Genomic DNA, 42,926 nt, shown 5'->3' on the forward strand with positions numbered 1-42,926 from the left:
CTTGAAATTCTTTCTAAAAACTTAACGATAGCTCCATAGTTGGAACGGCATGTAATCGGTTCCGTCCAACCGAGGCTTCATTGTTGGCTTTTCAAGCCCAACGAAGCCTTTACTGTTAGCGGAAGTTATTTTGTAGTATTTCATATTTTAATATAGCGTCCTTGTCTTCTGGCTCTTTTTCAATATAGAGCTTTAGAAATTTTATTGCTTCTTTTTTTTGATTTGATACTCTATATGCCTCACTGATATTGTAATAACCATAAGTAGAGTTTGGAAAACTATGAATATTTAAGTTAAATAAATCTATTGCCTGATTGTACTTTTTTTCAAATAATAGTTTATAGCCATATCTTTCAATAAGACTTTCTCTTAATGAATATTTCTTTGAACTGCTTTCCATTTCGTTTATGGCAACCTCATAACCTTTATTGCAAACTGCTTTAATTATAACTTTAGTGTAAAAAAAGTTGTCAATTGTTGGCGTTGGACCTACCAATTGTTTTTTGATTAGATTGCTCACTTCCCAATAATTTTCAACCTCTCCATTTGTAAGTATTACGACAGTATAGCCCAAGTCAGGAAAAATCATTAGTTCACTGGCAATACCATCGTGTCCACCGGCATGTCCAATAACGCGGTGCCCGTTTATTGTGTTTTCTTGAAATCCATAGCCATACATTCCTTCTCTACCTTTATGCTTCACTTTGCCTGATGTATAAAGAGTTGCACTCTCTTTGCTAAGTAAAATATTGTTTTGTAAAGCATTGGCAAATTTTAGCAAATCGTCAGCTGTTGAATAGCCGCCACCGGCAGGTGTTCCTTTTGTTGGATTTAAAAAAATGTTGTTTTTCCATTGCCCAGGTTTTTCTAATGACATTGTATATCCAGTAGCCAGATTGGAAATAGCTTCATCTAACTCATAAGCATCTGTATTCATCATTTTTGCAGGTTTATAAATATTTTCTTTTACGAAATCGAAATAGTTTCTACCCGTTATTTTTTCAATGAGTAAACCTAAGACCATATATCCTGAATTACTGTACAGGAAATCAGAACCCGGAGTAAAAGATAGTTTTTGATTAACGAATAATGGAAGATAGTCAGTGACTGTTTTGAATTTTTCTTTCGCTAATTTGTCGTGTTCCTCCCAAAAACTGGCCATTCCTGAAGTGTGGGTTAATAGTTGATGGATTGTTACTGAGTCAGCAACAGCCTTATTTGCGTAGTCTGTAAGATATTTTCCTACTTTATCTTGAAGTGAAATTTTTCCGGCTTCCACCAATTGCATAACAGCCATTGCCGTAAACATTTTGTTCATAGACGCTAAATTGAACTTTGTGTTAGTTTTATTAGGAATGCTGTCTGGAAGATTAGCAAAGCCGAATGCCTCCTTATATATTGGTTTGCCATTTTTTGCAATAAGAATAACACCACTTAAATAGTTTTCTTTTTCGAGTACTCTTAATTGTTGTTTTATTTCATTAAGGTTTGGTTTTTGTGCAAATGTTAAAGTAGCCATTAATAGTAATACAAGTGTTAGAATCTGTTTCATCGGTTTTATTTTTTGCAATTAATAATTATTTTATTGAGCGTTTTATCTAGCAAGGCTATTTCTTCCAATGACAAACCCTTTAAAGCGGTCTGTCTGTTTAGCTGAACGATAGGTTCTATTAGTTCAATAGTTTTCATCCCTTTTTTTGTTATTTCAAGATTAAATTTTCTTCTGTCTTCTTGGTGAATAGTTCTAATTAGATACTCTTTTTGCACCATTAATTCGATCATTCTGGTGATGGATGCATTGTCTTTAAATATAAGATTTGCCAATTCATTTTGAGAAATTTTCGCATCCTTGTTAAGTATGATTAGCACTAAACATTGGTCTATGGTGATGTCTTTTACAATTTTAGAAATATTTCTCTGTGCTATTTTTCTATACTCTTTAATTGCTTGTTCAATTGTATAAAGTACTGTTCCTGTTGGATTATTAAGTTTCATAATTATTTTATTTGATGCAAATATAATTGATATATCAATATAAATTAAAAAAATTTAAATATTTTTCGAATATTTAAATTGTTCTTGGTAAATCTAGTTCCTGACAACTTTAGACAAATAATAACTTTTCGGAAGAAAGATCATAGCAAAAGCCACCACTCATAATTGGAAAACAATCCAAAAACTAATTGATTTGACAGAACTATACCGGTTCTAAATTCTTGTTTTATGTTAATCTTATCATTCTTATATCGTAAAACATTTGCAATTTCAACGTTAAATGATTTTATTTGGAAACGATAACAAAACCAAATCCAATCTATACTGAATGAAATCCTACACAATTCAAGAAATAAATGAGATTCTAAAAGGAGTAATAGTCGGGAATACTTCCCAAAAAATTACTGCACCTGAACAACTTGAAGCCGCTAATGAATCTGAAATTTCATTTATTGGAAACAAAAAATATGAAAAATTTTGGTCTGCATCCAAAGCTTGTGTAGCAGTCGTTAACGAAGACATATCTATAGAACCAGGAGAAGACAGGGCTTTTATAAAAGTAAAAAATGCTGATTTGGCAATGTCTCAAGTATTGGAACTTTTTGCACCTCCAACTCCATTATTTACTATTGATATTCACCCAACCGCTGTAATTGACCCAACTGCAACTATTTGTAATGGCGCCAGAATTGGTGCAGGTTGTTATATAGGACCTAAAGTTATAATTGGAGATAACACGACCATTTATCCAAATGTTACTATTCTTGATGAATGTACAATAGGAAAAAACACCGTGATTTGGTCAGGAACTGTTATTCGAGAGCGCTGTCATATTGGGAATGATTGTATTTTGCATCCCAATGCTACAATAGGTGCCGATGGTTTTGGTTTTCGTCCGGATCCACAAAGAGGTCTGGTTAAAATTCCTCAAATTGGAAATGTGATTATTGGTAACAGTGTTGAAATTGGTGCCAATACTTGTGTTGACCGAGGAAAATTCAGTTCTACCGTTTTAGGAGATGGTTGTAAAATTGATAATTTAGTTCAGATAGGTCATAACAGTAAATTGGGGAAATTCTGTATTATGGCTGGAAACAGTGGACTGGCAGGATCCGTGACTTTAGGAAACGGAGTAATTATTGGCGGAAGTGCTTCTATAAAAGACCATACAACTATTGGCGATGGTGCTATAGTAGGTGCTGGTTCCGGTGTTACAGGAGATATTCCAGCGGGAAAAACTATGTTAGGATATCCGGCTGTAGAAGCTCGAGATGCTTTGAAACAATGGGCAATTTTAAAAAGACTTGTCAATGAGTCTAAAAAATAAATACTTACTTTTTTATTAAATTCATAAAAAAACAGAAGTAAACTTCTGTTTTTTTGTTTTAATAGTAAACATACATTCGATTTTCTTCACAAACCAATTAAAATAATAAAATTTATTTAGTTGGATTTTGTATTTTAGCGCAAACTTTTTTAACACTATTTCATCATGGATTTGAACTTCAACAAAAACGAAGACCACAATAAACTTTTACTTTCAGCATTACGACAAAAATTAAGCGTAGTCAAACTAGGAGGTGGTGAAAAACGCATCCAAAAATTACATGGCGAAGGCAAAATGACGGCACGCGAACGTATCGATTATTTATTGGATCCAAAAGCTAAAAGTATAGAAATTGGAGCATTTGTTGGTGAAGGAATGTATGCAGAACATGGTGGCTGCCCATCTGGTGGAGTCGTAGTTAAAATAGGTTACATCAAAGGAAAGCAATGTATTGTTGTGGCCAATGATGCTACCGTAAAAGCGGGTGCTTGGTTTCCTATAACCGCAAAGAAAAATCTTCGTGCACAAGAAATTGCAATGGAAAATCGTCTGCCAATCATATATTTAGTGGATAGCGCTGGAGTTTATTTGCCTTTGCAAGATGAAATTTTCCCTGATAAAGAACATTTTGGTCGGATTTTTAGAAATAATGCCCAAATGAGCAGCATGGGAATCACCCAAATTGCTGCCGTAATGGGAAGTTGCGTTGCCGGTGGTGCCTATTTACCAATTATGAGTGATGAAGCCATGATTGTAGATAAAACGGGAAGTATTTTCTTAGCCGGAAGTTATTTGGTCAAAGCTGCCATTGGCGAAAGCATAGATAATGAAACGTTAGGAGGAGCAACTACACATTGTGAAATTTCGGGAGTTACAGATTACAAGGCCAAAGACGATAAAGACGCATTAGACAAAATAAAAAATATAGTTGACAAAATAGGTGATTTTGATAAAGCCGGTTACAGCCGAATTAAAGCAGAAAAACCAGCATTGGACGAAAATGAAATCTATGGTGTTTTACCAAAAGCCCGAAATGAACAGTACGATATGATGGAAATCATCAATCGTCTTGTTGATAATTCCGAGTTTGAAGCCTATAAAGACGGTTACGGTCAAACCATTATTACCGGTTATGCCAGAATTGATGGTTGGGCAGTGGGAATTGTTGCCAACCAACGAAAAGTAGTAAAAACTAAGAACGGCGAAATGCAATTTGGAGGTGTAATCTACTCCGATAGTGCGGACAAAGCCACCCGTTTCATCGCTAATTGCAACCAAAAGAAAATTCCTTTAGTATTTGTACAAGATGTTACCGGTTTTATGGTGGGATCCAAATCTGAACATGGCGGAATTATAAAAGATGGCGCCAAAATGGTAAATGCTGTATCTAATTCTGTTGTACCTAAATTCACGGTTATCGTAGGGAATTCCTATGGAGCCGGAAATTATGCCATGTGTGGAAAAGCGTATGACCCAAGATTAATTTTTGCTTGGCCAAGTGCGGAACTAGCCGTTATGGGAGGAACACAAGCAGCAAAAGTATTGGCACAAATTGAAGCTTCTTCGCTTAAAGCAAAAGGCGAACTGGTAGATGAAACTAAAGAAAAAGAATTATTCGATAAAATTAAAGCAAGATATGACGAACAAGTTTCGCCTTATTATGCGGCTTCACGATTATGGACTGATGCAATCATCGATCCTTTAGACACCAGAACCTGGATTTCTATGGGTATTGAAGCGGCAAACCACTCTCCTATTGAGAAGAAATTTAATTTGGGTGTAATTCAAGTTTAACTACTCATTTACAACAACTTAACACTTCATTTTGTATATTTATAATACTTTTAGGAACTATTAATATAGTTCCTAAAAGCATTTATAGTGCCCTAAAAAGTCTTAACCTAATTCGTTTTAATTATTTAAAATTAAAAGAAAATGAAAAAGATTTTGGTTTTACTAACAACACTATTATTGTTAGTGGGGCAGTTTATATATGCACAAAATAAAACCGAAAATGCTATTTTGTCAATGGATAAGAAACCCTTTTATCTAGAATCAGGTATAAACTTATCACTGCCCGTACATATAGAAATGTATCGAAGTCACAGACTTGCTGTAGGCGTAAATGTAAGAACCGGGAAAATAATTTCCAGAAAATTAGAACTCGGAATTCGATTCGATTATGATTACAGATTCATTAAAAAAAACAGTCGAATACTTACTCCCGAAAGCACATTGGAAGAAAGAGCTTTACACAGTAACTTTAGCTTGTTCAGCATTAAACCAAATGTTCAATTTAATTTAAATTCAAATTGGTATTGGGGAGCCGAAACCGGTGTAGGATACGCACTTTCAGATGAAGACGGTAAAATTGGATTGGGTTTTGTATCTGAATATGCCAGTGATCAACAATTTGGATTATGTTCGGGTCTGTATTTTGGGAAGTCATTTATCATTGGTGCTAAAAAAACCAAAGTAAACTTATCTATGGATTTGACTCAGTTTTTGGCTCATGGACATGCTGAAAACAGCCTTGGTTTAAGAATAAATTATCGATTCCTAAATTAAATAAGGCTACTTTAATTGTTAAAAATACGAAATCATTTTTTAAAATTTAACTTCTTTACTTACGCTGCAATTATAAATTAAGATGGCATTATTAGTAGTTTATTCACAAACGCTAGATAACTATTCATTTGAATACGGAAAATATTCAAAATTTAGTTTTCTTTAACAATTTTAAATTATTTAATTAAAAATCAGTAACTTAGTACTACATATTTTAAACTATAGTATTATGAACAGCGTAAAAAATTTAAACAAATGGGCGAATGCGCACACTTATTTAACCGTAGATTTGGTACGGATAGCACTTGGTGTATTTTTGTTTATGAAAGGAATCTCTTTTATAACGAACATCCAATATTTACATGATCTAATATCTCCAATTGACAGAATTGGTGGTGGGATGTTCCTCATTCATTACATTGCTCCAGCGCATATGGTAGGCGGTATAATGATTGCATTTGGTTTATTGACAAGATGGGCATTAATGGCGCAACTACCTATACTGATAGGTGCTATTATAGTAAATTTCATGGGAGAAATGCATTCCCAAAATTTACTTTTGGCATTACTGGTATTAGGAGTATGTGTGTTTTTCTTATTCTACGGAAGTGGGAAAAATTCAGCTGATTATTATTTTAAAATGCAGCAATAATTAAATAAAAAAGCTTCCTAAATTAGCGGAAGCTTTTTTTAGTATTTTAAATACTGTCTAGAATTTCTTTGCGTTTTATCTTCCCGCTTTCAGTTTCATTAAATTTAGAAACATAAAATACTTCTTTAGGTTTTTCATATTTGTCTAAACCATCAAAAATACTCTCGTCTAATATTTGATGTTCACCTTCAATAACAATAACTAATTTTTCTCCTAAAACAGCATCTTGTTTTCCAGTTACAAAAAATCTTGCGTTAATTTTATCAGATAACTTGTCTTCAATTTTCTCCGGAATTAATTTGATCCCACCACTGTTTATTACGTTATCCATACGTCCTAAAAAGACAAATTGATTTTCGCCTACGAGTTCCACTAAATCGTTTGTGACAATGGATTCGTTTGAAATTTTTGATGCAGTAATCACCAGACAATTTCTATCGTCTTGGGCAATTTTAATATTTGGCAAAATTGAAAAAGCCTCCTCGCCTATCTTCTTGGCTGCAATATGAGTAATTGTCTCTGTCATACCATAGGTTTCATATACTTTCGTTTTCAATTTAGAAAGTCCTTTTTCAAGAGCATTACTCATTTTAGCTCCGCCAACAATCATCTTTTTCACATTCTTTAATGCCGATAAAGAGTTTTGAGCTTGTAAAGGTACCATGGCAACAAAATCATATTTGGTATCATTTTGTAACATCGGATGAGAACTTGGCGCAACAAAATCAATATCGAGACCAAGAATAAAGCTCCTTACAAACATCATTTTTCCAGCTATATATTTAGTAGGTAAACAATGTAATGCTTTATCTCCGGGTTTTAAATCGAAAAAATCCCCCGTAGCGATTGCTGAATTGACCATAGCTTGTTTATCGATACGAATCAATTTCGGAGTTCCTGTAGTCCCGGAAGTATTCAATTCAATATACGATTTGTTATCAAACCAATCGAGTATAAAATCTCCCACTGATTTTTCGAACTCCTCTCCTTCTTTTATTAAACTGTACGCTACTCTGCATAAATCATTTCGATTCAAATGAAACCCATTTAGTTTAAAGAGGTTGTGGACATTATGGTACGTTATTGTATCGATCATGATTCCGTTTATTTTAAATTATTGAACCGTTTTAATGTTTAAATAGTTCCAGTTAATTTTTCTTTCCAATTAGTCCAGTTGTATTTTTTACTAAAGATAAATAAAAGTATTGGGTAAATAAGGACTACCGGTACTATTACATCTAATCCCGCTGAAGGATCCGAAATATCCTTAAAAATAGAATTGGTTTGAAATGCGGACCAATCTGATGTAACGAGTAAAGCACCAACTAAATTGTTGGCTGCATGAAACCCTAAAGCGAGTTCCATTCCTTCATCCATCAACGTAATAATCCCCAGTAAAAAACCTGTTCCTATGTAATAAACTAATACGATATGCCCTATTTTAGACACCTCGGGATTAAAAATATGCATTCCTCCAAAGATAACCGAAGTCATCAATAAAGGAAACCATTTATTTTTGGCAAGATTGGCAAATCCCTGCATCAGGTATCCCCTGAAAATATATTCTTCGGAACTGGTTTGAATAGGAATTAGAAGTACACTTATTACAGCTAAAATTGCAAATGGAATTGGTTTAAAATTGACTACAAAATCGCTGGGATTAGAAAAATAAAATAGCAATGTGGACACAATTGTAAAAACGGACCAAATGAAAAAAGAAAATCCGACTCTTTTCCAATCTATTTTGTCTCTTGATGTTGTTACCGAAAGCATCGTTTGTCCGTGTAAATAACGTACTACTAACACAATGCCAAGCATAATAAAAACGAATGAAATCAGGATTAAAAACAAAGTCAAATTAGAGTCAAAAAACCGCATTACTGCCTCATTACTTGTTGGATATGCCTTCCCATTAAAAGATGTTTCATACAAAACCCCTAGCAAAAGTGGTACCTGCCCAACAAATGAAGCGAAAATTATAAGCAACGAACCTACGATATATTTCCAAAACTTATTTTCTGATTTTATTCCTTGTTCTATAAACATCTATTTTTCGTTTAGTTTTTATACTTAATTAGTTTAGCAAATGTTACTTTTGTTACATCAATGAAAATCCTTGATATATCAATTTACAGTAACCTAATATATTAATAAATATGATACAAATATACCATAATTCACGCTGCGGAAAATCCAGAAATTGTCTGGCATTTGTAGAAAAATCAGAAAAAGAGTTTGAAGTCATCAATTATTTGATAAACCCTCCTTCATTTGAAGAGTTGTCTGCTATCATTCAAAAGCTAAATATAAAACCTATTGAATTAGTTCGCCAAAAAGAAATAATTTGGATAGAAAATTTTAAAGACCAAGAAATGAATGATGAACAAATTATTCAAGCTATGATTTCTAATCCCATTCTAATTGAAAGACCCATTGTAATCAATGGAAATACAGCAATTATAGGCCGTGAATTAGAAAAAGTAGCAACTTTTATTTTATAAAATCTCGAATTTTTTAATTAACATTTTTTTGTGATTTCTAGCGTTAAACCAAATTCTACTTTTACAATCTAAAGGTTGTAACCAAAGTTTTTTAAAATGAAAAAAATGAAATCCGTTTTAATTCTTGTTCTCTTTTTAACAACCCTGTTCAGTTTTGCTCAACAAGGTTCGAACCCAAAAATTAAAATTACCGGAAAAGTGCTTGAAAAAATAAGCAAGCAACCACTTGAATACGCGACAATCACTTTTTTAATTCCCAATAACCCAAAACCAGTTGCTGGAGGTATTACAAATCCAAAAGGAGAATTTGATATTGAGATTAAGCCCGGTATTTACGATATCAAAATTGAATTCATCTCTTTCAAACTGAATGAAATCAAACAGAAAAACCTTAAAGTAAGTACTAATTTAGGTGTAATCAGTTTAGAAGAAGACGCCAATCAATTGAATGAGGTTGTTATTCGTTCCGAAAAAACGACCGTTGAAATCAAATTAGACAAAAAAGTATACAACGTAGGAAATGATCTTATGGTAAAGGGCGGAACTGTAAGTGATGTTTTAGATAACATTCCTTCTGTTGCTGTAGATGTTGAAGGAAATGTAAGTCTTCGTGGAAACGAAAACGTAAGAGTACTTATTGATGGAAAACCATCAAATGCCATTAATATTGCTGAAGCGTTGCGATTAATTCCTGCCGATGCGATTGACAAAGTAGAAGTTATTACCAATCCATCTGCAAGATATGATGCCGAAGGTGGTGGTGGTTTATTAAACATTATCTTGAAAAAGGGAAAAAATCAAGGTTTAAACGGAACTTTTATAGCTTCAACAGGCTATCCTGAAACGTATGGTTTAAGCGGTACATTAAATTACAAATCCAAAAACTTCAATCTTTTCACCACTCAGGGATACAATGATCGTAGTAATCCCGGAAATGCTTTTACTAACACCAATTATTTAAATTCTGACAACTCCATTATCAATTCTGTAAATGAAACTAGAGAAAACGAAAGAAACAATAAAGGGTATAATGGAAACTTTGGAATGGAATGGTATCTAAGTGAGACTCTTTCATGGACGAATACTTTCAACTATCGAAAAAGTAATGGCGACAATGTAGATAACGTTTTCCAAAATTATTTTAAAGGAGACAATACTTTTGATTACACTCGTAATCGTATCAATGAAGAAAATAGCGACAGTGAAAACGTAGAGTTTGCAACAAACTTCACTAAAAAATTCAAAAAAGACGGTCATAAATTAACCATTGACGGTTCCTTTTCTACAAACGACGATGTAAATGATGCTATAATTACCGATAGAGCTACAAATACAAATGTGGTGAAATTTGACAATACCATCAACAATCAAACTCAAAACAGAAATTTACTTCAAATGGATTATGTATTGCCTTTTGGAAAAGGAAGCCAGTTTGAAGCAGGATACCGTGGTGATTTCTCAGAATTACTTACGGATTATCGGGTTGAAAATGACGGAGTAATCAATACTAATTTTACAAACACTTTAGAATACAAGGAAAAGGTAAATGCAATTTATACGCAATATGGTTTAAAAATCAATAAATTTTCGGCACTTTTCGGATTGCGTTTTGAGGATTCCAATATTGAAATCAATCAACTAGCAACCAATGATTTCAACACTAAAAAATACAATAACTTTTTTCCAAGTGCATTCTTCACTTATGAAATATCAGACAAAAGCAGCGCTTCTGTAAGCTATAGCCGAAGAATTCAAAGACCTAGAGGAAGAATGTTGAACCCGTTCAGCAACTTATCCAGTAACATCAATATTTTTGTTGGAAATCCTGATTTAGATCCCGCATTTTCAGATGCTATTGATTTTGGTTATATCAAAAGATGGGAAAAATTAACGTTCAACACGTCGTTATATTTAAATAAAACAACTGATGTGTTTCAATTTGCAAGAAGAGAATCAGGCGATTTCGTAAACGGAATACCAGTAACAATTAGTTCCCCTATCAACTTAGCTACGGAATATAGAATGGGTTTTGAATTTACATTAAACTATTCTCCATACAAATGGTGGAAACTAAACGGGAATTTCAATTTCTTCAGAAACGAAACTCAAGGAGATTTTACGTATACAGATTTCAACAATAATGAAATTGTACAAAATTTTGATAACACAGCCACTTCATGGTCCACAAGACTAACCTCTAAAATTTCGTTACCATACAAAATTGACTGGCAAACTAATGTCTCTTATAATGGTCCGCAAAACAGTGCTCAAGGTAGAAGTTTAGGTGTTTTTGGAGCAAACTTAGCGTTTAGCAAAGATGTCTTGAAAGACAAAGGAACACTTTCATTCAACGTTAGTGATGTATTCAATTCCAGAAAAAGAATGATGGAAACATTCCTTCCGGGATTTGCAAGTTCTTACAGTGAAATGCAATGGAGAGAAAGACAGTTTAGCCTATCGTTTACGTATCGTTTTAACAAACAGAAAAACGAAAAAGAACAACCTAAACGAAATCAAAATGAAAATGAAGGTGATTTTCAAGGATAAAAAAATAAGGACTCGTGAAAACGGGTCCTTTCTCTTTTTATACAAAAAGTAAAATATTAAGCATAAAAAAAGGACTCATTTTCATGAATCCTTTTTTTATTTAACAAACAGATTAAACTGATTGTTCTTTCTTTGCTTTTCTTTCTTTATACATTTCCCATAGAGCACCGCCAATCCAATATTGAACGAAACCTACAAGAAAAAACATTAACCAAAATCCTATAGTAAGAATGGTTAAGAAAAGTAAAAAGCCTAAGTACTGTGAAAATTCAAACATGTTTTCCGGAATTTTTGAATGTAGCCACAAATGTAAGTTTAATTCCTTTTCGTACCAATAAAAAAACATAAAAACTACCAATCAATTTTTATAAAAAAGGAATTATCCGTATTTTTGGGCTCAACTTTTAAAGTTAAAAATTATTGGTTAAGAATTAAACGTCTTTCGATAGCGCCTACTCTTATCACATAACCTTTAACGTATAACACATAACTTTCAAAAAAAAATGAAATTCAGAATAGAAAAAGACACCATGGGTGAAGTGCAGGTTCCAGCTGATAAATATTGGGGCGCACAGACAGAACGTTCAAGAAATAACTTCAAAATAGGTCCATCGGCTTCCATGCCAAAAGAAATTATTGAAGGTTTTGCGTATCTTAAAAAAGCAGCTGCTTATGCCAATTGCGATTTAGGTGTTTTACCTGTCGAAAAACGTGACGCCATTGGTGCTGTTTGTGACGAAATTCTAGCTGGAAAATTAGATAACGAATTTCCATTGGTGATTTGGCAAACTGGTTCAGGTACGCAAAGTAACATGAACGTAAATGAAGTAGTTGCTAATCGTGCACAAGTATTAAAAGGATTCAACATTGGCGAAGGCGAGCAATTTATCAAAGCCAATGATGATGTAAATAAATCACAATCTTCAAATGACACCTTCCCTACCGGAATGCACATTGCGGCTTACAAAGCTGTTGTAGAAATCACGATTCCAGGTGTTGAAAAGCTAAGAGATACACTTCATGCTAAAGCAGTTGAATTTAATACTGTAGTTAAAATTGGTCGTACGCATTTAATGGATGCTACGCCACTTACATTAGGACAGGAAATTTCAGGATATGTAGCGCAATTGAACTACGGTTTGAAAGCAGTTAAAAACACGTTGGCACACTTATCAGAAGTGGCTTTAGGAGGAACAGCAGTAGGTACAGGATTGAATACTCCTGATGGATATGATGTAAAAGTTGCCGAATATATTGCTGAATTTACAGGACATCCATTTGTAACTGCCGAAAATAAATTTGAGGCTTTAGCAGCACATGATGCCATCGTAGAAACGCACGGTGCACTAAAGCAACTGGCGGTTTCATTGAATAAAATTGCCAATGATGTACGAATGTTGGCTTCAGGACCACGTTCAGGAATTGGAGAAATCCTTATTCCGGAAAATGAACCGGGTTCTTCTATCATGCCAGGAAAAGTAAACCCAACACAATGTGAAGCATTAACGATGGTTTGCGCACAAGTTATGGGGAATGATGTTGCTATTTCTGTTGGTGGAATGCAAGGTCATTATGAGTTGAATGTTTTCAAACCGCTGATGGCCGCAAACTTCTTGCAATCAGCGAGATTACTTGGTGATGCTTGTATGTCTTTTGACGAACACTGCGCTCAAGGTATTGCACCTAACTACAAACGTATTAAAGAATTGGTTGACAATTCATTGATGTTAGTTACCGCTTTGAACACTAAAATTGGGTATTACAAATCTGCTGAGATTGCTCAAACTGCACATAAAAACGGGACAACATTGAAAGAAGAAGCTGTTCGTTTGGGGTATGTAACTCCAGAAGATTTTGATGCTTGGGTAAAACCGGAAGATATGGTGGGAAGCTTGAAATAATTATAAATTTTAGGTTGAAACGCACTGCGGTGCTTCTCTACTAAATTAAAACCCCTGCAATGTTTATCATTACAGGGGTTTTCTATTATTAATCTTTTTTATTAAAAGTAGAGAGGCACTGCAGCCTCTCTACTATATAATTACAAAATTTGTGACAATTATAAACACCTTTCGATTAGGCATTTATAATTATTTCCCGTCGACGTAATCTTGTAAATAACTAAATCTTGGAGTCAGTTTTCCTTTTTCGGTGATTTTCGCTCTTTGCAAAATCCCTTCTTTATCTTCATTGAAAAATGCAGGAATTACATGCTCCATAAACATTTCACCAAAGCCTTCGCTGGCATCTTTTGGCAATTCACAGGGTAAATTATCAACCGCCATAACTACAATTGCCGCAGGATGAAAAACATCAACTTCTTTATCTTCACTTGGTAAATACCCGTATAAAGGTTCCGCAATTGTTGATGATCTTAGCGTGCATGCTATTGGACCATTGACATCACAGGAAACATCTGCAACGACTTTGATTTTGCAATCTTTGGACAGAAGCATTTCACGCGTAAGAATTACTGGAGCGTCATTGGCATGAAAATGTCCCGTAATATAAATGTCCGAAACTTTAGTGAATCGTTCAAAATCAGAAACGTACTCTTGTGGATTATCATAAAAATCAGTAAAATCCAATACTTGTCCGTCTTTGCGCTTGTTGTATTCTAATACATCAATTTGGGTGTAAACGGGTTGTGTGTAGTTCTTTGTCAAATAATTTTCAACTGAAACTTCTTTTATTTTTATGGCATCCAGAATCTCTTTTGCCCCATTACCAACTTTTCCTGTACCTGTAATCACGAATTTCAAAGGTGGCAACACCAATCGTTTTAAATGCGCAATTAAAGCCTCTTTTCCCGAAAGTGTTTCTGCTTTTGGCAATTTAAATAATTCGAATTTTATTCCAAAAGCTCTTATGCTATTATAGGCACCAACAATTCCAGCATATCGTCCAAAACCAATTAACCTGCGATTATGAGAATCAACAATGGTTTCATGATCGTATAAATCAATATTTTTTTCTAAAATGGCCTGCAATAACTTTCTATTGTAAGGCTGTTTTTTTATGGTATGGGAGAAAAAGAAATACGCTTTATTAGGAATTAAATCTTCAACCGGAACTTCTTTTACCCCAAATAAAACATCACAATCACTGATATCATTGGTTACTTCAATTCCTAAGTTTTTATATTGCTCATCCGTAAAAACCCGAATATCGGAACTTTCTACTTTTATAGAAACACCTTGATATAGCTGTTTTAATCTGGCCAATTCATTTGGTGAGAAAATAACTCTTCTGTCAGGTGGGTTTTTTCTTTCTTTTAAGATTCCGAGTTTCATATTTTTAATGCTTTTGATTTGGTTTTATTATAACTTTATTTGGTTTATTTGTTACAAATATAACAATTTAAACCAAATTGAATTTATTTTTTTAATAAAATACACAAGCCAGAAACTACTAGTAGCTGATGCACAAAATAATACAAAAAATGGCTCTTCCTAAGTACTGCTAAAATAGTGTTAAGGTTTCAAAAAAACAACGCCTCAAAAGACATTGATTCTATATATTTGCCTTTCTAGTACCACAGAAATGAATTTTATAAAAAAAACAAATATACTACATATATTCCTCCTCTTTTTGGTTTTGAGTTCTTGCAATAAGGAGAAAAAGAAAATAGAATTAAGTGATGCCCAACTCCCAAAGAGTACATTGCCTAAGATGAAGCCGTTAAGCAAACCAGAGACAAAATTAACTGCCGAATACATTAATTCAAAAAAAGCATCCGTTGACGCTTTTTACAAAAAAAACTGGCCCAACAATAGTGCAAACGGAAGTTTTCTGGTGGCTAAAAATGGCCAAATTATTTATGAAAAATACGAAGGCTACTCTAATTTCAGAGATAAAACATTAATTACTAAATCTACTCCCCTACACATTGCCTCTGTGAGTAAAGTAATTACGGCAACCGCTATTTTAAAATTAATAAATGCCAAAAGAATCGACTTGGATCAAAAGGTGAATACCATCTTGAAAGAGTTTCCTTATCCGGATGTTACGATAAAAACATTGTTGAACCACAGAAGCGGCATGCGTAATTATGCCTATTTTACGGATCGTGACAAAACTATTTGGGATAGGCACAACATACTTACCAATCAAGATATCCTGACTATCATGGCAACAAAGGATATTGGTTTAGAATTTAAAACCGACACCCGTTTTAGTTATTGCAATACTAATTATGCCATGTTGGCATTAATAATTGAAAAAACCACAAAACTCCCTTACAAAGATGCCATGAAACAAATCATTTTTGAACCATTAGGCATGAAAAATACGTATGTTTTTGACTATGAAAAGGATAAAGATACTGCTGTTACTTCCTATAAAGGAAATAAAGTAGAAATAGGGAAAGATTACTTAGATGCGGTTTATGGAGATAAAAATATCTACTCTACACCGCGTGATTTATTAAAATTTGACAGAGCGAGAAATAGTTCCGATTTTTTAACGCCTGAGCTGCAAAGTCAAGTATACAAAGGATATAGTAATGAGCGCAAAGGAACTAAAAACTATGGTCTTGGTATTAGAATGGTCAATTGGGAGACAGGGCAAAATTTTTATTTCCACAACGGTTGGTGGCATGGTAACACATCTGCTTATATTACTTTGAGAAAAGAAAGCGTTACCATTATTGCATTATCCAATAAATTTACCCGAAAAACATATGACGTTAGAAAATTAGCCGTTTTATTTGGGGACTATCCGTTCAAATTAAAAGACGAATAAAAAAAAGGAATGATTTTTGAAATAGAGTTGTTAGTTTAGCACTACTAATTCAAGTTTAAAAGTGTACATTTGCAAACTCAAAATTCAAGTTTGGATTTTGAAATAAAAAAGGGGTCGACTGGTTTTGACAGCAAGTCGAATTGAGAAGTAAGCACGTCGAGAACTGGGACAATTCTCGTTAATAAAAGGTTTCAAAACACATACACGGCGAAGGAAACTACGCTCTTGCTGCATAATCTGAATCATAGTAAGATTAGCCTCGTTCCTATCAGATAGGAAAGCAGGATTTACCTCGAAAGCTTTGGTTTATAGCGGTCGATAAAGGTGAATCGTAAATTTAAACCTAGATTTCCATAAGCTTCGGGTGGATTTTGAAATTAAGAAGATAAGTATTGTGTGGCTGTTTCTGGCCTAGCACACTATCGAAAACCCAATCAGGAAATAAACGCGTAGAAAGCTTTTTAGTTGCTTGTTTGGACCCGGGTTCGATTCCCGGCGACTCCACTCGACGGGATGATTGCAAAATCATCCCGTTTTTTTTCATAAATAAGATACCCTTCATCCCTCATTAACAGCATGTTATGAGAAAATATACTAGGCATTGTGGGTGTTCGATACACCCCCTTTTCATAGTACAAGTTCGTGTCGAACACCATACTTATAAATTCTCTTTTTTGCAGAGTTGTTGATCTAGAATAAACATAAGGTATGTCAGTAAGAAAATCCATATTTTTCTGCAAGATTTTATATACGTCCCCTACATTGCTAGTCAGGCGTTGAATCGCTCCTTTCAGACTTAAAGAAGAGTAATTATAGGTAGCGTACCATCTGTCGTATGTTTCTCTTGAAATCTCGTTACTAATCCACTTTTCTTCAAGTGTGTATAACTTTGCTTCTGTATCTACTAATTCCTCTTTTTTAAGTATCAACTTTTCCTTATTACTTTTAATTTCTTTTTCTACTGTCAAAGTACAGCCATCCTTAATGTCCTTTAGCATTTTATCCGAAATGCTCATCAATTTCAAAGCACCTAATAATTGAGTGTGCGCTTTAAGTGCACTTATATTATTATGTTTGGGACATCTACATTTATAATAATAGAAATATTTCCCCGATTTACCGCGAGAAGGAGCACCCGTTAAAATATTACCACAATGGCATTTTAATATTCCTCTTAAAGGAATCCGGTCATCTAATACCGTTTTCACTTTTTCAGGCTTTTTCATTTTACTCTGTACCATCTGCCACGTTGCAATATCAATTATTGGTTCATGTATCCCCGGAAAAAGCCCTCCTGGGTGTTCTTTAAAAGCCTCAACATGTAATAGCCCTGCATAAGTAGGATTTACAAGTATTCTTTCAATTGCGCTATTACCACTCCTGTTAAAACCTAATTCTCTTGCTTTCTCTTTAATTATATAGAGTGGCGTATCTCTTAAATAGACATCAAAGATGAATTTTACGATTTTTGCTTCTTCCTCTTCCACCACTAGACCACGTTCTTTTCTTTCACCTTCCTTACGATAACCAAATGGTGGTGAATTATGAACAAATCTCCCTTCTTTAGCTCGTGCGGTATATAGCCCACCTCTAATTTTAACACTTCGATTTATATTGTCCTCTTCTGCCAGAAGTAATTGCAAACCAGCTCTAAAGAAACTTCCTGGAGTATCGTAGTCAAAAGTAATTCCCTCAGTCACACTTACAACTTGTATTCCATATTTCCTTTGCAGTGTTTTTACCATGCTCATTGCTTCACCCGCATTTCTACTGAATCTATCTAATTGATCTACTAAAAGATAATCTACATTTTTAAAATGAATAGAAATAAATTCTTGTAGCTTTATAAAATCAGGACGATCAAATGTTTTAGCACTCTTACCCCTATCAATAAAAGTATCCACCAACTCAATGTTGTTTGCTTTTATCCATTGGTCAGTATAAAGTTCTTGCCTTTCGATAGAGCCATTACTTTGTCCCAATTGACTGTATCTCAGATATCGTATCGCTCTTTTCATAATATTCTTTTAAGGTAATTGACACTATTATTTCAATAAATAAATTTACAATTTTTTGCTCCTTTTCCTGTTCTATAAGCACAAAGTTTTTAGAAATTAATTCATCGACATCCTGACATTTCTCTTTTCCATTTTTCATAATTTCACGATTTTAAAATAAAAAAAGCCCGTTATCGGGCTTTTACTAATTATAATTAGACATACTCAACTTCCTTTATCAAGAAAATAAATCTTACTCCCTTGGTTTCGCTTACGAGTTGGCTTGTATTCTATATAACCATACTCGCTTAATTCTCGCATGCATTTGTAATATGTTTTAGGGGAAGAAATCTTGGCTATATCCATAATCTCATACCTGTAAGCTTGTATTGGATTAATAAAACCCCTATTCACTCTAAACTGCAATAGCGCAACATAAATACCAATATGCGAAATGCTAATTCGGTAGTCATTCTCTATTGCTTTAAAGAAATCGGATAAGGGTTTTAACATTTCCATTAGGTCTTACATTGAATTAGACTGCTTTTTTCTCTTTTTTGCTTCCTGTGGGACTGCAGGCCCATCGTCATCAACACTCGGGCTTTGTCTTTTACTGTCCTGTTTCATTGACTTACCTTCTCCCTCAGACTGCTTCTCCTTTTTAGACTGACGATTGTCAATACGTTTCATATTGCCATCGTACACATTGATTGTTTTGAATTGTGGATTGGCTTCAATAGACTGCTTCACCTCATTTCCATCTTTTAAGAAAGTAGCAGATTGCAGGTTTCCTTTTTTCATGGAATCCATCAAATCTTCTTTAAATTTAGCATTTTCCAATTCCTTGATTGGATGTTTAGAAAGTGCCACTTCCAGATCGTAACCGTAATTCTGATGGTACTGGTTTATCTTAAAATTGCCACTGTTATCGGCTTCCTTAAAATCCATTTGCACCCACGAATTATAAGCCTGACCTTCTTTATTGGTCAAATCCTTATTTACTGCTCTTCCATCCATAAGGTTATAAGCCTCTTTCATGGTAATATTACTACCCTTATTGATATAAAAAGTATGCTCCAGCGATTCCTTCGAATTGTCTTTTTGCAATTCCACTTTATAGGAATTAAAAAAATACATATCACTTTCCCCCGACTTCTTAAAATTCAACGAAACCTTGGCAATATCTTCCCCATAGTAGGCCTCATGATTCAATGTGAATCCGGGAGTTTGCAGTTGTATTTTTTCCTTTAATTCATTTTCTAATCCTTCACCAAAACCGGTGTACTTTACCTGATCTCGCAGGTATTCAAAATTTTTATCGTTCATGACTATTTAATTTAAATGATTAATAATTAATTATAGTTTGGGTAATACAGTAACCTGTACCAGCTTTTTGTTCTTCACTTGAATTGCTAAATGTCTGCCACCATTCTTTTCCATTAGCTGTATGGCTAAGTATTTCTTCTCTGGAATCGTAAATTTTGGTACTGCAAACACAAATGTATTTTCTGATCCTTCGTCAATTGTAGCTGTGTTATTAAGAATATAGATTGGTGTAATTTCAATTTCCTGCGAGGCGGTTCGCTTTACTTTTTTATTATCCCGAATAAAAAAGCGGAGCTGGTCAACATCATAATTTATTTTCGAGTGGTTTGCGACCAATATCCTGTAATACATCACATCATTTTGAATAAAAATTCCATTTAGTTGAAATTTGATATCATACTTGTTTTCCTTTTCACCTCGTATCTTTCCCTTATCATAAAAAGCTAATTTGGAATATTGCTCTACCTCCTGCTCGTTCCTGTTTTCGGATGAAAAATAAATTTCCTGCGCTTCTTGTTTTGTCTCAAAGGAGAGATTCAATTGTGGTGATTGCTCATCATAATTGAGAACAAAAGAATACAGTTTGCCATCGGCAGTAACCACTGTAAGGTTGGTTTGAATAAACCCTTGTTGTGCTGCCTTAATCTGCAATATATTTTCAAGTCCTTTCGCTTTCTGGACGAGTACATCCTGACTGCCTCTATCTACACTTTTAATGGCATACGGGAATACAATATTTGTTGTTTTTGAATACCCAATTGCTAAAGAATCCGGTTCAATTTTCGTTAGGTGATTTTTACTTGTTTGCGCAAATGCGCCTATGGTAAAGAGTAAATACACCATAGCCAATACATTGAAGTTTTTCATAGTTAATAATTTTTAGTTTTTAATTGGAATCCTTTTGTTTTTGCTTTTCATCATGAAGTAACACCTGATAGCCCGCCTTTACTACCACTTTAACAAGCTTCACTTTTTTACTGAGCAGCGTTTTAGCCGCCTCAATTCCTACCCCGGCTGCTTGTGCTCCCCAAGAATCATCAAGAGTTGCGATGCCGAGCGTCTGCATGGAGCGGTCTGCAGATGCTTTGGCAACATCCCGGTTAATTGCTCCCGGAATATAAATTCCACTGAGCCCGTCCATATCATAAACCGACAGGTCAACCGGGAATAGGGAGTTATCATACCGCAGACTATTTATCTTGATAAGCAGTCTTTCCCCTTTTAGGGAAGCCATTCCAAACAAGAAATTATTCTTTGGAATCTTGACCCCATTAATAAAAATAGCATGGACAAGCCTCAGTTTTACTGTCGACCCATTTACAATAGTCTGTGTTTCATGGATCACTGCAGTTACTGCATTTTGATTATAGTCTGCACTTGCAGGATCTTCTAAGTAATAAAAGGCATTGCCTTTGGACTGCCTATCAACAGGATTTGTTGGCGTAATTTGCAACGAAGAAATATTATCTTCCTTTGTCTTAGTAACGATTGCAAATACCTGTCCACGCTGCGCTTCGGAAACCTTTTTCAATTTTTCCTGCACCCGGTCAGGATGCTGAATATCCAATATGCTTTCAAGCATCCCGCTGAGTTGCTTCAATTCAGGATCCTGCACATCGCTCCGACCATTCATAGACTGCATCATTTCTTCCAACTTGTTAACATCATCTGAATGCACCTCGGCGGTACTTCCCCTTGCATAGTTATTAAAATCGGGGCTTTGTGCTGGAGACGCAATTGGCTTATTGATAACTCTTTGAAGCGCTTCAAGCTTTTCATGAACCTTTTCTTCGTTGGGATCACGATACATAGAAGTATTTAAGCCATTACTGCTTTTTCTAGAACTGCTCTGATTATAAGAAGTGTCATTGGCAGTTTCTGTTGAATCTCCTTGAAAAGACTGGCTGAGATAGTTTGGATCCTTTTTTATTAGTTCCTCTAGTTTAGTAGAGTCAAGTGCTGCTTGTTCATAGTAATTCATTTTATCCAACGCAATACTTTCCTTCAAGTTTGCATCCGGAAGTTTTATATTAAATCCTTTTTTTTCAACTACCGAAGCATTAGCCGCATCCATTTTTCCTCCCCCCAATACCCAAAACATAATAGTGATAAAGGGCAGCACCAAAAGCGGCATTACCAAAAGTATCTTGCGCTGTCTTATCATTTTTAGTGATTTCATTTTTTCTTCCATAATCTTAATTTTTAAATTGTGAGTGATAATAATTTTCTACTATTGTAAGACTGTCCAATAATCCAGGACGGTATTGTATGATACTGTCCTGCAATTTTTTTCCAGTCGGGCTGCGACCCAAACTGTCCATATACCTGCGAAAGTGAACAGTTTTTTCAAATTCAGCTTTACTGATTGACACTTTTATCTCGTCCTTTTCATCTCCGGTTCGCATAGTATTAATTGGTTTTGCAATCGGTGTAATATTTATAGTACTACTGTCTGTGGTTTCGGAAAAACTGTCTATCATCACATAAATACTGCAACCGCTCGCAAAGACCGTAAAACAGATCAGAATCAAAATCCAACTTTTACGTGACAAATATGCTGTCTTGCGTTCCAGCCAGTGGGCACACTTATATTGCAGCCGAAGATTGGCTTCATCAAATTGCTGCAATAGATTTCCCCGAAAGCGATCCGCTTTATCGGGGATTTTTTTATTGTTTCTTTTAAATGAGAAAAGCATAATCAGTAGATTTATTATTTTCTATTTTTGGTACTCAAATCCCGATTCTCGATAGTATTCCATCGCTCCACTAAAAAGCCGTGCGGGTTATTGTCACTTCTCGAAACATTCCGAAGATTTCCTTCTGTTATGAGGCTACGGTATGCAATGCTGGTAGTTCTGATGATATTCTGAGTGGCATAACATCGAAAATGGTACGGATATTTATTGATGTCAACAGTAACACTGTCCACTTGTATGGTCTGACTGATATTTCCTGAAATTATACCGGAATAATACCCGTTCTCTTTCAAATCATCATAAATCCGTTTTGCACTGTCGTCTGCGAGGTAAAGTGCCTTGGTAACATTGGTTCTTATCACTTTATCATCTGGATCAAGGGTAAAGAATAACTTATGAAAGGTCATCACATGATCCCTTGCCTCAACTGGTATATTATCTTTCCTGTCCGAAGCATACGCTTCTAATGCTTTACCATTAGCCAATATATAGACCTTATTTTGCATTTGTGATACCAGACTGAAACTCTTATAAAGGGCAAAACAGCTCATCATAATACTTCCGCCAACCACCAACATAGTAAAGCCGCGAACATGCCGAAAGGCGGTATCAATATTTTTCATTTTGCTAAACATAATGCGTTTTTTTAGCGGTTAAGAATTGCCTTTTAATTTATTGCTCATGTAACTCTCCTTGTCTTTGAAGTAAGGAGACGCACTGCTGGATCCAGACATGCTTTGAGACATACGCCCTGCAGCATTGCCCATAGCATCCACGACCATTCCTGCACCAGCAGATGCAGTGTTAACAGCCGAATTCGTAGAATTACTGAAGATACTGGTCACTTTTTGACCTAAAGCCCCACCTCCGCCTGCGTGCACAATATAATTAGCGACTGAAGGAACAGTAAAATACCCAACGATTCCTATAATCATAAACACCAGATACGCCATATCTGTTTTACTAAAAAAAGTGTCCCCATAATCATTGACCTGCCCGATATCAAGTTGTAGCATCTTTTCCTGTATCTTTCCTATGATACTGCCAAAAATATTGGCTACCGGAAGCCATAAGTAGATATTAATGTAGCGTGCCAGCCACACCGTCAATGTATGTTGGAAACCATTGAAAACTGAAATACCAAAAACCAGCGGCCCCAAAATAGAAAGTACTACTAGTTGAAAAGTCCGAAGCGTATCAATACAGAGTGCGGCCGCTTCAAAAAGAACCATCAATACTTCACTCATCCATTCCTTGACTGAATTACGAAAATTGAATGACGCCTTTGACATCGCAAACTTGACATCATTCCCTATTCCTTCCATAATCCCTTCGTCAGATGGGTCTGCACCTTCATGCGTGTATTTATACCATTTGTCACGGTCACCGCTTCCAGCTGTTCCGACATACATTTTCCATGGATCGGTCTCTTTAATCGCTTCTTCCTTTTGTTTCAGCAGTAGTACAATAGCCTTGTTTGAACCATCTACCATCGAGGCGGTTGCTGTAACAGTAGGTTTCATCACACCATTGATCATATCCAGTACCGAAGGGAAAATCATAATACAGAATCCAATCACAAATGGACGGAAAAGCGGATAGAAATCGATTGGTTCAGCGCTGGCAATATGCCTCCAAACTCTGGAAGCGATATACCAGATGGCTCCAAATCCGGCGATTCCCTGACCAACTCCCATCAGGTTGCTGCACAATGGCATCATCTCATCGTATAATTGATCCAGTACGCTATGCAAACTGTTCATGTCATCTGCCAGACCCTGTGCATGGCCGGCGATAGGCAACACCATCCCCGCGACTGCAAATAATGCAGCCTTGCTCCTCTTTATCATGTTATTATGTGTTTAGTTATTTACTTTGTAGATGCTGCGCATTGCCTCTACATCATTGCGTTCTTTTGTTCGCTGAATTGCCAATATGGAAGTATTGTTATTAAAGCTTCGCAGAAACGTGAGCTTATCTTGCATATCAGCATAGACCTTGTCAATGGCGGTAAGTCTTTCATCATCAGACATTAGCAATGTATTAGCAGAAACGACTGAGGTCAACTCATCCAGATTTCTGAGGCTCTCTTTGAACAGCTTGGAATACACCTTTTCGAGGTAAGCGATTTCATCTGTATTGAAATTTCCACTGTTCCTGAATCGGTTCAAGGCGGTCTTGTACTCTTTTACCAAAAGCAGCTGATATTGAATAATAGCACCAACTCTCTTGTATTTTCGAACCGTTGGACTCACCTGCATCAGCGCATCAAGAAATGTTTCATGAAGACTGAAGTTTCCCTGAGATAAATCTTTAACGGTATTATAGCCTCCATTAAGAATTTGATACCCTTTTTTCATATCGGTAAGTATCTGTTTGAACTGAGCCAGCTTTTCGATATTCAAAATCAACTGTTGCATTTCCTGGGATTGAGCAGAAACGCTGTATGGGAATACTAATCCCATCATCATAATGATTAAAATCAGGTGTCTTTTCATGGTACATTATTTTTTACGCCCTGCAACACACGGCTGGTTTTTACATCCTTAAAATTAGTACTCCTAGACAAAGACATCATTCTGGTTTGATCGCTGAAGCTCTCGCAAAAAATATAGCTTTCCAGCATATTTTCATACAGCGCATCAATTCGCTTCAAACGCTCATTATCTTTCATTTCAAGCTGTCCGTCCGTTACAATTGTAAGGAGTTCCTCTAGATTGTCATCACAATTTTCAACTAGCCTGTCGAACACCCGTTTGATATAATCCACTTCATCCCCGTGGAATAAATCATTCTGCTGGACTTGTCCGTAAATCGTACCGTAACTTTTTATAATCTTTATCTGAAGGGCTATAATTTCAGCAACCCTTGCATACTTTTTTATTTTTGGGTTAACCGTCTTGAGCGAATTGAAATAATCAGTGTGAAGATTAAATTCTCCACGCTTGAAATTACTGACGGTATTCAGCCCTTTCTTGACGATAGAATACCCTTTTTTGGCATACCCAATATACATTTGAAGGGCTGCAATTTGTTTCAGGAGTTCTTGTCTTTGTTTTGACTGCGCATAAATGTTTCCATTTATGAATCCTGCAAGGAGCAGGAATAGAACTATTTTTTTCATCACTTTAAGGTTTTAATAATGGAATCCCATAAAACTTCTTAACAGCATCCACGTCATTTTTTGTTTTCACTCTCTGCAAGCTTAAGAGTATATTTTGCCTATTGAACAACATAAGGTCATCGTAGTTGGCATCAATCTGGTCAGCAGCAGCATTAATGATTTCAAGCCTTTTAGCATCGCTCATCTGTGTGGTGAAGGAATCAAGGATTAAAAAGATTTGGTCGATATTTTTCATGCTTTCATTCAATATGCCTGAGTATACTTTTTGCATATAGTTTAATTCATTTGCATTAAAATGATCGTCTTGCTGGAACAGCTTCCAAGCCCTTTCGTACTCAGCAATAAGCCGTACTTGCTTTTGGGTAACATCCCTGATTCGTTGATAGGAAGTAATACTGGATTTGACCTTGGCAAGTTCATCATAGTAATTTTTGTACAAGTCTTTTTGTTTTTGTGTCCAGTTGGAAATCTCCTCCAGTTTCAATTTCGACAACGTATTTTCCAATTTTTTCTGAGCATTCTGCAACCATATCGTTTTGTTTTGCAGGCGTTGGATCCGAAGGTCAATTGCTTTTATAACTTTCTTTACGGCTGCGGTAATCAATTCAATTATTGGAACAGCTGCAACGCTTTCTGCTGGTTTTGCAGGGGTACTGATAAGCAAAAGACACAGCAAACCCAACATCATATTTTTCTTTGCTTTCATAATTCATTATTTATAATGTTTGTTTCTCCAGTATTTACAACTGTAACTTCATTTTTACTATCAAGCTTTTCCACGCAAATCATTAGCCAGTGCCGCAATCCCTCTCTTAATATCACCATCAAATTTTTTGGCGTAAGCCTGTACTTTCAATTTTTCTATTTCTTCTGTAGTATAGGCTAAATACTCTTCAAGAGATACCTCAGTGCGATAGACCTTAGAAAGCATTCCTCCCAAGGAGATAAATACTTCCTTGTATTTTTTATCAGGATCATTCGCTTTATTTACCGACAACACCAATGCTTTTTCCTTTTCCGTAAGTCCCAACAATTCCTGAATTTGGTCGAATTTATTTTGGTATTTACTCTGGTCCAGCAATATTTTACAATCGCTATTATTGATAATTGCCTGCTTGACTACAGGGGATGAAATGATATCCTCTACTTCCTGTGTAACCACTATTGCCTCTCCATAAAACTTTCTGACTGTCTTAAATAAATACTTTATATATTCTGCCATACCTTCCTTAGCAATAGCTTTCCAAGCTTCTTCAATTAATATCATTTTTCGGATGCCTTTAAGTTTACGCATCTTACTGATAAAGACCTCCATGATAATGATGGTCACCACAGGAAAAAGAATAGGATGATCCTTGATATTATCCAATTCAAACACAATAAACCGCTCTTTCATTAACTCCAAATTTTCTGTAGCATTAAGCAAATAATCAAATTCTCCGCCTTTATAATAAGGGCGCAACACATAAAGAAAATTAGTAGCATCAAAATCTTTTTCCTTCACCTTGTCTATTTCCAATATTTTCACAAAATCATCTTTCAGAAATTCATAAAAACTGTCAAAACACGGAAACAGTTCTTTGTTTGCTTCGAGTTTTTCATAATACAGCTGCAAGGCATTGGATAAGGCTACATATTCGCTTCGATTGAAGGTTTCATTATCTTTTTTCCAAAGAGCCAGCAATAAGGTTTTAATACTTTCCTTTTTCTCAGTATCAAGATTATCGCCTTCACTGATATAAAAAGGATTGAAACGTATCGGATTCTTTTCGTCGTAGGTGAAATAATACCCACCCACCATGTCACACAACCCCTTATAACTGTGTCCAACATCTACAATTACAATATGAGTTCCTTGTTCATAGTAGCTTCTCACCATATGATTGGTGAAAAATGATTTCCCACTTCCGGAGGGCCCGAGTATAAACTTATTCCGATTGGTGCATATTCCCATTCGTATAGGCTCATCACTGATATCAACATGTACGGGTTTACCGGTCAGTCGGTCGCCCAAACGAATTCCGACAGGACTTAAAGACGAGCGGTATCCCGTTTCCATATTCAGAAAGCAGACTGCTTGTTCCGCAAACGTGTCAAAAGTGTCATTCATAGGGAAATCTGCGGCATTTCCGGGAATACCTGCCCAATAAATTTGAGTTGCTCCAACGGTTTCCTGCTTGGCAGCTGCATCCATTTGTGCCAAGGCTGAAGAAACCTTATTTTTTATATTTTTCAGTTCTTCTTTATCTACTGTCCACGCCAACACATTAAAATGAGCCTTTACGGGTAAGCGCTGTTGACTAATCGCTTCGTTCAAGAAATCATTGGTAGCATCCCGCGCAATAAGGTTCGCTCTGCTATACGCCGATAGAGATTGTAATCGCAATCTTTTACTTTCTAGCTTCTGCAACGTTTTTTGAGCATCCTCTATGAAAACATACTGATTATAAATATGATTGCAGGAAAGCAACTGTCCTAATGTGGATGCAAAGCCGATACTGAATTTGGTCTTGTCAGTCGAATATCGGTCATAGTTAATTCTGGAACCGCAAAGAGCCGGCAGGTCAGCTGCATCACCCAGCGTATACATTTGACAATGTTTATCTCCCACCTGCAAGCCATCGTTGAAAGCCATATCTTTAAAAACAAAAGAGTCTTCTTTTTCAGAAAGGGAACAGTAACGCTCTATAATTCCGATCTTTCTACTATGGCTTCTGAGATCGTCATTACCCAGACGGGTTAATTTCACAAAACCACTGTCTTCTAATATTCGTCTGAATTGCCCCGTACTATCTATAAATTCCTGACACAGTTGTGCCTTTAATGTTTCTTCGGGAACTATCGAACTCCTGAGTAAATTAGAAAACAAGGAACTAGATGTTTTCCTGCCCGCAGGCTTTTTGGTCAGTAAAATGTAGCACGAATGATCCAAAAAGGGACGCTCGTTAAAAAACCGCTCACTGCTGCGCGTGAGGAAACTGGTATCTTCTTTGGTAAAATCAGCTTGAAACGTACTATCAATAAACCAGTCTTGTTTATGGAATACACTGAATTTTGGGAGTAACTTTATGGCTTTAAGCCACGCTTGGTGGAACGCTTCATACTCTTCATCTGACAAAGTAAATATTTCCGGTAACTCGGCCTTGAACACTACGGTTACATCACCCTGTTTGGACAAAATACAATCGTGCTCCACATCCATAATCGGTAAAATATCGTCTATCATCTTTTCCATCTTCATCTCTTTTTACCTGTATTTAAATTTTCGGGCAAATGCTATTTTCCCATTTTGAAAATTTTCCTGCTGTGCGTTCTAACCGCTTTAGGTACCTGCCTTTTCGCTAAAGCTTTCATCATGCCATGTTCTCCATATTTATGACTCATCTTGTACACTTTCATAACCAATACTGCTCCCGAAATACCGATGACACCAATACAGACCAACGATGGCAATCCGAGAATGTACATGCCCGAAAAGAAAAACATCAACACTATAATACCTCCTCCTAAATACCATATATACTGCGCTTTAAGACCCTTGAATTCAATACTCTGATTAATACCTTTATTGATGTGATATACGCTGTTTACCATAGTACTATTTCCTTAAATATTTGCTTCTTTTATAAATCGACCTTACGTAATAATTAATCTAAACCCCAAAGAAAGATTTGATTACCGTAGCTACCACTACTAGAAAAACGCAACTTCCAAACCAAGCCGCCGCCACTTTTCCAGTGTCCGGATCTCCTGCATTCCACTTTTGATACACTTTCACAGCACCTATTAGACCCAAAAGAGCTCCTATTGCATACATGAGTTGGGTGCCCGCATCAAAATAGCTTCGCACCTGCGCATTAGCCTCGTTAATTCCGGCAAGGCCGTCTTGGGCATAGACCTGATAATTAACGCTCAGCACTACCAGAGCGGTAATGGCAATTCCAATTTTTTGTTGGGTGAGTTTTCTAAAATTCCAGAGACACTTTTTCATAACACATTATTTTAAAAATTCAAATAATTAGATAAAAAAGCGGAGGTTTAGCCACTGTCTCAATACCTCTTTCCTGTCACATAAAACCATACCGCATGAGACGGACAGGGGCATTTCCTCCGCAATGTTGCATTAGTTTGTTTCATTCCATAAAGCTTCCGCTTCCTGTTGGGTTAAATGGATAGATTCGAGTTTGTCACATTCAGAGACAATCAGTTCGCTGACTGAGGAGCGAAACGGAGAATTTTTCACAGATGGATATTCGGTAAGAACCAATCCGAGATAATCAACAAATTCCTGTTGGTGCAGTTTTCTTTGAGCCGCATCTGCGACAACATTTTTCAATCTTTCTACCAGATGATCTACATCCTGAAAAGTTTGATCGGATTCTGTTAAAAAAGATTGAGATGAACTAGTATCAGGAGATTCCTGATAACTTATATTAGATTGGATTTCTGGATAACTTCGGAATTGGAACTTCCGTTTTCCTGTTGCGATATCTTTAAGTTCTGTAAAGTAAAATTTTAACCCAACAAATAAATACCAACTTGCTCCTAGCAGGACAACTACAATTGTATAATTGCCCCATGAAATGTTTGTAAACATACGCTCTTCATTTTATCGTTCTACATTAGTTCTTCCAACACGGATATTTGAAACGTATTCCAAATCCGGGATGTTCATCATTACAGGGCAAAGAAACGATAGACCGCAAAGCGCCACAAGTCCAACTTTTTGTTGTACCCCAGTTGTTCCTTTTGTACCCCTAGCAAAATCAATAGAAAAAGAAGAAAAAAAAATGTAAAGAATAAAAAAACCTCCAAAGAGGAGGTTCCATAAACGGTATAATTAAGCGAGTTTTTAAAACGTAAAGAGATCTTAGATTAGGCAACTCTCGTCTTTCACAATAAACCTGTTCCCTATTGGAGGATCAATAAATCAGCATCTGACTTCTTCATAATCTGCCACCCGTTTTGCGTTAGTAAGAAATGAGCTTTGTGTTGCTTTATCGTTGAAGAACCTTTCCTCAACAAGGATCCAAAAATAGTGTTATTTCGCACGGTGCTATATCCTACAATTGCCATTTTACCGGAATTCCAAATTTTGATATCTATAATGGTACCAAATTCCTCATCCGCAATTTTTACTTTTTGAATGTTACTTTTTTTATCATCTTCAGAAGTAAGTAGAAAATAAGGCTTAGCTGCATCTGTAAAATGTATCAAAGGCGCTCCAATATCCTTTAGTTTTTGGGTTCGTAGAACAGTGACTAATCCTTTCTCTTCCAATCCCGACTGCCGAACCTTTCGGGCATGCTGTGGATCACTGCGATAAATATCATAATCCAAAACTCTCGGGTACCGGTATTCCTTGACAATAAGTTCCACAGCCGTTTTTTCGTCTAAGTTCTTAGTATTGCAACCAGTCATTGTCATGATTGCAACCGTTAAAATGCAAGATAGTTTTTTCATTTTTGTAAATTTTAGATTTATTCCGATTCAATTAATATTCTTTTATCTGTTTAATCATGCGTTCTAATGTTTCAATTACGATTTTTTTATCTCTATCTTCTGCAACGTAAGATTTGCTCCGCATTGAATCATAAGAAAGATTGACTTTGTTAGGCGTGGATAAGAATGGGACTATTGTTTTAAATACATGATTCATTGATTTAGCTATGAGAATTTTCAATTCATCAGAGGCTCGCAGTATTAATGCAGTCTGGTCTATAGAGAGTTTGCATAAAACTTTGTCGCTAGTTGCATCAATTACCGCAGTTTGATTTGGTTTCTTATCTATACTTCGCAGAGGTACAACTGAAAAATGCAACTTCTTCTCCAGATATATTATTTCATGTTTGAACCAATCGCTTAATATTATTTTTAAATCTTGGTGATTCGGATTTAGGATCACCCCGTCTTTACTATGAATCTGATTGAATTCTTTAAAACACAATAAAAGATTTTCCATTTTGTCTGCGGGACTTTCGCAACAATTTATTTTGTCAGCTACACACTGTGTAAAATAGCTTATGAATGACCTGCTATTAAAGTTCATATATATTAAAATCTCATTCAATGAGGAACTTTGTAGATCTGCCCTATCTAAGAATCCTAACAATTCTAACTCTTTGATCAATTGCTTCCTGTACAGTACTTGTCGAAAGGTGATCTTTTTGTTTCGCTTGGAATTTACAAAAGAATACAAATTATCAAAAAGTATAGCGGTAGATCTTTTATCATTTACAGTAAAAGTTGCGCTACTTTTCAATTTATCAATTTTCTGTTTGAGTTTCTTTTTTGATACGACCAAATAGGTCGCAGGTACTCGCATATCTAAAGTTAAGTAGTTGGGGAATCTCGTTTCTATAAAAGATAGTAATTCATCAAAGCACGAGATTAACATGTTTATAACCTCTTTTAAATCAGGCCGCTCAAATTCAACATTATGGCTTCTTTCGATCACATTATCTAAGAAAATTATTAAGGAGGAATGATAGTTCCCAACGATAATCTTAATTTGCTTTTCCTTGTTAAGAGAGAAAATTTTGATCTTGAATTGGGATTGGATGAATAGTGTTTGCTCTAGTGTCTTTTCAACAATAGCCTTTGACTGGACTGCTGTTATTGCATTTACATTCGTTTTGCTAGGATTTAGGGTGAAAGTTACCAGTAAATCCAGCCATTCTAAAAGATAGGTCTGATTCATACTTCTTACTTTTGTTTACTAAATAGTCCTTTCGACTTATTATCAAAAGCACTCTAATCAATACATTATCACTATTACTAACCTTTAATTTAAACCATTGAATTGATATTTAATTTTAAACGATATTCCGATGGTGACATCGAAGTGTATTTTTTGAAAAAATTGCTAAAAAAAGAAATAGTGCTAAATTGTAATTCTTCCATAATATGCAGAATGGTCAAATCTTCGTTTTGAAGTAAGATCTTAGCCTCCAGAATAAGTGCTTCTTCAATATACTGCTTGGTCGTTTTGTCTGTTACTTCCTTAACCGTTTTGGTAAGGTGACCAGTCGTAATAAACAAAGCATCAGCATAGAACTTTACGCCGTGTTGCGTCTTGCAATTAATTTCTAAAATTCTAAAAAATTGCATAACAATTGTTTCTTTTCTGGTGTACTTTATTTTAATATACCGGGAGTATCTGCTATATATGTTTGCTAACTCATACAGTAATAGATTAAAACTAAAGAGCACTACCTCATTTTTAAAAATGTGCTCGTTTGAACTTCTTCTTTTACTATCAATCAATTTAAATAAATCAATTAGTATTACTACGTCTTTCCTTTTAAGAGAAACCTTAGAAGGGACTTTTGTAACAAAAAATTCAAAATACCCTACATACGGTCTCCTTATACTGTTTTTAAAAATAAACGCTGAGGAAAATGACACCACAGAAATCCGCAGTTGATCACTCCTATTCAAAATTTCACAAGAAGTCCTTGTTGGAATCACGATAATTTCATTTGCAGAAAGATAAATCTCTGTATCTTTTATTTTGATACATAAATAACCGAAGTTCACTATCAATATAGAAAAACAGTTCTCCTTAAATAGTTCTTGACATGAAATTTTAGATGAAATATTTTCATGAACATGAACTACCAAACCTAAAGGGCTATATTTTGAATTTTTATTTACCAAAATAAAATTTTTTGCTAAGATTTTAATTTATAAAAGCAATGAATGCATTACCTCTTACCTTACTTCATCTATTTTTGCAGGATTCTGAGAAAGTAATTTCACTAACAATGCAACTGAAACAAACAATAAATTTGAAACGGTAGTCACGAAAAACAGAAATGCTAAATTTCGTGGGTTACAGCTTTTTTCCTCCCCGTTTGTGAGGTAGCCAATTACTTCATCGTAGCTCAATAAGTCTACGATGAAATAAAGGGTAATCAGATTGAAAATGATCAGAAATAGGTAAAAAGTGCCTATTATTTTCGCTTCAATCAATAGTATTCTGTCCATTATTAATCTGTTACAAGATTATTTTGACTAATACCGGTTATGAGTGCCATCTTAATTGCGGTAAGCGATTGATCCAAAGCGCCACTTGCTCCTCCGACCCGATTACCTACAGATGTTTCCCAATCTTTATCTTTACGCTCCTTGGAATAATAAAGTGAATACCTGGCTATAGAGGATGTGGTAAGGATTATTCTCTTGTCCTCGCTGCTAAATTGAGAATTAGTCATCACCGATGATTCATAAGAAACTATGGATTGATAAATCGTTCCGTACTCCTCATTTTCCCATAAAAGTGTTGCGTTCATAAAGCTGGAAAGGCTGCCTTTCGCTACATTTGTCATTGACGAATTTACAATAGCCTCATCGAGTTCAGCCTCTGGATTTTTTACAATCGCTTGTATCTCCTCAAGATTCACAGGTACGTTCGTTGCAAAATTTAAAAGTGCCAGATCATTATTCGCAACTGCTATGGCTTCAATCTGTTGACTAATTTGAGAAATTGTATTATACTGATAATTACCCGCCAAATAAGTATCAAGTATGTCATTGTGCAACTTACCGGCAAGGTCATAAACGTTTGCCGGGTTTTCAGGGGTCAAGTTTTCTACTAGACGCGCTGATTTTTCTAATTTCTTGCTATTAACCTTACTATCAGTACTATTGTCTGAAGCATCAATGTTGTCAGCAGTACAGGAAATAATTAGTAATGGAAAAATCACTAAGCATAATGAAATATTTTTCATGATTAAAATGTGTTAAATGTTACTGAGTACTTTTATTCGTCAGTTCATTTCACCCGGGTAAGCAGAACTTTAATTTAGCTCGATGCCAAATATTTTTGCTTTTGAATTCAAGGCAAAGCTAGAAGTTGAATTTCGGCATCGCAACACATTGCCTATGGGTTTCCACGATTTATGGTATGGATTTCATGGAAATCCACACCCCTTTTTTTGTTAAAAATTTATCATTATCAATTGTTTAGACTATCTTTGAGGTAATTTCTCGCAAAACACTCCCAAGACTTTTTGTAAAGCATTGCCCTGTGCTAAAAATTGATTTTGTAGAGAAAATAGTTCCCCATTTCTTACTTAACCTATGATTAAAATATATCTATTCATATTATCTCTCTGCTTAGGGAACCAAGTTTGTGCACAACAAAATGGATTTAAAATCCCCGATACACTCCGAAATAAGAATTACGATTATCTATTTGAGCGCGCAGAAGATTTAGAAAAAGACAGTGTGAAACAATCGCTGTATCTTAGAACCTTCTTATTAAAAGCTACATCAGAAAAGAATTCAGAAGAAATCGTAAATGGTTATAAAAATTATGTTCATTACTCGCCTGAAAATTTAAAACTAGTGTATGCAGACAGCATGATTTATGCTGCAAAAAAATCGGGGGATAATGCCTTAATCGGTTCTGCCTATCTTTCAAAGGGAATTGTATACTATGCTCAGAAAAAACATAATTATGCATTAAACAATTACCTAATAGCAAATAATTTCATTTCTAAAACCAACGATACCTATTTAATTTATAAGGTGAAATATAATATTGCCAATATAAAATACTATCTGAGGTTTTATGATGAAGCACTATCATTATTCCGGGAATGCATTACTTATTTTAAAGATGAAAATGCCAGAGCGTATTTGAATTCACTCCATTTAATTGGGCTTTGCTATAACAAAATAGGTAACTACGGTTTATGTTCCGAAACAAATGAAAAGGGTCTGGCAGAAGGAAAAAGATTGGCTACTAATGAAATGGAGTCCTATTTTATTCACTCGGAAGGGATAAATCAGTATTTCAAAAACAATTACGCAACAGCTATTAAAAAAATAACCTATTCGCTACCTGCCATTCGGGAGAACGAAGATTTCGCAAATGAATCTGTAGGGTATTTTTATATCGGAAAAAGTTACTGGGCACTTAAAAAACCTAAAATGGCCCTACTGTATTTTAGAAAAGTAGATGAGATTTTTGATGCAAAAAGTTATATTCGCCCTGATCTCCTAGAAAACTACGAATTAATAATAAAGTATTATAAGTCTCAAAATAATCTGAACGCCCAACTGCATTACATTGAAAAATTACTTAAAGCGGACCGTATTTTAGACACTAAATACGAATATTTATCCGGTAGAATTCGTAAAGAATATGATACTAAAGAAATCCTTTCGGAGAAAAATAAAATTGAAAACCTTCTTGATAGAAGAAAATATAATGACTTCATTTTTATAAGTGTTATTACTTTTCTATTTTTATCAATCCTGTTCCTTGCTTATAGACATATTAGAAACAAGAATATGTACAGACAAAAATTTGACGAGCTTATGAAAAAAAGCGAGGTCTCTAAAGCTCCAGTCAAAAACATAAAAAAAGGTATATTAGACATCAATGAAGATACAGCCGCATCTATTTTGAAACAATTAGAAAAATTTGAAAGAGATAAAAAATTTCTGGAAAAAGATTTAACATTGGGGAAGCTTAGCACTGCTTTTGATTCTAATAGTAAATATTTGTCACAGATAATTTACCATTATAGAGGAAAAAATTTCACAAAGTACATTAACGATCTTAAAGTTGACTATATAATTTCATTATTAAAAACGGATAAGATGATGAGAAACTACACCAATAAAGCATTAGCCGAAGAAATAGGTTTTAGCAGTACGCAAAGGTTTGCCAATGCTTTTCTTGCGAGAGCTGAGATGCCTCCGTCCTTTTTTATTGGGGAGCTCAAAAAAGTACATTCCTGATTTCTTACTGTAACCATTTAGAATTGGTGTAGTAGATACTACTAGTGATAGTAAAGATTAATCTATGTTCATAAATATTTGATGTTCACGTTTTCGTGAACATCAAATATTTATGAACAAGCGACTAAAAAAAAGATGAAGGGTACTATATCTAAAAGAATGATACTATACCCCAAAATTATGGCAGAGTTTTTTCAAAATACAATCGAAGAGAATGTAAAACTGTTGGAACAGGTAAAAATTGGGTATTTAGAAAACTGATGGCTAATAAAATTAAAATCGAGTAATCACTCTTAAGTCGCTTATAACCAATTATAATCCGTCTATATTGAATTACATGCCACAGCTACTCATAAAAAAAGTGAGAATTTTAACAGCAAATTAGTTATATCTAATAAGCAAACTTTTATTTTTGCGCCCTAATTTAATAAATACTATCATGAAAGATTTAGTTGCAAAAATCAACGCTGAATTCGAAACATTCAAAACAGAATCTGAATCATTAATTGAAAAAGGTGTCAAAGCTGCCGGGCCAAGAGCTCGTAAATCAACTTTGGAACTAGAAAAACTTTTAAAAGAGTTTAGAAAAGTTTCTGTAGAAGAATCAAAAAAATAAATTTATTTTGAATTATCAGCCCTTTGGATTTTCCGGAGGGCTTTTTTGTATCTGACTACTATTGGGTTTGGACTTCCCTACCCCATAATTCAATACTCAAGCTTTCCTACCAACTGCAAAATAAGAACTTCCATTGCCTTATTGATTTTCTCCAATGCCTCTTCAAATGTAAACCATTCTGTTCTATCAATCTCAGGAAAGCTTTTTAATGTACCAGACTTTGGTGACCATTCTATCTCAAAGATATTGCTTACTATAGCATCTGCATCAATATCCTTTTCCAGAGAACATATATAAACTACTTTAAATGCTATTTCAATCATCGCGAAGCCAAAACTTAGCATGAATTATCCATACACTATCCATACTTTATCCATGCTTTATCTATGCTTTATCTATGCTTTTGATAAGAGCTTGTCTTGTCCTGAAATAGCTATACAGGTTATTAAATAAATCCTAATCATAACTATACAAATAATCCTTAATCCCGAACTTACTATACAACCGGTTTTTCATAGTTAATAGGTTAATTAATAGTTAAAGCGTTTATTTCTAATTATTTGCTGTTTATATAATTGTATCTTTGAGTGTGGTTTTGATTAATCACTTGAGTAAAACCATCTGAAAAGAGAAGCTTATTCAAATAGTCATTTCATGCTTAACGGTATGAGTTGATAAATGGTAAATCAGAATCTACAATCGGAGGCCCTTTAAAAAGGCCTCCTTTTTTGTTCTATACTCATTGTTAAACAGTTTTTACTGATGCACTCCAGATGTACTAGGTAAAGAATTCTGATACAAGCTGAAAATGACAGGAATGTGACGTATGAAAAGTGAATAAAAAATACGATCAAAGAGTTCACTTAACATACATGGACTTTCCAAGATATACAAAACTATTTTTATCATTTAATACGCTATAGATTTCAAAAAAAAACAGTCTGTTATGCAATACAATCGTTTTATTTACATTTCACGGATTATTTCCTTATCTTTAGATTCAATTAAAACTTATTTATGTCAAATAAATATAATTTTATAAAAAAAATAACCGAGTTACTTTCTGAAAAAAACCCAATTCAAAAAGAAATAATAGCCAATGAAATATTATATGTATTCTCACAAGCTAAAAACAAGGAATGTTATACCGAAGAATCAAAAACGGAATCTATTGAAAAACTAAGATATTACATAAAAGATTTTCTACTTCATGATAACGATTTAACTAGAGAAAGGTTAGTTATATCTGTTCATTCTAAATGTGTTTTTATCGAAGACTGACCCCTATCCTATAAATAGTAATTCTGTTGCAACTGGTTTCTATAAAGTATGTCTTTACTTTTTATAACTTCATTTTTAGAATTACCTTACGCTTTCTCGCTCATAATGTTATTTTTTGAACAAGGGTGTTATTTACACTCGTTTTGTATACAAGTGTGAATATATGGAAAATTTACTCTCGTTTTGTTTTTGAAGGTAAAATTTACCCTCGTTATTTTTTGCATTCGTTTTTTGTTTGTAGGGAAAAGGAAACCTGCTTTTTCAGATATCCATTAAATTGGCAGGTATAAAACCATATTCAAATTAAGCCAATTGCCCAAATCACTAGTAGCAAGTGTTGGCAGTAGCTTATTTAGTTACCATAATTTCCACCATTTCTTGGTTTTAACTATGTTTTCTTTACTTATTTCGTTTTGGTTATTTACTTTGTTTTGGCTTTCATTTCTTTCTGTTTCTTTAAACTCTGTAGTTTCTAAGTTTAAAATAAAATCACTTTTATATCCTTCTCCAGACGAATTATAACTATTTAAGACTCCTATTAAGTTTTCATTTTCCAATTTCACATTTGTTATTCCGTCGTAACATAAGTTGTCTAAATGTTCCATTTTATCGATACTTTCTACAATAGAAATTGAATATTCACCAACTAAAACAAACTTGGTTTTATATTCAAAAACATATTTATAATCGTGTCCAAATTCAATTTTTGGTTTCGTTTCTTCGGAATTCATTATGTAGCAAATTCCACACGCAATTATTAAAATACTTTCACTGTTTTTTAATTTTGTTGCAAATTTCAAACTGGAACTTCCAGTTTCAAAATTTCCAATCCATTCAGTATTATCTTTTTTGATAAATTTAATTGCCAAACCTTCCGAAAATTCCGAATAGCCATTTTCAGGAATTGAAGTATACATTTCGCCGTATGCTGGCAATCCTTTTAATATTTCAAATGTCTCTTTCAAATTTCTGATTTTTAACTTACCGCTAACGTCAGTTCGTGTAAAAACCTCCAAACGAACTCAATTTTGATAATTAGAAAGTAAATATATGGGATTTCAACTATAATTCAAACTCTTTCCTGCAACCTTCGATTAGCTGTGGGCGACAAGAGGAAAGCACCAATAGCTGCCCAAGTGCAAAATACAATTTCTTGTCATTAATCGCGTTACAAACGCTACGATTTACCAAGCAATTTAAGTAGGCACTCGATGCAATCAGGCACCAGTAGAAATAATTGGAAACACAACTGAAAATACAACACAAATAAATGTAAGCCAATTTAGAAGAGGCGTTTACATTTACACTTTGAGCGCTGACAACAAAGTACTATTTACTGATAAAATAGTCAAAAAATAAAACAGGCTCCCTAATAAATGCTAGATTCTTTCACAAGAGTCAAGCATTTTTTTATGCTATATTTTAATAGGCTATTGCAAATTATTGCAACAGCCTATTTTGATTTTTTTTGACATTCATCTAAATCCGAGTTATCGGGGAAAAACTATTTTCGGTTATATTCAAAAACCTCGTCCCATACTTCATCTATTCTAATGAGAGCCTTGTCTAAAGGTATAACTTCCAATTTACCATTCGTTTCGATACCAAGACCACTGTCTTTTAATTTCAATAAAGCGTCTTTTACATCAAAATCAAGGTCTGTATTATGCTTTGTTTTAAACCACGATTCAATTTGTTGATCGAGTGCTGAAGCTGTTAAGGGTTCCTTACTTCTGTTTAAAAAGGAGTATGCCAAGATGGTTTCCTTAAGTACTTCTTCTTCCGAAGAGTTTAATAAAGAATAAAAGGCACCGCTATTATTTCCCAGATTTTTAAAATAAAGACTATCCGAAAGCATTTTGGAATATTTTATTTTCTTGTTTACAAAGTTATTGTATTGACGGAACAAGTATGCACCCAATATTCCAAGGGCAATTAAACCTTGATTTAATGAGGTTTTACTATTTAACAAATCTATGGTTTCACCAGATTGGTATGCCGCCTGCATTGCAATTAATGCTGGAATTACTTTCGCGCTCAATAATGAAATACCCCCTACAAGACCTGGCACCCATAATAATATTTTATCGGTTTTTGACATCATTGGGACTGCATTCGGGAATATAGTTTCTAGATCGTTTTTAGGAACGCGCTTGAAGATTTTTAATACAATCGACCCAGGGTCAATCGGCATTTTGTCTAATCGAGTTTTTTTTTCGTTATAGTAACTTGTATCGTGATAATTAAGGTAAATCATGACACGATCATAGTATTCAATCTCTATTTCCTTCTTCCAAAAAAAGAGTTTACTTACTTTTTCTGTCGTTGTATGTTGACCTCTTACATATATTTCATAATCTTTATATGCACCTAAATCAATGGCAAGTTTTAATCCTATCAAATCTGAATCTTTGAAAGCTTTGTCTAAAGTTTCTTGATCCACACGACTGTAATTACTTAAATCAAGAACTTTATGAAGGGTTTCTTTGAAAAGCGAAAAGTCACTTTTGCCAATAAATGCTACTCGTTCTTTTAGATTTATATCTGGGTCGAATAATGCATAATTTTGTTTTAAATTACGGATTAGGTTAAATGCTTCGTAGTGGAAATAATGTTCAATTATATCGAATAGCTTTTTGAAATCCTCAATCTGTTTTTTATCTCCGGCATATTCTGCCAGTTGTTGTTCGAGTAAGAATTCCTTATCAAATGGGATATAATGTTCTCGTTTCATATTGAATTCGGGCCTTTAAACTTTAATGCGAATGTTTTTTTATAAGTTCGACAAAGGTAAAGTACAAAAAGGGAAATATTTATTGTCCAATATTATTTCTTTTCTGTTTTATTTTTTTGGCACAAGCCATTCTGCACTATTGCTAAAAATTCTGATTGGATTTGCACACGAGCAAAGTGAACTGACGCAGCAATCCGTGCCCATACAGAAATTCAATTATCTACCCCCCCTAGCGATAGCAAACTGACGAAGTTAATCAGCACTATCGTTGTGTTAAAATATCGAAGCCATCGGGATTATATAAAGGTGTTGATAACCATGTTGCTAATGCTACATCTTGCTTTTTAATTTAAGTTGGTACTCGTCTCTCAGACGAGCACCAGAATGGGGATATTTCTTCGTAAAAACCAAACGTCAAATTACCGAAAACTCAGCAATTTCGCTTACCGGCTGTTGTGCGTTCCTACTTTATAATTTACTCTTCTCCTTTTTTTAACCATTTTCCAACTTCGGGCGCAACATAGTTTTTCATTTTAGTTAATAATTCTTCAGCATCATCACTTATAATTATCATTTCTTGGTTTATTTTTTTTAAGAATCCTTTTTCAACCATATTTTCAACAAATTGGATTAATAAATCATAAAAACCACCAACATTCAAAATTCCAATTGGCTTTTTATGCAATCCAAGTTGACCCCAAGTTAGCATTTCAAAAAATTCCTCTAATGTTCCAAATCCTCCAGGCAATGCAATTACTCCGTCACATAATTCATTCATTTTGGTTTTTCGCTCGTGCATACTTTCCACAATTATAAGTTCGGTTAAGTTTTCGTGTGCAATTTCTTTGTTTGATAAAAAACTTGGCAAAACTCCAATTACTTTTCCATTTTTATTTATAATTCCGTCAGCAACTGCACCCATAAGACCAACTTTTGCTCCGCCGTAAACCAATTCAATATTATTACTTGCCATTATTTCACCAAGTTGAAACGCTTTAACTTCATAATCCTTTTCAATCCCAAAACTTGAACCGCAAAAAACTGTTATTCTATTCATTTTTAATTTTTAATTATGATTTATTCCCTCTTTCGTTCCGTTTTTCGAGTATAACCCACAACGTCAGTTCGTCTAAAAACCTCTAAACGAACTTTATTTTGTTATTTATAAAGTAAACATACAGGATTTAAACTACAATTCAAACTCTGCCGAGAACCTTTGATTAGCAATGAGCGGTTGTTAACCGCGTTACAAACGCTACGATTTACCAAGTAATTTAAGTAGGCACTCGATGCAATCAAGCACCAGATTCGTTACACGAAGTCAAGGTTAAAAATGTCAAAGTCAAAAATGTAATTATTCGTTTCATTTCTTGTGATGTTGTTCGTTACAATGACCACCAACGTTTTTGGGCTTTGAATGCACAAATGTTAATTAGAAGTCTAATACTCAAATTTAGCACATCTATCCCAATTTTGCAAAACACTTGTTATGAGGTTGTTATTTTTCAGTCGCAAATTTCCATTTGTTCAGACCGCCAATTAAAAATAATAATCCAATTAGTACTGCGATGAGTGAATAACTTGTTTCAAGAAACCAGTTTGTGTTGAGTTTGTCAAAATTAAAAGAGAGTTCGCCCAGTCCACGAAAAATATAAACACCTGCAATCATATAAATTACAATTTTCTGAAAAGGTAGCTTTCTGAATTTATTATCTGCCGAAAGACCATATAATCCGAATATGAAAAAGCATACGGCAACAAAAATTGTCAATAAGTAAGGCAAAGAATAATGGATTAGAGAAAGCGCTTTCATTTCGGAACTAATTCCAGTTACCTGAAACATTTGTTCAGCCCACAAAAGTCCGACTATATGTCCAAATCCAATGATTACGTTTATGTATCCTGCAAGACTAAGCATTTTGTTTTTTTGTTCCATAATAAATAAGACCGCTAATGGTTAATAACAACATCCATTGTCCTAGTTTTAGGAAATTGTCCGGAAAAGAATTTGAAATTAAAATTAAGAGTAACCAAACAATGGCATATCCAAAAAAGTAGCATGAT

General features: G+C 34.6%; 44 protein-coding genes and 1 other RNA gene. 13 read left to right on the top strand and 32 right to left on the bottom strand.

Annotated elements, in window-relative coordinates; all coding sequences use genetic code 11:
* Positions 1 to 115 precede the first annotated feature (115 nt).
* Positions 116 to 1,552 carry a serine hydrolase gene (locus ACNQGX_RS15755; RefSeq protein ID WP_417977830.1) on the bottom strand — a complete coding sequence of 479 codons (1,437 nt, stop codon included), beginning with the start codon at positions 1,550 to 1,552 and terminating at the stop codon, positions 116 to 118.
* 5 nt (positions 1,553 to 1,557) lie between these two features.
* Positions 1,558 to 1,995: a MarR family winged helix-turn-helix transcriptional regulator gene (locus ACNQGX_RS15760; protein ID WP_417977832.1), complete on the bottom strand. Its 438-nt coding sequence runs from the start codon at positions 1,993 to 1,995 to the stop codon at positions 1,558 to 1,560.
* A gap of 328 nt (positions 1,996 to 2,323) precedes the next feature.
* On the opposite strand from ACNQGX_RS15760, the gene lpxD reads away from it, so the two are divergent.
* The 4 genes from lpxD (at position 2,324) to ACNQGX_RS15780 (ending at position 6,542) form a co-directional block, all read left to right on the top strand.
* The gene (lpxD, locus tag ACNQGX_RS15765; protein WP_417977834.1) at positions 2,324 to 3,322 is read left to right on the top strand and encodes a UDP-3-O-(3-hydroxymyristoyl)glucosamine N-acyltransferase; all 999 of its coding nucleotides are present in this window, start codon (positions 2,324 to 2,326) and stop codon (positions 3,320 to 3,322) included.
* A gap of 165 nt (positions 3,323 to 3,487) precedes the next feature.
* Positions 3,488 to 5,116, top strand: a complete 1,629-nt coding sequence (locus ACNQGX_RS15770; protein WP_417977836.1) for an acyl-CoA carboxylase subunit beta — start codon at positions 3,488 to 3,490, stop codon at positions 5,114 to 5,116.
* Positions 5,117 to 5,257: 141 nt separating this feature from the next.
* Positions 5,258 to 5,890 (top strand): hypothetical protein, encoded by a 633-nt coding sequence (locus ACNQGX_RS15775; protein WP_417977838.1) that lies wholly within the window; start codon positions 5,258 to 5,260, stop codon positions 5,888 to 5,890.
* Between the two features lie 229 nt (positions 5,891 to 6,119).
* Positions 6,120 to 6,542 (top strand): DoxX family protein, encoded by a 423-nt coding sequence (locus ACNQGX_RS15780; protein WP_131915805.1) that lies wholly within the window; start codon positions 6,120 to 6,122, stop codon positions 6,540 to 6,542.
* Positions 6,543 to 6,588: 46 nt separating this feature from the next.
* Here the strand turns inward: ACNQGX_RS15780 and ACNQGX_RS15785 are convergent, their stop codons facing one another.
* Complete coding sequence (locus ACNQGX_RS15785) at positions 6,589 to 7,638, bottom strand: AMP-binding protein (RefSeq protein ID WP_417977840.1); 1,050 nt, start codon at positions 7,636 to 7,638, stop codon at positions 6,589 to 6,591.
* 38 nt (positions 7,639 to 7,676) lie between these two features.
* On the bottom strand, positions 7,677 to 8,588 hold the full coding sequence (locus ACNQGX_RS15790; RefSeq protein ID WP_417977842.1) for a CPBP family glutamic-type intramembrane protease: 912 nt from the start codon (positions 8,586 to 8,588) through the stop codon (positions 7,677 to 7,679).
* Between the two features lie 110 nt (positions 8,589 to 8,698).
* On the opposite strand from ACNQGX_RS15790, the gene ACNQGX_RS15795 reads away from it, so the two are divergent.
* Positions 8,699 to 9,043 carry an arsenate reductase family protein gene (locus ACNQGX_RS15795; RefSeq protein ID WP_417977844.1) on the top strand — a complete coding sequence of 115 codons (345 nt, stop codon included), beginning with the start codon at positions 8,699 to 8,701 and terminating at the stop codon, positions 9,041 to 9,043.
* Between the two features lie 105 nt (positions 9,044 to 9,148).
* A complete protein-coding gene (locus ACNQGX_RS15800) occupies positions 9,149 to 11,590 on the top strand; it encodes a TonB-dependent receptor (RefSeq protein WP_417977846.1) in 2,442 nt (813 codons plus the stop codon).
* A 112-nt stretch (positions 11,591 to 11,702) separates the two neighbouring features.
* Here the strand turns inward: ACNQGX_RS15800 and ACNQGX_RS15805 are convergent, their stop codons facing one another.
* Positions 11,703 to 11,867 carry a hypothetical protein gene (locus tag ACNQGX_RS15805; protein WP_091170588.1) on the bottom strand — a complete coding sequence of 55 codons (165 nt, stop codon included), beginning with the start codon at positions 11,865 to 11,867 and terminating at the stop codon, positions 11,703 to 11,705.
* A 226-nt stretch (positions 11,868 to 12,093) separates the two neighbouring features.
* Here ACNQGX_RS15805 and fumC point away from each other — a divergent pair, with 226 nt between their 5' ends.
* Positions 12,094 to 13,491, top strand: a complete 1,398-nt coding sequence (gene fumC, locus ACNQGX_RS15810; protein ID WP_417977848.1) for a class II fumarate hydratase — start codon at positions 12,094 to 12,096, stop codon at positions 13,489 to 13,491.
* Positions 13,492 to 13,680: 189 nt separating this feature from the next.
* Here fumC and ACNQGX_RS15815 read toward each other — a convergent pair whose 3' ends face one another.
* The gene (locus ACNQGX_RS15815; protein WP_417977850.1) at positions 13,681 to 14,883 is read right to left on the bottom strand and encodes an NAD(P)-dependent oxidoreductase; all 1,203 of its coding nucleotides are present in this window, start codon (positions 14,881 to 14,883) and stop codon (positions 13,681 to 13,683) included.
* A gap of 250 nt (positions 14,884 to 15,133) precedes the next feature.
* Here ACNQGX_RS15815 and ACNQGX_RS15820 point away from each other — a divergent pair, with 250 nt between their 5' ends.
* Positions 15,134 to 16,333: a serine hydrolase domain-containing protein gene (locus ACNQGX_RS15820; protein WP_417977851.1), complete on the top strand. Its 1,200-nt coding sequence runs from the start codon at positions 15,134 to 15,136 to the stop codon at positions 16,331 to 16,333.
* 110 nt (positions 16,334 to 16,443) lie between these two features.
* Positions 16,444 to 16,840, top strand: a transfer-messenger RNA (tmRNA) gene (gene ssrA, locus ACNQGX_RS15825).
* Here the strand turns inward: ssrA and ACNQGX_RS15830 are convergent.
* From ACNQGX_RS15830 to ACNQGX_RS15930, 21 genes are all read right to left on the bottom strand, one after another.
* Positions 16,795 to 18,351 carry a recombinase family protein gene (locus tag ACNQGX_RS15830; protein WP_417977853.1) on the bottom strand — a complete coding sequence of 519 codons (1,557 nt, stop codon included), beginning with the start codon at positions 18,349 to 18,351 and terminating at the stop codon, positions 16,795 to 16,797. The genes ssrA and ACNQGX_RS15830 overlap by 46 nt on opposite strands.
* The gene (gene cas8a1 / locus ACNQGX_RS15835; RefSeq protein WP_417977855.1) at positions 18,302 to 18,490 is read right to left on the bottom strand and encodes a type I-B CRISPR-associated protein Cas8b1/Cst1; all 189 of its coding nucleotides are present in this window, start codon (positions 18,488 to 18,490) and stop codon (positions 18,302 to 18,304) included. The genes ACNQGX_RS15830 and cas8a1 overlap by 50 nt, the downstream gene beginning before the upstream one ends.
* 65 nt (positions 18,491 to 18,555) lie before the next feature.
* The gene (locus ACNQGX_RS15840) at positions 18,556 to 18,849 is read right to left on the bottom strand and encodes a hypothetical protein (protein WP_417977857.1); all 294 of its coding nucleotides are present in this window, start codon (positions 18,847 to 18,849) and stop codon (positions 18,556 to 18,558) included.
* Positions 18,850 to 18,855: 6 nt separating this feature from the next.
* Complete coding sequence (locus ACNQGX_RS15845; RefSeq protein WP_417977859.1) at positions 18,856 to 19,656, bottom strand: hypothetical protein; 801 nt, start codon at positions 19,654 to 19,656, stop codon at positions 18,856 to 18,858.
* Between the two features lie 30 nt (positions 19,657 to 19,686).
* The gene (gene traN, locus ACNQGX_RS15850; protein WP_417977861.1) at positions 19,687 to 20,523 is read right to left on the bottom strand and encodes a conjugative transposon protein TraN; all 837 of its coding nucleotides are present in this window, start codon (positions 20,521 to 20,523) and stop codon (positions 19,687 to 19,689) included.
* A gap of 19 nt (positions 20,524 to 20,542) precedes the next feature.
* Positions 20,543 to 21,847, bottom strand: coding sequence for a conjugative transposon protein TraM (gene traM, locus ACNQGX_RS15855; protein WP_417977863.1), 1,305 nt, complete (start codon positions 21,845 to 21,847; stop codon positions 20,543 to 20,545).
* A 4-nt stretch (positions 21,848 to 21,851) separates the two neighbouring features.
* On the bottom strand, positions 21,852 to 22,352 hold the full coding sequence (locus ACNQGX_RS15860; RefSeq protein ID WP_417977864.1) for a hypothetical protein: 501 nt from the start codon (positions 22,350 to 22,352) through the stop codon (positions 21,852 to 21,854).
* A 14-nt stretch (positions 22,353 to 22,366) separates the two neighbouring features.
* Entirely contained in the window at positions 22,367 to 22,987 is a 621-nt protein-coding gene (gene traK, locus ACNQGX_RS15865; RefSeq protein ID WP_417977866.1) for a conjugative transposon protein TraK, read from the bottom strand.
* Positions 22,988 to 23,005: 18 nt separating this feature from the next.
* On the bottom strand, positions 23,006 to 24,202 hold the full coding sequence (gene traJ, locus ACNQGX_RS15870) for a conjugative transposon protein TraJ (RefSeq protein ID WP_417977868.1): 1,197 nt from the start codon (positions 24,200 to 24,202) through the stop codon (positions 23,006 to 23,008).
* Positions 24,203 to 24,214: 12 nt separating this feature from the next.
* Positions 24,215 to 24,850 (bottom strand): TerB family tellurite resistance protein, encoded by a 636-nt coding sequence (locus tag ACNQGX_RS15875; RefSeq protein WP_417977870.1) that lies wholly within the window; start codon positions 24,848 to 24,850, stop codon positions 24,215 to 24,217.
* Positions 24,847 to 25,476 (bottom strand): hypothetical protein, encoded by a 630-nt coding sequence (locus ACNQGX_RS15880; RefSeq protein WP_417977872.1) that lies wholly within the window; start codon positions 25,474 to 25,476, stop codon positions 24,847 to 24,849. Before ACNQGX_RS15880 ends, ACNQGX_RS15875 begins: the two co-directional genes overlap by 4 nt.
* A 4-nt stretch (positions 25,477 to 25,480) precedes the next feature.
* Positions 25,481 to 26,182 carry a conjugal transfer protein TraI gene (locus ACNQGX_RS15885; protein ID WP_417977874.1) on the bottom strand — a complete coding sequence of 234 codons (702 nt, stop codon included), beginning with the start codon at positions 26,180 to 26,182 and terminating at the stop codon, positions 25,481 to 25,483.
* A gap of 60 nt (positions 26,183 to 26,242) precedes the next feature.
* Positions 26,243 to 28,711, bottom strand: a complete 2,469-nt coding sequence (locus ACNQGX_RS15890) for a TraG family conjugative transposon ATPase (RefSeq protein ID WP_417977876.1) — start codon at positions 28,709 to 28,711, stop codon at positions 26,243 to 26,245.
* Positions 28,712 to 28,752: 41 nt separating this feature from the next.
* Positions 28,753 to 29,070: a DUF4133 domain-containing protein gene (locus ACNQGX_RS15895; protein ID WP_417977878.1), complete on the bottom strand. Its 318-nt coding sequence runs from the start codon at positions 29,068 to 29,070 to the stop codon at positions 28,753 to 28,755.
* A 58-nt stretch (positions 29,071 to 29,128) separates the two neighbouring features.
* A complete protein-coding gene (locus ACNQGX_RS15900) occupies positions 29,129 to 29,467 on the bottom strand; it encodes a DUF4134 domain-containing protein (protein ID WP_417977880.1) in 339 nt (112 codons plus the stop codon).
* Positions 29,468 to 29,599: 132 nt separating this feature from the next.
* On the bottom strand, positions 29,600 to 30,073 hold the full coding sequence (locus ACNQGX_RS15905; RefSeq protein WP_417977882.1) for a hypothetical protein: 474 nt from the start codon (positions 30,071 to 30,073) through the stop codon (positions 29,600 to 29,602).
* Between the two features lie 314 nt (positions 30,074 to 30,387).
* Positions 30,388 to 30,939, bottom strand: coding sequence for a hypothetical protein (locus ACNQGX_RS15910; protein ID WP_282716780.1), 552 nt, complete (start codon positions 30,937 to 30,939; stop codon positions 30,388 to 30,390).
* Positions 30,940 to 30,970: 31 nt separating this feature from the next.
* Positions 30,971 to 32,176 (bottom strand): hypothetical protein, encoded by a 1,206-nt coding sequence (locus tag ACNQGX_RS15915; protein ID WP_417977884.1) that lies wholly within the window; start codon positions 32,174 to 32,176, stop codon positions 30,971 to 30,973.
* Positions 32,177 to 32,265: 89 nt separating this feature from the next.
* Positions 32,266 to 32,586, bottom strand: coding sequence for a helix-turn-helix domain-containing protein (locus ACNQGX_RS15920; RefSeq protein ID WP_282728396.1), 321 nt, complete (start codon positions 32,584 to 32,586; stop codon positions 32,266 to 32,268).
* A 603-nt stretch (positions 32,587 to 33,189) separates the two neighbouring features.
* Complete coding sequence (locus ACNQGX_RS15925; protein WP_417977886.1) at positions 33,190 to 33,465, bottom strand: hypothetical protein; 276 nt, start codon at positions 33,463 to 33,465, stop codon at positions 33,190 to 33,192.
* A 2-nt stretch (positions 33,466 to 33,467) separates the two neighbouring features.
* Positions 33,468 to 34,208, bottom strand: coding sequence for a hypothetical protein (locus tag ACNQGX_RS15930; protein ID WP_417977888.1), 741 nt, complete (start codon positions 34,206 to 34,208; stop codon positions 33,468 to 33,470).
* 352 nt (positions 34,209 to 34,560) lie between these two features.
* Between ACNQGX_RS15930 and ACNQGX_RS15935 the strand changes: the two genes are divergently transcribed.
* Entirely contained in the window at positions 34,561 to 36,231 is a 1,671-nt protein-coding gene (locus tag ACNQGX_RS15935; protein ID WP_417977890.1) for an AraC family transcriptional regulator, read from the top strand.
* A gap of 439 nt (positions 36,232 to 36,670) precedes the next feature.
* Complete coding sequence (locus ACNQGX_RS15940) at positions 36,671 to 36,847, top strand: histone H1 (protein WP_077375025.1); 177 nt, start codon at positions 36,671 to 36,673, stop codon at positions 36,845 to 36,847.
* A gap of 89 nt (positions 36,848 to 36,936) precedes the next feature.
* Here the strand turns inward: ACNQGX_RS15940 and ACNQGX_RS15945 are convergent, their stop codons facing one another.
* On the bottom strand, positions 36,937 to 37,170 hold the full coding sequence (locus tag ACNQGX_RS15945; protein WP_417977892.1) for a hypothetical protein: 234 nt from the start codon (positions 37,168 to 37,170) through the stop codon (positions 36,937 to 36,939).
* A gap of 694 nt (positions 37,171 to 37,864) precedes the next feature.
* On the opposite strand from ACNQGX_RS15945, the gene ACNQGX_RS15950 reads away from it, so the two are divergent.
* Positions 37,865 to 38,128: a hypothetical protein gene (locus ACNQGX_RS15950; RefSeq protein WP_417977894.1), complete on the top strand. Its 264-nt coding sequence runs from the start codon at positions 37,865 to 37,867 to the stop codon at positions 38,126 to 38,128.
* Between the two features lie 356 nt (positions 38,129 to 38,484).
* Here ACNQGX_RS15950 and ACNQGX_RS15955 read toward each other — a convergent pair whose 3' ends face one another.
* Entirely contained in the window at positions 38,485 to 39,093 is a 609-nt protein-coding gene (locus ACNQGX_RS15955; protein ID WP_417977896.1) for a hypothetical protein, read from the bottom strand.
* A gap of 271 nt (positions 39,094 to 39,364) precedes the next feature.
* On the opposite strand from ACNQGX_RS15955, the gene ACNQGX_RS15960 reads away from it, so the two are divergent.
* Positions 39,365 to 39,487, top strand: coding sequence for a T9SS type A sorting domain-containing protein (locus tag ACNQGX_RS15960; RefSeq protein WP_417977903.1), 123 nt, complete (start codon positions 39,365 to 39,367; stop codon positions 39,485 to 39,487).
* Between the two features lie 145 nt (positions 39,488 to 39,632).
* Here the strand turns inward: ACNQGX_RS15960 and ACNQGX_RS15965 are convergent, their stop codons facing one another.
* The 3 genes from ACNQGX_RS15965 to ACNQGX_RS15975 form a co-directional block, all read right to left on the bottom strand.
* The gene (locus ACNQGX_RS15965) at positions 39,633 to 40,862 is read right to left on the bottom strand and encodes a TMEM143 family protein (RefSeq protein WP_417977898.1); all 1,230 of its coding nucleotides are present in this window, start codon (positions 40,860 to 40,862) and stop codon (positions 39,633 to 39,635) included.
* Positions 40,863 to 41,337: 475 nt separating this feature from the next.
* Positions 41,338 to 41,919 carry an LOG family protein gene (locus ACNQGX_RS15970; RefSeq protein ID WP_417977900.1) on the bottom strand — a complete coding sequence of 194 codons (582 nt, stop codon included), beginning with the start codon at positions 41,917 to 41,919 and terminating at the stop codon, positions 41,338 to 41,340.
* 441 nt (positions 41,920 to 42,360) lie between these two features.
* On the bottom strand, positions 42,361 to 42,798 hold the full coding sequence (locus ACNQGX_RS15975) for a hypothetical protein (RefSeq protein ID WP_417977901.1): 438 nt from the start codon (positions 42,796 to 42,798) through the stop codon (positions 42,361 to 42,363).
* Positions 42,799 to 42,926 lie beyond the last annotated feature (128 nt).

The sequence above is a fragment of the Flavobacterium glycogeni genome (assembly GCF_048286775.1).
Classification (GTDB): Bacteria; Bacteroidota; Bacteroidia; order Flavobacteriales; family Flavobacteriaceae; genus Flavobacterium.

Bases quoted from the DNA above. Each gene is read 5' to 3' on its own strand.
- ACNQGX_RS15830 (WP_417977853.1), bottom strand. From the start codon at position 18,351: ATGAAAAGAGCGATACGATATCTGAGATACAGTCAATTGGGACAAAGT.
- ACNQGX_RS15915 (WP_417977884.1), bottom strand. From the start codon at position 32,176: ATGAATCAGACCTATCTTTTAGAATGGCTGGATTTACTGGTAACTTTC.
- ACNQGX_RS15840 (WP_417977857.1), bottom strand. From the start codon at position 18,849: ATGGAAATGTTAAAACCCTTATCCGATTTCTTTAAAGCAATAGAGAAT.
- cas8a1 (WP_417977855.1), bottom strand. From the start codon at position 18,490: ATGAAAAATGGAAAAGAGAAATGTCAGGATGTCGATGAATTAATTTCT.
- ACNQGX_RS15965 (WP_417977898.1), bottom strand. From the start codon at position 40,862: ATGAAACGAGAACATTATATCCCATTTGATAAGGAATTCTTACTCGAA.
- ACNQGX_RS15860 (WP_417977864.1), bottom strand. From the start codon at position 22,352: ATGCTTTTCTCATTTAAAAGAAACAATAAAAAAATCCCCGATAAAGCG.
- ACNQGX_RS15815 (WP_417977850.1), bottom strand. From the start codon at position 14,883: ATGAAACTCGGAATCTTAAAAGAAAGAAAAAACCCACCTGACAGAAGA.
- ACNQGX_RS15945 (WP_417977892.1), bottom strand. From the start codon at position 37,170: ATGATTGAAATAGCATTTAAAGTAGTTTATATATGTTCTCTGGAAAAG.
- ACNQGX_RS15820 (WP_417977851.1), top strand. From the start codon at position 15,134: ATGAATTTTATAAAAAAAACAAATATACTACATATATTCCTCCTCTTT.
- ACNQGX_RS15910 (WP_282716780.1), bottom strand. From the start codon at position 30,939: ATGAAAAAACTATCTTGCATTTTAACGGTTGCAATCATGACAATGACT.
- ACNQGX_RS15940 (WP_077375025.1), top strand. From the start codon at position 36,671: ATGAAAGATTTAGTTGCAAAAATCAACGCTGAATTCGAAACATTCAAA.
- ACNQGX_RS15905 (WP_417977882.1), bottom strand. From the start codon at position 30,073: ATGTTTACAAACATTTCATGGGGCAATTATACAATTGTAGTTGTCCTG.
- ACNQGX_RS15790 (WP_417977842.1), bottom strand. From the start codon at position 8,588: ATGTTTATAGAACAAGGAATAAAATCAGAAAATAAGTTTTGGAAATAT.
- ACNQGX_RS15800 (WP_417977846.1), top strand. From the start codon at position 9,149: ATGAAATCCGTTTTAATTCTTGTTCTCTTTTTAACAACCCTGTTCAGT.
- traJ (WP_417977868.1), bottom strand. From the start codon at position 24,202: ATGATAAAGAGGAGCAAGGCTGCATTATTTGCAGTCGCGGGGATGGTG.
- ACNQGX_RS15780 (WP_131915805.1), top strand. From the start codon at position 6,120: ATGAACAGCGTAAAAAATTTAAACAAATGGGCGAATGCGCACACTTAT.
- traK (WP_417977866.1), bottom strand. From the start codon at position 22,987: ATGTTTAGCAAAATGAAAAATATTGATACCGCCTTTCGGCATGTTCGC.
- ACNQGX_RS15875 (WP_417977870.1), bottom strand. From the start codon at position 24,850: ATGAAAAGACACCTGATTTTAATCATTATGATGATGGGATTAGTATTC.
- ACNQGX_RS15935 (WP_417977890.1), top strand. From the start codon at position 34,561: ATGATTAAAATATATCTATTCATATTATCTCTCTGCTTAGGGAACCAA.
- ACNQGX_RS15775 (WP_417977838.1), top strand. From the start codon at position 5,258: ATGAAAAAGATTTTGGTTTTACTAACAACACTATTATTGTTAGTGGGG.
- ACNQGX_RS15885 (WP_417977874.1), bottom strand. From the start codon at position 26,182: ATGAAAGCAAAGAAAAATATGATGTTGGGTTTGCTGTGTCTTTTGCTT.
- ACNQGX_RS15975 (WP_417977901.1), bottom strand. From the start codon at position 42,798: ATGGAACAAAAAAACAAAATGCTTAGTCTTGCAGGATACATAAACGTA.
- ACNQGX_RS15770 (WP_417977836.1), top strand. From the start codon at position 3,488: ATGGATTTGAACTTCAACAAAAACGAAGACCACAATAAACTTTTACTT.
- ACNQGX_RS15785 (WP_417977840.1), bottom strand. From the start codon at position 7,638: ATGATCGATACAATAACGTACCATAATGTCCACAACCTCTTTAAACTA.
- ACNQGX_RS15970 (WP_417977900.1), bottom strand. From the start codon at position 41,919: ATGAATAGAATAACAGTTTTTTGCGGTTCAAGTTTTGGGATTGAAAAG.
- ACNQGX_RS15880 (WP_417977872.1), bottom strand. From the start codon at position 25,476: ATGAAAAAAATAGTTCTATTCCTGCTCCTTGCAGGATTCATAAATGGA.
- ACNQGX_RS15755 (WP_417977830.1), bottom strand. From the start codon at position 1,552: ATGAAACAGATTCTAACACTTGTATTACTATTAATGGCTACTTTAACA.
- ACNQGX_RS15760 (WP_417977832.1), bottom strand. From the start codon at position 1,995: ATGAAACTTAATAATCCAACAGGAACAGTACTTTATACAATTGAACAA.
- ACNQGX_RS15895 (WP_417977878.1), bottom strand. From the start codon at position 29,070: ATGGTAAACAGCGTATATCACATCAATAAAGGTATTAATCAGAGTATT.
- ACNQGX_RS15795 (WP_417977844.1), top strand. From the start codon at position 8,699: ATGATACAAATATACCATAATTCACGCTGCGGAAAATCCAGAAATTGT.
- ACNQGX_RS15920 (WP_282728396.1), bottom strand. From the start codon at position 32,586: ATGCAATTTTTTAGAATTTTAGAAATTAATTGCAAGACGCAACACGGC.
- fumC (WP_417977848.1), top strand. From the start codon at position 12,094: ATGAAATTCAGAATAGAAAAAGACACCATGGGTGAAGTGCAGGTTCCA.
- ACNQGX_RS15845 (WP_417977859.1), bottom strand. From the start codon at position 19,656: ATGAACGATAAAAATTTTGAATACCTGCGAGATCAGGTAAAGTACACC.
- ACNQGX_RS15925 (WP_417977886.1), bottom strand. From the start codon at position 33,465: ATGGACAGAATACTATTGATTGAAGCGAAAATAATAGGCACTTTTTAC.
- traN (WP_417977861.1), bottom strand. From the start codon at position 20,523: ATGAAAAACTTCAATGTATTGGCTATGGTGTATTTACTCTTTACCATA.
- ACNQGX_RS15900 (WP_417977880.1), bottom strand. From the start codon at position 29,467: ATGAAAAAGTGTCTCTGGAATTTTAGAAAACTCACCCAACAAAAAATT.
- ACNQGX_RS15890 (WP_417977876.1), bottom strand. From the start codon at position 28,711: ATGGAAAAGATGATAGACGATATTTTACCGATTATGGATGTGGAGCAC.
- traM (WP_417977863.1), bottom strand. From the start codon at position 21,847: ATGGAAGAAAAAATGAAATCACTAAAAATGATAAGACAGCGCAAGATA.
- ACNQGX_RS15930 (WP_417977888.1), bottom strand. From the start codon at position 34,208: ATGAAAAATATTTCATTATGCTTAGTGATTTTTCCATTACTAATTATT.
- ACNQGX_RS15805 (WP_091170588.1), bottom strand. From the start codon at position 11,867: ATGTTTGAATTTTCACAGTACTTAGGCTTTTTACTTTTCTTAACCATT.
- ACNQGX_RS15950 (WP_417977894.1), top strand. From the start codon at position 37,865: ATGTCAAATAAATATAATTTTATAAAAAAAATAACCGAGTTACTTTCT.
- lpxD (WP_417977834.1), top strand. From the start codon at position 2,324: ATGAAATCCTACACAATTCAAGAAATAAATGAGATTCTAAAAGGAGTA.